The following is a 56,812-nucleotide window of genomic DNA, read 5'->3' on the forward strand; positions in this document are numbered from 1 at the left end:
CCGCTCCAGGCACCGGACCCGCGGCTGTCCGCCGGTCCCGGCGCCCCGGCCGGCCCGGCGACGATGTGCGTGGCCTGCCGGACGGGCCGGGTGGACGACGACGGCTACTGCGAGAACTGCGGACACGCCCAGCCCCGCGAACGCGACCACATGGAGCGGGAGTCCGGCCCGGTCGCCGCCGTCAGCGACCGCGGGCTGCGCCACCACCGCAACGAGGACGCCTTCGCCGTCGGCCACACCACCTTGCCGGACGGCACCCCGGCGGCGCTGGCGGTCGTCTGCGACGGCGTGTCCTCCGCGACCCGCCCCGACGACGCGTCCCTGGCCGCCTCCCGGGCGGCCGGTGACATCCTGCTGGCCGCGCTGCCGCGCGGCACCCATCCGCAGCAGGCGATGCACGAGGCGATCGTCGCCGCCGCGCAGGCGGTCAACGCGCTCGCCGAGGAACCCGCCACGGCCCGCGAGCACTCCCCGCACCAGAACGCGCCGGCCTGCACGATCGTCGGCGCGGTGGTCACCTCCGGGCTGCTGGTCGTCGGCTGGGTCGGTGACAGCCGGGCCTACTGGGTGCCCGCCGACCGCGGCGCGCCGCCCGCCCGGCTGACCGAGGACGACTCCTGGGCCGCGCAGATGGTCGCCGCCGGCCTGATGAGCGAGGCCGAGGCGTACGCCGACGAGCGTGCCCACGCGATCACCGGCTGGCTCGGCGCGGACGCCTACGAACTCGACCCGCACACCGCGTCGTTCAAGCCGGACCGGCCCGGAACCGTCGTGGTGTGCACCGACGGATTGTGGAACTACGCCGAGTCGGCGGAGGAACTGTCCGAGATCGTGCCCTCGGACGCGGCGGTCCGTCCGCTGCACAGCGCCCAGGTGCTGGTAGGCCACGCCCTGGACGGCGGGGGCCACGACAACGTAACAGTGGCCGTGCTCCCGTTCCCGGCGCGTCCCCAGGGGGCAGGATCGGCCTGAGGCCGGAACGGGGAGGCCTCGGCGGACCGGAGGGGACCGGTCCGCTCATCTGCGTCGCCTCGCCTCCGCGAGGTGTCCGAGGGGGATGTGAACCAGCATGGCCAGTCTCGCGAAGCCGAACGTGCCGCAGTTCTCGGTGGACGTCTACCAGAACGAGTACCTGCCCGAGGGCGGCAGTGAGGTCAACGCCGTCGTCACGGTGACGGCGACCGGCGGCGGCACCGTCACCGCACCCGTCCACGCACCGGGGCACCGGCCGTCCGCCGCCGTGGCGGTCATGGTCGACTGCTCGGGTTCCATGGACCACCCGTCGGCCAAGCTGCGCAACGCGCGGGACGCCACGGCCGCCGCGATCGACACCCTGCGCGACGGCACGCACTTCGCGGTGATCGGCGGCACCCACGTCGCCAGGGAGGTCTACCCGGGCGGCGGACGCCTCGCCGTCGCCGACGCCGTCACCCGCGAGCAGGCCAAGCAGGCGCTGCGCCGGCTGAGCGCGGGCGGCGGTACGGCCATCGGCACCTGGCTGCGGCTCGCCGACCGCCTGCTGTCCTCGGTGGACGTCGCCATCCGGCACGGCATCCTGCTCACCGACGGCCGCAACGAGCACGAGTCGGCGGACGATCTGCGGGCCACGCTGGAGGCGTGCGCCGGACGGTTCACCTGTGACGCGCGGGGCGTGGGCACCGACTGGGAAGTGAAAGACGTCACAGGAATCGCCTCCGCGCTGCTCGGCACCGCCGACATCGTCGCCGACCCGGCCGGCCTGGCCGCCGACTTCACGCGGATGATGGAGACGGCGATGGGCAAGGAGGTCGCCGACGTCGCCCTGCGGGTGTGGACACCGGTCGGCGCGGCCATCCGGTTCGTCAAGCAAGTCGCCCCCGTCGTCGAGGACTTGACCGGCCGCCGCATCGAGTCCGGTCCGCGCGCCGGGGACTACCCCACCGGGTCCTGGGGCGACGAGTCCCGCGACTACCACGTGTGCGTGGCGGTCCCGCCGGCCGGGATCGGGCAGGAGATGCTCGCCGCACGGGTCTCCCTGGTCGCCCCACAACCGGACGGAACGGTACAGAACCTCGGCGCGCAGGGGCTCGTCCGGGCCGTGTGGACGGACGACATGACGGCCTCCACCTCGATCAACCCCCAAGTCGCCCACTACACCGGGCAGGCGGAACTGGCACACGTCATCCAGAAAGGCCTCGACCTTCGTAAAATAGGCGATTTCGACGGAGCAACGGCCAAACTGGGGCGCGCCGTTCAGCTCGCGAGCGCCTCGGGGAACGCGGATACTGCGAAACTGCTTGCGAAGGTGGTGGACGTGGTCGACGCCGCGACAGGTACTGTGCGGTTGAAGACGAGGGTCGCGGAGGCGGACGAGATGACTCTGGAGACCCGGTCCACGAAGACTGTCCGTGTGAAGAAGTGACTCCTGGAAGCGATTGCAGCGATCCAGACGGACCCTCAGGAGAAGGGGAAGCACCGACATGCCGACCTGCCCGAACGGACACCAGTCGGGTTCCGACGACTGGTGCGAGGTCTGCGGTCACCGCATGGCCGGTGCCGTACCTCCGCCCCCTCCGCCGCCGCCCGCCGGTGGCTACGGCTTCCCGCCGCCCGCCGGCCCGGGCGGTCCCGGCGGCCGGACCGGCGCCGGACGCCCGTACCCGTCCGCCGGGTCCGCCCCGGAGCTGGAGCTGTGCCCGCAGTGCCGTACGCCCCGCGAGGGCGGTGCGCCGTTCTGCGAGGAGTGCCGGTGGAACTTCCTGACCAACACGGCGACCTCGTACACCCCGGCCGCGCCGCGCTCGCCGCAGCCGCGGTTCCAGCCGCCGAGCGCGACGTACGGCGGCGGTGACGGGTACGAGTACCAGGGCTCCCGGCCCTCGCAGATGAACCGGCCCGCCGAGCCGATCCCGTCCTTCACCAGCGAGCCGTCGGGTCCGACGCCGTTCGCCGGCGAACGGCGCCCCGCCGGCCCGCCGACCACCCCCGGCCCTTCGGGCTCGCCCCCCTTCGGCCCCGGCAGCCAGCGCCGTCCCGGCCCCCCGCCACCCTTCCCCGGCACCCCCGGCACCCCCGGCACGGCCCAGGGCCGGCCCGGCCAGTCCGGCTTCGGCGGCGGCCAGGGTCAGGGTCAGGGTCCGCAGGGTCCCGGTGGCCCGTCCGGGTTCGGCGGCGGCCAGGATCAGGGTCCGCAGGGCCCCGGCGGCCCGTCGGGGTACGGCGGCAACCAGGGTCAGGGCCCCGGCGGGCCCTCCGGCTTCGGGCGCGCCCAGGATCAGGGCCCCGGCTCCGGCGGGCCCTCCGGCTTCGGCGGCGGCCAGAGCCACGGTCAGGGGCAGGGCCAGGGTCCCGGCGGCCCGTCCGGCTTCGGGGGCGGTCAGGGTCAGGGTTCAGGTGGCGCCCCGCAGGCGTTCCAGCAGGCCGGCGCCCCGGCTCCGCCCGCGTTCCCACGCGAGGGCGGCCGGAACCGGACCGGTGACGACGACTGGGTGCTGTCCCCGCCGTCGTCCTCCGGCCCGTCCGGCCCCGGCCAGGGCCCCGGCGGCCAGGGCGGCGGCTACGGCTATCCGCAGCCCGGCGCCACCCAGGCCCCCCACGGGCCCGGCGGTTTCCCGCAGGCGCCGCACGCACCGCAGCCGGCCACCTGGACCGCGACCATAGGCCCGGACCGCGAGTACTTCATGGCGATGATGCAGCGCTCCGGCCCCGAGGCCGCGGGCCTGAACCTGCCCGCGTACTCGCCGGAACAGCAGCGCACGCTCACCGGCAACCAGGTCACCATCGGCCGCCGCCGGCACTCCACCGGCGACACCCCCGACATCGACCTGTCGGTGCCGCCGGAGGACCCGGGCGTCTCGCATCAGCACGCCGTGCTGGTGCAGCAGCCGGACGGCAGCTGGGCGGTGGTCGACCAGAACTCGACGAACGGCACCACGGTCAACATGTCGGAGGAGCCGATCCAGCCGTTCGTGCCGGTCCCGCTCCAGGACGGCGACCGGGTGCACGTGGGCGCCTGGACGTCGATCACCGTCCGCCGGGGCTGAGGACGGTCACCGTCCGCCGGGGCTGAGGACGGTCACCGTCCGCCGGGGCTGAGGACGATCACGGCAGGGGCCAGAGGTACGGCCCCTCCGGGTCGTCCAGCCACGCCCAGGCGCGCCCGCCGCCGACCGTGACGCCGTACCGTCCGCGGTCCGGCCTGCCCTCGCGCTCCCACAGCGCGTACGCCTCCCGCGGATCGAGGGTGCCCCGGGTCAGCCAGAGCAGGAAGCGGAACGGTTCCTCCGTGCGGGCCCGGCCCGGCAGTCCGGCGAGGGACACGTCCTCGGACTCCGCCCGGCCCTCACCGCGCAGCGGTACGAAGAAGGCGGCCGTGGTCAGGAAGCGGCCCTCGGCGTGTTCCGGGCCGTGCACCGTGAGGGCCAGCAGCCCGGTGGCCAGCGGGGTGAGGACGCGGGCGCCGGGGCGGCACTGGGCGAGCCAGGCGCGCGGCACGGTCGGCAGCTCGCAGGTGGCGATGATGCGGTCGAAGGGAGCGCGTTCGGGTACCCCGCGGGCGCCGTCGCCGGTCACCACGACCGGGTGGAAACCGGCTGCCGCGAGGTGCTGCCGGGCCGACTCGGTGATCTCCGGCTCCAGGTCGATGGTGGTGACGAGGCCGTCGTCGCCGAGCCGGTGGGCGAGCAGGGCCGCGTTGTAACCGGTACCGGCGCCCACCTCCAGGACCCGGTCGCCGTCCCCGACGCGCAGCGCGACCAGCATCCGTGCCATCAGCGAGGGCTGGCTGCTGGACGAGAGCAGCTCGCCGTCGCGCAGGCGGGTGGCGAGCGGGGCGTCCGCGTAGGCGCCGCGCACCCAGCGTCTCCGGGCCTGCCGATCGTTGCTCTCGCCCCAGCGGCGCTCGTAGCCGCCCGGCCCGGCGACGTAGTAGTACGGCACGAACAGGTGCCGGGGAACCTCCGCGAACGCCTCCCGCCACACCGGGTCCCCGGCCCAGGCCCCGTCGGCGTCGATCGCCCGCACCAGCGCGGCCCGCGCCGCGGCGGCGAGGCCCTCGGTCTCCGTGTCGTAGGCGCCCATGTCTCCACATTAGGGTGCGGCGACCGGAGCCGGTCCTACGCCTTCGGTCCTCTCACCGGGTCTGAGACGATGGACGGGTACTGCAATTCCCGGGGACGTCCCCGGACCCCCGGCCGAACAAGCCCAGGGGCGGACCGGCACACAGATGTGAGGCAATCCAACGTGACCGAGATTCGGCGCGGCACGCTTCAGGAGCAGACCTTCTACGAGCAGGTCGGCGGCGAGGACACCTTCCGCCGGCTCGTCCACCGTTTCTACCAGGGAGTCGCCGGGGACCCGGACCTGCGGCCGATGTACCCGGAGGAGGACCTGGGTCCGGCGGAGGAGCGGCTGGCCCTGTTCCTGATGCAGTACTGGGGCGGCCCCACGACGTACAGCGAGAACCGCGGCCACCCCCGGCTGCGGATGCGGCACGCCCCGTTCACCGTGGACCGTGCGGCGCACGACGCCTGGCTGCGGCACATGCGGGCGGCCGTCGACGAGCTGGGCCTGTCCGAGGAGCACGAGCGGACGCTGTGGAACTACCTGACGTACGCCGCCGCGTCGATGGTGAACACCCCCGACTGACCGCACCGCACCCCGGACCGGCCCGCCGGCGCCGGGTGCAGGCCCACGCGCGGCTCAGCGCACGCTGAGCCCGTAGGACTCCAGTCCGCTCTGCCGGACGGCGACGGACCCGTAGGGGGTGCGCAGCCGGAGCCACGTCCCCGAGGAGTACACCCCGGTGTCCCCGGGCTCGGTCCCCGGCCGCAGGAAGCCGAGGGACTGGGCCGCGTGCACGGCCCGTACCGGCAGCCGGGTGCCGTCGATCCACCGGGACCAGATGTCCCGCCCGATCCGGTCCAGCTCCGCGCGGGTACGCCCCTGCGGCCCCAGCTCCTCGGTACGCGAGCGGAATTCGGCCACCGCGGCGGCGACCGTGGCGCGCAGCACGTCCGGCGCGGGCAGCCCCGGCTCGGGCCGCCAGCCGGACCGTGGCGGCAGCACACCGGCCCACGGCGGCCCCGTGACGGCGCCCGGGACGGCAGCGGTGGCCGCCCGCTCGTCCACGGACTCCAGGAACTCACCGGCGGAGACGGTCACGTCGAGAGCGGCGTCGAGCCCGTGCTCGTACGGCTTGGCCAGCCGCACCGCGCGGACCGCCAGTACCTCGAAGGACGGCGGCCGGCCGAAGACGGCGAGCGCCGTGCCGGCCGCCTGGAGACGCACCGCTGCTCCACGGTCGTAGCGGAGCAGCCGGGAGAGGAAGGCCGCGAGGTCCGCGGCCTCCGTCTCGTCGGCCAGGTGGAGCGCCGTCATGCGGCGACGGCCTCGCCCTCGGTCTCGGCGTCCTCGGCCGCGTCCATGTACTCCCGCAGGAACTCGCGCTCCTCCGCGGTGATCCGCCGCGGACGCTGGCCCTCGAAGTCGAACGGGACGATGACCGTCGAGGCCCGTACGTACACGAGGTCACCGTCCTTCACCTCGTAGGAGAGGGTGAAGGACGCGGCCCTGATCTCGGTGATCCACAGCTCGATGTCGACCGGCTCGTGCCGGTGGACGAGCTGTCGTTTGTAGTCGATCTCGTGGCGCGCCACCACGGACCCCTGCTTGAAGTCCTTGTCCGGGCGGAACAGGAAGTCGATACGCGCCTCCTCCAGGTAGCGGAGGAAGACCACGTTGTTGACGTGGCCGTACGCGTCCATGTCCGCCCAGCGCAGCGGGCAGCGGTAGATGTGGCGCAAGACCGATCAGCCCCGGGTCAGCTTCTTGTAGGTGGCACGGTGCGGACGGGCGGCGTCGGCACCGAGTCGCTCGATCTTGTTCTTCTCGTAGGACTCGAAGTTGCCCTCGAACCAGAACCACTTGGACTCGCCCTCGTAGGCGAGGATGTGCGTGGCGACCCGGTCCAGGAACCACCGGTCGTGGGAGACGACGACGGCGCAGCCCGGGAACTCGAGCAGCGCGTTCTCCAGGCTGGAGAGCGTCTCCACGTCCAGGTCGTTGGTCGGCTCGTCGAGGAGCAGCAGGTTGCCGCCCTGCTTGAGGGTGAGCGCGAGGTTCAGCCGGTTGCGCTCACCGCCGGAGAGCACCCCGGCCGGCTTCTGCTGGTCCGGCCCCTTGAACCCGAAGGCCGAGACGTACGCGCGCGAGGGCATCTCGACCTGGCCGACGTTGATGTAGTCCAGCTCGTCGGAGACGACGGCCCACAGCGTCTTCTTGGGGTCGATGTTGGCGCGGCTCTGGTCGACGTAGGAAATCTTGACGGTGTCGCCGACCTTGATGGAGCCGGCGTCCGGCTCCTCGAAGCCCTGGATCATCTTGAACAGGGTCGTCTTGCCGGCACCGTTCGGTCCGATGACCCCGACGATCCCGTTGCGCGGCAGCGTGAAGGACAGATCGTCGATGAGGACCTTGTCGCCGAAGGCCTTGCTGAGGTTGTTCACCTCGACGACGACGTTGCCCAGGCGCGGGCCCGGCGGGATCTGGATCTCCTCGAAGTCCAGCTTCCGCATCTTGTCGGCCTCGGCGGCCATCTCCTCGTACCGGGCCAGACGGGCCTTGGACTTGGCCTGCCGCCCCTTGGCGTTGGAGCGGACCCACTCCAGCTCGTCCTTGAGGCGCTTCTGCCGCTTGGCGTCCTTCTGCCCCTCGACCTTCAGTCGGGTGGCCTTGGTCTCCAGGTACTTGGAGTAGTTGCCCTCGTAGCCGTGCAGCCGGCCGCGGTCGACCTCGCAGATCCAGCCGGCGACGTTGTCCAGGAAGTACCGGTCGTGGGTCACGGCCACGACGGTGCCCGGGTACTTGGCGAGGTGCTGCTCCAGCCAGTTCACCGACTCGGCGTCGAGGTGGTTGGTGGGCTCGTCGAGGAGCAAAAGGTCGGGCTGCTCCAGCAGCAGCTTGCAGAGTGCGACGCGACGCTTCTCACCACCGGAGAGGTTGACCACGGGCCAGTCGCCGGGCGGGCAGCCCAGGGCGTCCATGGCCTGCTCCAGCTGGGCGTCGAGGTCCCAGGCGTTCGCGTGGTCCAGCTCCTCCTGGAGCTTGCCCATCTCGTCGAGCAGCGCGTCGGAGTAGTCGGTCGCCATGAGCTCGGCGATCTCGTTGAACCGGTCGAGCTTGCCCTTGACCTCGGCGACACCCTCCTGGACGTTCTCCAGGACGGTCTTCTCCTCGTTCAGCGTGGGCTCCTGGAGCAGGATGCCGACGGTGTAGCCGGGCGACAGGAACGCGTCACCGTTCGACGGCTGCTCGAGGCCCGCCATGATCTTCAGCACGGTCGACTTACCGGCGCCGTTCGGACCGACGACGCCGATCTTCGCCCCCGGCAGGAAGCTCAGGGTGACGTCGTCGAGGATCACCTTGTCGCCGTGCGCTTTGCGCGCCTTGCGCATGGTGTAAATGAACTCAGCCAAGAGAAACCGTCCGGCAGCTTGAAACTGGCAGTGGGCAGATACACCCCATCTTGCCTGACCGCCACCCCTGGGGGGAAACCCGTCGGGGCGGGGGTCGCCGAGCTGGGGGTTCGCCGCTGCGTGCTGCGGCTTGCCTGTCACTGCCGGTCACTGCCGGTCATCGGTCACCGCCGTCGGCCTCGGGCAACCTCAGGCGCCTCGCACGGCCCGGGGACGGCCCAGCGGTGGGGCCACCGCTTCCCTGCGCGCCGGACTATCGTGCCCTCCGTGACAAGCGTGACGGGGCGCCCCCTCCTCTTCCTCGACGTCGACGGCCCGCTCATCCCGTTCGGATCGTCGTCCGATCACCCGCGGATCGCTGCCGTCTCCTCCTCGCCCTCTCCCGATCGAGGGAATCCGCTGCTGGGGCGGCTCGATCCCGGGCTCGGATCGCGCCTCATGGCCCTGAGCTGCCGTCTCGTGTGGGCCACGACCTGGGAGGAAGAGGCGAACGAGGTCATCTCCCCACGCATCGGCCTGCCAAGGCTGCCCGTGGTGGAGTGGCCGGCCTCCTGCGCCGACGAAGGCCCGCGCGGCCTGCACTGGAAGACCCGCCCTCTCGTCGAGTGGGCCGACAGCCGACCATTCATCTGGGTCGACGACGAGATCAACACCATCGACCGCCTGTGGGTCGACGCCGGCCACCCCGGGCCGTCACTCCTTCATCGCGTCGACCCTGTCAGAGGCCTCGTGGAAGCCGACCTCTCCGTGCTCGCCGACTGGGTCCGTGCCGTCACGCCGGCCTGAGCACCGCTCCAGGAGCTCGATCGCTTCTCGCCCCTGCCGGGGAGCCACTCGATAACGCTGTCGTGCCGGACCGCCCGGGAGTGCCGGCGTCCGGCGCCGTTGCTGTCACTCGTCGATGTCAGACGATCGTGTTCCGGCTTTGGCGCAAACGAGCCGTTGCCGTGCCGCGGTGTGCCGCGCAGCCTGGAGGCGCGGGAGCGCTCCCACGCTCCGGCCGCCCCACGGCCGGGACGTGCTCCCGTGACCCCACGCCACACCGAGATCTCTCCCCCCACGGAAAGAGTCCCTCCATGCACTGTCATGAGCATGTACATTCCACGCGGCGTCGGCTGATGCTCCTCCTGAGTCCTTTGGTCGCGGTGCTGATCAGCCTGGTCACCTGGGGCGGAACGGCCTCCGCCCACGGCTCGGTGATCGACCCGGCCTCGCGCAACTACGGCTGCTGGCTGCGCTGGGGCAGCGACTTCCAGAACCCGGCGATGGCCCAGCAGGACCCCATGTGCTGGCAGGCGTGGAAGGCCGATCCCAACGCCATGTGGAACTGGAACGGCCTCTACCGCAACGGTTCCGCCGGCAACTTCCCGGCCGTCGTCCCCAACGGCCAGCTGTGCAGCGGCGGCCGGACCGAGAGCGGGCGTTACAACTCCCTCGACGCCGTCGGCCCCTGGAAGACCACGGACATCGGCGCCGACTTCACCGTCAAGCTGTACGACCAGGCGAGCCACGGCGCGGACTACTTCCTCGTCTACGTCACCCGGCAGGGCTTCGACCCCACCACCCAGCCGCTGACCTGGAACGATCTGCAACTGGTCACCCGGACCGGCAAGTACGCCCCGAGCCAGAACTACTCGATCCCCGTGCACACGTCCGGCTACACCGGCCGCCACGTCGTCTACACCATCTGGCAGGCGTCGCACATGGACCAGACGTACTTCCTGTGCAGTGACGTGAACTTCCGCTGACCCGGCGGCACCGCTCCCGCCACCGAACACGGCTCCCGTCGGCCGGCCCCACCCGGTCCGGCCGACGGAAGCACCACCCGCTCCGCTTCCTCCGCTTCCGTCCGACGGGGAGCACACGCTCTCCGTTCCTCCCCGTCCCGGCCGTACGCCCCACGGCTCCCCCCTCCCAGGAGGCGCACATGCTCACCCCTCTCGTGCGATGCCTGCCCCGGCTGCGAGGAGCGCGGCGGGGGCGCGACCCCTGGGCGGTGGCCTCGGCCGCTCTCGCGCTCACCGTGTCCCTCCTGGTCGCCATGCCCGCCAGCGGCGCCGGCACGGCGTCCGGATGCCGGGTCGACTACGCCGCCGACGAGTGGACCGGCGGCTACACCGCCCAGATCCGCGTCACCAACCTCGGCGCCCCCCTCACCGGCTGGCGGCTGACCTGGACCTACGGCGGCGGCCAGCACATCACCTCCGCCTGGAACGCCACCGTCACCCAGACCGGCCACTCCGTGACCGCCGTCAGCACGGCCTGGAACGGGGCACTGGCCACCGGCGCCGGCGCCGACTTCGGCCTCCAGGGAACCCGGCAGCCCGCCGACCCCGCGCCCACCGGATTCAGCCTCAACGGCGTGCCCTGCGGCGGTGACGGCACCACCCCGCCGACCCCGCCCCCCACCACCCCGGGCACCCCCTCCCCCACACCACCGCCCGCGGGCTGCGGCACCGCCGTCCTCTGCGCCGGCTTCGAGGACCAGACCGGCTCCACGCCGTCCGGCGACTGGCGCTTCACCGCGCCCGACTGCCAGGGCACGGGCACGGCCGCCGTCGACACCGGTGTCGCGCACAGCGGCACGAGGTCGCTGCGGGTGGACGGCCGGGCCGGCTACTGCAACCACGCCTTCGTCGCCGCCACCGCCGACCTCTCCTCGGTCGGCCCGGTGCTGTACGTCCGCATATGGGTGCGGCACACCAGCGCGCTTCCGGCCTCCCATGTGACCTTCGTGTCGATGCCGGACACCTCCCAGTCCGGCCGGGCACTGCGGGTCGGCGGCCAGAACGGGGCCTTGCAGTGGAACCGGGAGAGCGACGACGCCACGCTCCCGGCGCAGAGTCCGGCCGGGGTGGCGCTGAGCAGGCCGCTGCCGACGGGAAGCTGGCAGTGCCTGCGTTTCGCGGTCGACACCTCGACGCCCGGGCTGGACACCTGGCTCGGCGACGAACAGGTGCCCGGCCTGCACGTCGACGGCGTGCCGACGCAGGACATCGACCAGCGGTGGCTGTCCCGGACCACCCCGCCCCGGCCGACCGCGCTGCGGCTGGGCTGGGAGAGCTACGGGACCGGCGACGACACCCTGTGGTTCGACGACGTGGCCGCCGGCCCGGCACCGATCGGCTGCTGACGGGCCGCCCGGACGCCACCCGGCACGTCGGCGCCGTCGCCCGGCGCCGTCACGCGCCGGGTGTCGTCTCCTTCCGGCGCAGCACCACCAGCACCGTGCCGCCTATCACCACCAGGCCGATGGCCACACCCGCGATCAGCGGGGTGATCGCCGAGCCGCCCGTCGCGGCCAGGTCGGTGGTGTCCGCGGTGACGGCACCCACCGTGGCGGGGCTGGGCTCACTGCGCAGCTGGGCCGTCTCGGTCACGACCGCGCCCTGGGTCCGGCAGTCCAGGACGCCGGTGAAGCGGTGGCTGAAGCCGTGTGGGCCGGTGATCGTGAAGTCGTAGGCCTGGTCCTCCTGGAGCGGAACGGTCACCGTCCGGGAGGTGCCCGCGGCAATGGTGTGCTCGGCGCCCATCAGGTCGAAGGTGAACGGCTTGTCACCCTTGTCGGCCACGACGATGTCCACACCGCCCTCGGCACAGTTCTTGCGAGCCGAGACCGCCGGTACGGCGCCCTCGGCCGCCCAGGTGGCCGTCACTGCCGCCGAAACCGTCGACTCGCTCGAACCGGCCAGGATCTGGGTCTGGCTGCGGCTCTCGGAGGCGAAGGCACGGCCCACGGGCACGGTCGTCGACGCCTGCACGGTCAGCTCGGCCGTCCCGTCCACCGCGTCCGCGGGCACGTCCAGGTACAGCCGGGTGCCGTCCTTCGCCGAGGTGATCACCTTGCCGGTCTTGTCGGTGATCCGCACCCCGCCGGCCGCCGCGTCCGCCGGCGGGCTCACCGTGACGGCGCCCGCGTTGGTGTGCACGGTCACCGGTCCGAGCAGATCACCGGGGCGGCCGGAGACCGCGGGCGGGTCCAGGGTCAGCGAGGCCTGCGGCTCGGCGGTGCTCCGGGCGCTCTTCTCCAGGTAGTCGGCGAGCTTCTCGGCCTGCGGGTCGACGGCGTCGACCTTAGCCCCGTCCGAGTAGCGCCAGATGGCCACCTGGGTGCCGGCCGCCGCGTCCTGCTCGGTCAGTCCTCTCGTGCCCGCCCGACGTGCGAGCGCGGCGAGGTCGTTGACCTGGGGGTAGGAGTGCTGGAGTATCCAGCGGATGCGGCCCGCGCCCCTGTTGGTGCCCAGCGACGTACCGCTCCAGGCCGTCTCCTGGTACCGGGCGTCACGCTGGGTCGGGTTGTGGAGGTCGACGCAGTACGTCTGCAAGGTGCCGCCGCCGTCCACGGACATCTCGAACAGGCCCGCCGACACCCGCTGGTCGCCGCCGTCCCCGTGGATCACGGCCTCGCCGTAGGTCTTCAGGCCGTTGATCGTCGCCGTGGCCCCACCCTGTCTCTGCGGCGTCCCCTCGGCCGCGGCCGTACCGGCGCCGGACAGCACGCCGGCTGCCGCGAGGCCGGACACCGTGGTGGCGGCGGCCAGGCGGGCCGCTCCGGTGGACCGGCAGAACCCAGAGAGCGCAGCAAGCACAGAATTCCCCTTCGAGCAGGACCCGTTGGACGTGGGGGACGGTCCCACCAGCAGAATCGGCAGCCCCTAGGGGCACGCCCGGCATCCTATGGATCACGCGGAGCCTCGCCTGCCGGTCGGATCATCCGATGGCCGATCCGATCTGGAATCGTTATCGCCAGGACCTTCCATGAGCTGGCCATATCGACAAATCCACCGGTTCGTACGGGGGGTTGAGGCGGTGCGCACCGTGCACACCGGGAGTGCGGAGCGGAGAGCCGGCCGGGTCCCGGGCGCCCTCCCGGTGCCTTCCCGTGCCTCCCGGTGCCTCCCGGGTGAGGCTCGGCTGACGTCATGTCACCGCCAGTGGTTCGTGCGCTCGTTGTACCCCTTGACTCTCCTGGGGGCCGGCGGGCCGGGGTGTCTCCCAGTTCGGCTCCGGCCGGTTCGCCGCCGGCGGTGCCTCCGGTTTGGCCGCGCGGTGGAAGAGCGCCGTACCGCGGGACAGGTCGTGGCCGATCGCCACGGCGTCGATGTCGGCCGACGTCCATTGCTGCTGCCCGTCACGCTGCTCCGTGCGCACCTTCAGCCGGCCCTGGACGACGACGGGCTGGCCCACCTCCACGCACGCGGCCACGTTGACCGCGAGCTGGCGGTTGGCCCACACCGTGAAGAAGTTGGTGTGCCCGTCCGCCCACGCGTTCTTCTCCCGGTCCCAGTAGCGCGCGGTCACCGCCAGCCGGAACCGCGCCGACGGCCCCGCCGCCAGCTCGCGGTACGCCGGCTGGGTCGCCACGTTGCCCACCACGCACACGATGGTCTCGTTCATGTCCTCGTTCCCCTCCCTCGCCCGTCCCCTTCCGGCCGGGCGGGCACGCGTACGGGCCCGTCCCGTACGGCTGCGTCTGCCGTGCCTGCGCGTACGACTGCCGTACGTGCCCGCACCTGCCGCCGACCGCCCCTACCGTCCGCCGTGTCTCCGGCCGGACCGCCGTGCGATCGCCGTGACCTCAGACTGCCTGCGCCGGGCCGGGCCCGCTGAGCGCTGTGGACGACCCATCTGCCTGTGGAGAACCCCGCCACCCGTGTGGGTGACCCTCGCGTCATTCCCCGCCGGAGAGCGCCGCCTGGCGCCTCACTGGGGGGAGCGCCGCCTGGCTCTTCGCAGGGCGGGGGCGCCGCCTGGCTCTCCGCGGAGGGGGAGCGGCGCCTGGCGCCACACATGGGGGGGCCGCCGCCTCACCCCCCCTGTCGCCGCCCCCGTCACGGCCTCCGCCCCACCCCCACCCCCGCGAGCCGGCCCTCGCCGATGCCTCCCGCCCCCGCCCGCTCATCCCACCCCGGCGCCGGTCCGCACGACCCTGCCGTACTGCTCGCGGACCTCCCGGTACCGCAACAGCTCCGCCGCCACCGGGTCCAGCACCCGGGCCCGGCCGCAGCTCGCCGCCGCCTCCCGCAGCCGGCGTTCCGCCTCCTGGCCGTAACGCCGTGCGGGGCCGCGGGCCGCCATCCGGCAGCCCCACTCCACCAGCGGCCCGCCGACGATCCCGCACATCATCAGCAGCACCGGCACACCGAGGTTGGGCGCCATCACGCCGGCGATCTGACCCGCCAGCCACAGGCCGCCCACGACCTGGAGCAGCGTCATCGCCGCCTGGACCAGCACGGCCATCGGCCACCAGCCCGGCCGCGGCGGCCGGCCCGGCGGGAGCCCGGCCCGCGCCGCCAGACCGTCCAACGCCTCGGACAGCCCGTGGGAGCCGCGCACGGCCGCCTCACGCACCGCTTGTGCCCAGGGCGTGGGCAGCCCGGCCGAGGCGCGTTCGGAGACCGTACGGACCGCCTGTTCCACCCGCTGGCGGGCCGTGGCCTCCTCGTCCGCCTGGGTGCGCACCGGGATGCGGCCCGTCGTGGACTCGCCGCGGCCGTGGTACCAGCGCCAGAGCCGCAGCCAGGGCGTGCCGCACGCACGGTTGGCGTTGCGCAGCCAGGCGCGCTCGGCGGCCTCGCCCGCCGCCGTGGCGCCCACCGCGTCCGCGAGCCGCGCGGCGAACTCCTCACGCGCCTCCTCGGTCAGGCCGACCCGCCGCCCGGTGGCGTAGACGGGCCGCAGCTCGGCCGCGGCGGCGTCCAGGTCGGCCGCCACCCGGCGGGCCGCCGCGCCGCGCTCCGCCACGAACTCGCCGAGCGCCTCACGCAGATCACCGACGCCCTCTCCGGTGAGGGCGGACAGTGCGAGCACCGTTGCGCCCGGTTCGCCGTACTCGCCGAGCGCGATGCCGTCCTCGTCCAGTAGCCGCCGCAGGTCGTCCAGGACCTGGTGGGCGGCGTCGCCGGGCAGCCGGTCCACCTGGTTGAGGACGATGAACATGACCTCCGCGTGGCCGGCCATGGGCCGCAAGTAGCGCTCGTGGAGGATGGCGTCGGCGTACTTCTCGGGGTCGACCACCCAGATCACCGCGTCGACCAGCTTCAGGATCCTGTCGACCTGTTCGCGGTGCTGTACGGCCGCGGAGTCGTGGTCGGGCAGGTCGATCAGGACGAGCCCGCGCAGCTGCGCCTCGCTCTCCTGGTTGTGCAGTGGCCGACGGCGCAGCCGGCCCGGGATGCCCAGCCGGTCGATGAGGCCCGCCGCGCCGTCGCTCCAGCTGCACGCGATGGGCGCGGCGGTGGTGGGGCGCCGTACGCCGGTCTCCGAGATGGGCACTCCGGCGAGGGTGTTGAACAGCTGGGACTTACCGCTGCCGGTGGCCCCGGCGAGGGCGACGACGGTGTGCCGGCCGGACAGCTTGCGGCGGGCCGCGGCCTCGTCCAGTACCCGGCCCGCCTCGGCGAGGGTGTGGCTGTCCAGGCGGGTGCGGGACAGCCCGACGAGTTCCCGCAGGGCGTCCAGGCGGGAGCGCAGGGGGCCGTCGTAGGCCAGCGGGGCCGGGATGTGGCCGGCAGGGCCGCGGTGCGCGGGCTCGATCGAGGAGGCGCGTTCGGCGGCGAGGGCGGCGGCGTTGGCTTCGGTGACGCGCCGGGCGATGAGACCGTCGTCCCAGGTCTCCTGGGATTCCGCGTCGGCTGCCGCGTCCGGGCCGGAGGCGGTGTCCGGGTTCGTGCCGGCCTTCGCCTTCGTCTTCGCGGGCGCGGGCGTGGACGTGCCGGTGCCGGTGCCGGTGCCGCTGCCCGGCTTGGCTTCCGCAGCGGGACGGGGCTTCGGCGAGTGGGGCTGCGGGCGCGGGACACTGACGATCCCGCCTGCGCCGGCCCCGCGCGCGGATCGCTCCTGGGCAGCGTTCTCGCCGTGCACACGCGCGGGACTCCCGTGGTCGGCGTCCTCGTCCGTCACGCGCGCGTGCTGCCCGCCGACGGTCTCCTTGCCCTTGTCCTTGTCCTTGCTCTTGCCGCCGCCCTCTTCCGGATCACCTTCGCCGTGGCCCTCCTCGTGGCCCTCCTCGTGGCCATCCTCGTGGTCGTCGCCGCTGCCCCGGCCCGTGGCCTCGTCTCCGCCCCGGTTCCTCTCTCCGTTTCCGCCGGCGTCCCCCTTCTCGACGTCCGTGGGGACGCTGAGAGCGGGGGCGCCGACAGCGGCGGGCCGGGGGGTGGGGTTCGCGGTGCGGCGGCCGGCGCCGGGACCGTCATCGCCACGGCTGCCCTCCACGCGGCTCGCGTGTCCTTCTCCGCGGCTCACCTGTCCGTTCGTAGGGCTCGCGTGTCCGTTCGTCGGACCTTCGGCGCGCGCGGCGGTCTGGGCGTTGTCCGTGGGCACCGTGCCGGCGCGACCGCTGTGCTCCGTGGACCGGATGCCGCCACTGTCGCTGCCGTGATCACTGCGCCTCATGTGGTCGGTGTGTTCGGTGTGGTCCTGGTCAGTGACGGCGGTCACCGGTCACCTCTCCTTCTGAAGTACCGACAACGCGGCGATGAGTTCGGCCTGGTGCTCGGGATGGACGTCCAGGGCGTCGAGCGGGGCGAGGCGCCGCTCCCGTTCGGCGTGCACGACCCGGTCCACGTGCTCGATGAGCAGCCGTCCGGCCCGGTCCCGCAGCCGCAGCGCGCCATGGACGCCGAGCCGTTCGGCGAGCCCCTCACCGGCGGTACGCGCCCGGCGCCCGCCCAGTACCGCCGTGGCGACCAGGGCGGCGACGGCCTCCGCGTCGGGGGCGCTGCCGGTGCGCTCCAGCTCCCGTACCTCGTCGTCGGCGTACTCCTCCAGCTCCCGCCGCCAGCGCCGTACCGCCAGGCCGATACGGTGCTCGGCGCGCTCCAGGGACACGTCGCGGCGGGTGAGGCCGGGGGCGCCCGCGGCGGGCTCGCGCCGCCACACGTCGTCGACACGCTCGTCGGCGGCGGTGACGGCGCACAGCAGCAGCGCCGCGAGGCTCTCCACGAGGGCGTCCAGGAGTTCGCCCGCGGTGCAGTCCAGGGGGAAGGCGCGCCAGCGTTTGAGGGCGTCCCCGGCGAGTACGGCGCCGGCCTGGAGGCGGCCCCGTACCCGCTCGTGCTCGCGGTCGTAGGCGCTCTCCACGGCGGAGGTGAGCCGGAGGGCCGCCGCGTACTGGGCGGCGGCGGCGCTGGCCAGCTCGGGCATGCGCGCCTTGAGCGAGTCGAGGACGCCGTAGGCGGTACGGGCCATGACGTGCTGCCGGGCGGCGGCGTCCTGTGCGTGCTGGGTGAGCCAGCTCTTCAGAGGCGCGACGGCGGTGGCGGGCAGCAGCCCGGCGCCCCAGGCGGACTCGGGCAGCTCCGGCACGGTGAAGCGGGGTACGTGACCGAGGCCGGCCTTGGTGAGCAGGGCGCCGTACTGCCGGGAGACCTCGGAGACGACCTGGTGGGGCACCCGGTCCAGGACGGTGACGAGGGCGGCGTCGTACTCCTTGGCGGTGCGCAACAGGTGCCAGGGGACGGCGTCGGCGTAACGGGCGGCCGTCGTGACCATGATCCAGATGTCGGCGGCGCAGATCAGTTCGGCCGCGAGGACACGGTGGTCGGCGAGCAGGGAGTCGATGTCGGGGGCGTCGAGGAGGGCGAGCCCGCGCGGGAGGGAGTCGGCGGACTCCACGCGCAGTACGCGTCCGGGTTCCTCGCCGGGAGGCATGAAGTCGTCGCCGGGGTCCTGGTGGGGCACCCACACGCGCGTCAGATCGGGGAGCACGCGCATGCCGCTGAACCAGTGATGGTCCTCCGGATGGCAGACCAGCACCGGCGTCCGGGTGGTCGGCCGGAGCACGCCGGCCTCGCTCACCCGGCGGCCGACGAGAGAGTTGACGAGCGTCGACTTCCCCGCGCCCGTGGAGCCGCCCACGACGGCGAGCAGCGGCGCCTCGGGTTCCCGTAGCCGGGGTACGAGGTAGTCGTCGAGCTGCGCAAGGAGTTCGTCGCGGTTGGCACGCGCGCGTGGGGCCCCGGCCAGGGGCAGCGGAAAGCGTGCGGCGGCGACACGGTCGCGCAGAGCGGAGAGTGTGTCGAGCAGCTGAGGCCGTACGTCCAAGGTCACCACATGTGAAGAATGCCCAATTTTAGGGGAATTCTGAAGCATATAGACATGTCTGCGTGCCGACGGGACAGAACGGACGGAGGGGACGACCGGGACACGGGCACAGTCGAGGCATAACGAGTACACAACACCCGGTGGCACAGGCCGCCAAAAACGGTGCACGATTCGCACCTGCCTGCGATTATCAGGACCGCTTCACCGAACCTCCACATCGAGCCACGGAGGGGAAGCGACAGGGTCAAGGAACCGGGAGCCCTATCCTTGACCCCGGCACCGTCACGGATCAGCCCCCACCAGGGCACCGGTCACGGGCCACCCCACCCGGCCCCCGTAGCTCAGTGGATAGAGCAGGCGCCTTCTAAGCGCTTGGCCGCAGGTTCGAGTCCTGCCGGGGGCGCCACCTCCTACCAGCGAAAACGCCCTGGAGGGGATCTCCCCTCCAGGGCGTTTCGCGTCTCTGACGGCAACGAGCCCGTCACTCGTCGGCCAGCAGATCCCCCGGCCTGTCAAGGCACCCGGCTCCGCTCCGGGTAACGCTCCTGCCTTCGGCCCGCTTCGCCCGCGCTGCGCCGACTCGCGCCCACTGGTGGATAGGGCCGAGGCCATGAGGCGATCACCGCATAGAGCGGCGCGCGGTCCAAGCCGATGCCTCCGGCGGGGGATCGGCCGGCACCGGGATGGAGGGGGCGCCGTCGCCGACCGCGGGCACGCTGGGGTGAGTGGTGGGTAACAAATGGTCGTGAAAGTTCGGCTCGAAGGACGGGCGCACGAGCCCACCACCACCCCGCCGACCTAAGACCACCGCTTGATGATCTTTGCTGGACGCTCCGGGGCCGCCCACACCTGGATACGGATCTTCTCAGTGGTCTCTGGGCTCTCGTCAGAGTCGACGTCGGCTTGAGCTGTCCGAGCCAAGTTGCTCCGGGACACGCGGACGCGGTTCCAGCCTTTCGGGACCTCGAACGTTGCCGCATCGGGGGCGTAGTCAGTGCAGCCCAGAACCATCAGGCGGCCCAACGACACATCGAGGCTGGCCTCAACGACGTGATCGAATTCCGAGCCGTCATCACTCGGCTCCTGAGGCAGGACGACGACCGTAACGGATACGTTGACATTGACCGACGTGCCGATGCCCAGCGCATCTGATGCAACCGCGAGGTGATCCGCAACGGCCTGGTCAGTCCACGCGTCGCTTAGATCACCGTCTGAATCCGCATCGGTTACGTGTATTTGGAAGTAGTCGGCGAAGAGGGTGAGTTCTGTCGTTGCCGTCATGGCGGCCCGGTGCCATGCAGCACTGACAGTCGGAGATGCGGTAGCCGTCCACGGCCGCACCCCCGGCGAAGCTGTCAAACCCGCCCACGGTGGCTGACACCAACGCCTGACACCAACAGCCCCGATCAGCAGCGGTCGGCGTCGGACCCCAGCAGATGGTCAGCCCAGGAGCACGACCTGTTGTCCATCGTCACCGAGGCCCCGTGATCGACCTGACAAAGACGAGGCCCACCCGTAAGCGGTTCTTGATTGGGCCTCATCCCCGTCCCTTACTCGCCGGAAGTCAGATCTGGGATCCGGGCGTCGAACGTTGCGCCAAGCCGTAAAATCGCCTTGATCTCCAAGGCCGCGTCCCCGAGGCGCCCCTGGGCGCTGCTCATCGTGGCCACCCAGTCCCGCCCCAGCTTGACCAGCTCGTCGTAGCGGTCCCGGGTCACACTGCCGACATATCCGGACATCCGCATCAACCCCCACGGGCCGGGCGCGGCACCCCTCATGCCGTCAACTCGCCGCGAGTACCCGCTTCTCTCTCACCATCCGGCGGCCCGGGAACGGTTGCCAGGACGCGCGGGCCCGGCACGTGGAGCGGCCCCGCCGGGGCGCGGCGCGCGGTCTCACACTCCGTCCTGCTGCGCGCGCCGGCGGTGCCAGGCCCGTTTGCGACAACGGGGAGAGGAGTACCGTGCCGAGGCGGAATGTTCCACTCCGACCGTCCAACGTGCGTCGAGCTCCAGGCAGTTCGCCACCACGGCGACCTGGACCGACTCGGTCCTCACCCTCGGGCGCCGAAGCCGGCGCCAATGACGCGAGCGGCACGCCGACGAACAGAACGCCGCCGTCGACTTCGCCAACGGCATCAGCGGACCACCGCACCCACGGCACAACCGGGGACCCGGATCGTCGTCCGTGATCACGATCAGCCTCGCACTGCATCCCTGCCCACGGGACCACCATAAGGGTCCCGCCAAGGCAAGCCGAAACCCTGTGGAGCCCGCCTGCGTGGCGTGGAATGCTCTTGGGCGGCTGCTGAAGGAAGGGAAGGTCAAAAAGGTGTATGTCCCGTCATCTGCACGAGCTCTCGATGCTGATGAGCGTGAGCTCGTGGAGCTGGCACGCCGCACCATAGACGCGCATACCGACGCCGGGCCCGATGAAGATGGAATCCACACGGTGGGCGCCGCAGTCATGGCCGCCGACTACCGGATGTTCGCTGGCGTGAACCTCTACCACTTCACCGGCGGCCCCTGCGCCGAACTCGTGGCTCTGGGAGCCGCGCGGGCCCAGGGCGCCCGCCAGATGCGCTGCATCGTCGCCGTGGGAAACCACGAGCGCGGGGTCATCGGCCCGTGCGGGCGCGATCGGCAGGTCTTCTTGGACTACTACCCCACCATGCGCGTCATCGTGCCCACCCCCGCGGGGCTCATGTCCGTGGTCGCCGCCGACCTGGTGCCGCTGGCTCAGCGATGGACCCCGGAGGCGGGAATGAACGGTCTCGACCCCTCGCTCTACCAAAACCCCGAGACGGCCGGTCCCGCAATCATTCGGTTCAATCCTCGCTACCTCGAAGTCGTCCGCTCCGGCGCCAAGACCAAGACCACCCGATTCCGGGACCCGGCGCAGCTCGGCCCGGCACGGCTGGTGTTTGAGAGCGACCCTGAAGTCGTCCTGTCGGCAGAGGTGACCGGCATCAGGCACTGCCTGGTCAGCGACCTCACCAACCAGGACGCCCAAGCTGAGGGGCTGACGACCGCAGCCGAACTCCGGGAAGTCCTCAAGGGCCACTACCCAGATCTGGCGGGAACCGATGAAGTCGACGTCATCACTTTCCAGATCAACGACAAGAAGGGCGCCGCTTAAACCGCGGATACGCCAACGACGGCTGGGCCGCGAGGTGACGACGAGCACTCAGGAAACCAAGACTGACGGCATCGGCGTCCGTCTGCCCGTCTCTTCGGGCAGCCCCGCTCGAAGCGACAAGCCCCTGACTGCACAGATTCAGAGAATCAGGATTGGTCCGAGCCTAGAACATCTTGTCATGCAGGCCTCAGACACAGCTTCTCAAGGACCGAGGCTTCTGACATCCACGGCTGACATCAACGACGCCGGACGGGGACGTACACCAGCGTCTCCGTCCGGCTGTCGCATCAGCCGACAGCAGCAGCCGAAGCGGCCAGGGATCGAACTCCTAAAGCGGTGCTCGTACAACCCCGCGGCTGCCACGGCAGCGGCCTTGAACAGCACCTGGTCGTCCACGGACCGGATGCGCTCGGGCTTGCCGTCCTCGTCCGCGAACTGCTCGGACGCCTCGGCCAGCAGCGGGTGGTCGATCTCGTCCACCTTCAGGAGACATGGCTGCGCTGGGCGGGCGTCGACCTCTGCACAGTGCGGGATCAGCGTGCCTACCTGGTCCGGACGACCACCCGACAGGCACTGAGCCGACTACGCGTGCTTCGGCGGCGCAAGGAGTCCTACGTCGGCCCCTGGTTGCCTGAACCGCTACTGACCGCGCCCGACGTGGCCGAGGACGTCGAGCTGGCCGACAGCATCTCGATGGCGATGCTGCTGGTGCTGGAGACGCTCGCCCCGACCGAGCGGGCGGTGTTCGTGCTGCGCGACGTGTTCGACCTGGGATACGACGAGATCGCGGAGGCCGTCGACAAGAGCCCGGTCGCGGTCCGCCAGATCGCGCACCGGGCACGAGCCCACGTAGCTGCGCGCCGGCCGCGCGAAGTCGTTTGTCCGGGCGAGACCCGCAGCGCGCTCGTGGCGTTCCAGCAGGCGATCGAGACAGGGGACCTGCAATGCCTGCTCGACAGGATCGCGCCAGATGTCGTTCTGCTGACCGACGGGGGCGGAACGGTACAGGCCGCGCCGGCGCCCGTCATGGGCGCCGACAGCGTGGCCCGCGTACTGGGCAGGATTTCCGCCGCAGTGTCGCTGCAGCCGACACAGGTCAATGGCTGTCCAGCGCTCGTCCTCCGGCTGGACGGCAAGGTCGACACGGTCCTGGCGGTGCGCATCGACGACGGCCTCATCACGGGGCTCTACGCCGTGCGCAATCCCGAGAAGCTGTCACGCATCGACCGCGAGACCACTGTGAGCCGCTGAGTCCGAAAGGCTCGCCGGCCGCTTCGCCAGGTGGGTCGCCGACCGGGCCGTTCTCAGCGGGGTCAGGGAGCTCACTCAGGCACTTCTCATCGCCTCGGCGAACGCGCGGGCTGAGGACGACCTCTGCCATCAACGTCGAGATCGTTTCCGTGGAATGCGGTGTAGCCTTGGCCGTTGCCTCCCAACTCATGCGTTGCGAGGGTGGGTTGAGCCTGACCGCCGACGACCGCCTGGGTATTCACGAGGCGATAGCACTCCATGGTCACCTGAGTGACGCCGGCGCCTATGAACGATTCGATGAGGTGCTCACGCCCGATCTCGTCGTCGATGCCAGCGATCTCGGTCTCCCTCCCCTGCCGGCACATGCCCCATCCCGGCCGCTCCTCGACATGTACATCGCGGCTGAGTAACGGGGCCGTGTGCAGCCCCCCGCGGTCACCGGTGATCCCGGGTTCCGGGACGGTACTGAGAGGTTCTGGCCGCAGTTCCGCGGGTCATCGGACACGCCCGTTCATGAGGTTTGCCCTACCCCGCTCCGGGGGCTCACCGGAGTGCCTGCCACTGGAGCCGCGTGATCCGCTGGGTCGTACGGGAAATGTGCGGCAGAAGGTGGACAGGTGAAGTCTCGGATCGGGTATTCCGCGTGGATCGCGGGTGCGGTGCAGTTCTTCGTGATCCATGGGGTCGTGCAGTCAGCCTGGGCGAAACCCTACAGTTGGGCGCGGAACAATATCAGCGACCTGGGTAACGTCCACTGTGCTGTGCAGCAGGAACCCGAGCCGCGGTATATATGTTCGCCCGAACATGCCCTGATGAACGTCTCGTTCATCACCTTGGGGACGCTGCTCGTGGTCGGTGTCGCCCTGACCGGTCCCAGGTGGCGCCGGGGCGCGACCGCCACCGTGGCCCGGCTCCTGCTGGCCGGTGCCGGTCTGGGGTTCGTGCTCGCCGGGCTGGCACCTGCGGACGCACATGAGAATCAGCACGTCCTGGGTGCCCTGCTCATCATGGGCACGGGAAACATCGGTCTTGTGCTGGCAGGAGCCGGCCTGTCAGACGATGTTCCGGTTCCACTTCGTTGGGTTGCCAGTCTGTCGGGAATCACCGCGATCACGGCCTTGGCGCTCTTCGTCTCCCACCACTATTCGGGCCTGGGCATGGGAGGCATGGAGCGGGTCGCGGTATTTCCCCTCCTGATGTGGACACTGGCTGCCGGCGCCTTCGGCCTGTCCCGTCAAGCGACACGGAAGCGGGATGCGAGCGGTTCCGTGACACCGATGACTGGGTGAGGACACGAGTGGGAAGGAGTCCTGGGAGGAGTTCGAAGATGACCCGGCCGTACAGCGCACATCGCTCCCTTGGCCCCGCGACATCACCCGGTGCCTGGTTCGGTCGCATCCTGACGGGCCGTGCCGTCGCGTTGTTTCCCCGGTTCCGCCCGCGCCATCAGCCTTGCCTCCCGTGTCTGCCGCTTTCCGGCGTCGGCGTGGCGGGCGCTCCCTCGTCGCGACGACCCGCTCGTGGCGTGGCTCCGCCGGACAACCGCGGCTGGGTGTCGCTTAGTTCGGCGCCGGGGAGGCCTTGTCGTCGGCCTTGAAGTCGTAGTGGATCCGGCCGTCGCTGACAGAGGTGACCTTGACCGTGACGCCCAGGGTGCTGCCGTCATCCGCCGTGAGCGTGCAGCGCTGGGTGGTGCCGACCTTGCCGACGAGGTCCTCAGGGCAGGAGACGTGCGGCTTCTGCTGCCCCGTGGCGGCGGCGAGCTTCTCGGAGAGCGTGCTGGAAAGCCTGTCCGCGGACAGTTTCGGCGGCGTGGACTTCCTTACCTCGGCGGAGGCCGAGCAGCCCAGGAGCAGCGTGCTCGCCGCGACGGCCGCGAGGATCGACATGCCTGCGGTCGTCCGGGATTTGAACATCGCGCACTCCTGGTCGGCCGGTCAGGTGAGAAGACCCGAAGAGCATACTGGCGGGGCGCTGCGGGCATGCCGAAGGGGCAGCCAATGGCAATCACCCGATTCCCGGATAAAGGCGTAAGGCCGCTTCGAGCCGGCCCGCGTCCGTGCTGAGCGGGCAGGCCCCCGCTCACCCGCGCTTGTGCCGATCGGGTGGTCGGGGTCGTGACGTACCGGGGGTCAACCCCGGCGTCGGGCGGTCGTTAGAGTCGTCGGGCGGGAGGGAGACGACGTGCGACTTCGTTGTGTGGTGCTGGACGACTTCCAGGGAGTGGCCACCGAGTTGGCCGACTGGTCGGTGCTCGGGGAGCGGGTGGAGGTCGTCTCGCTGCGCGAGCACCTCGGGGACGAGGAGGCCCTCGCCGGGGCCCTCGCCGACTACGACATCGTCGTCACCCTGCGCGAGCGCGTCCCCTTCCCCGGCTCCCTGATCGCCCGTCTCCCCCGGCTGAAGCTGCTCGTCGCCTCCGGGATGCGCAACAGCGTCATCGACTACGCCGCCGCCGAGGCGCACGGCGTCACCGTGTGCGGTACGGCGAGTTCCAGTACCCCGCCGGTCGAGCTGACCTGGGCGCTGTTGCTCGGTCTCGCCCGGGGGATCGTCCAGGAGAGCACCGCGCTGCGCGGCAACGGGCCCTGGCAGTCGACCGTCGGCGCCGATCTGCACGGACGCCGGCTGGGCCTGCTCGGCCTCGGGAAGATCGGCAGCCGGGTGGCGCAGGTCGGGCTCGCGTTCGGGATGCGGGTGAGCGCGTGGAGCCAGCACCTCACCGAGGAGCGCGCCGCCGAGGTCGGGGTGGAACTCGCCGGTTCGAAGGAGGAGTTGCTCGCCGGGAGTGATTTCGTCTCCGTCCATCTGGCCCTCGGTGACCGTACCCGCGGTCTTCTCGGCGCCGCCGAACTCGCCCTGATGAAGCCGACCGCCTACCTCGTCAACACCTCGCGCGCGGCGATCGTCGACCAGGACGCGCTGCTGGCCGCGCTGCACGAGGGCCGGATCGCGGGCGCCGGTGTCGACGTGTTCGACATCGAACCGCTGCCCGCCGGCCACCCGATGCGGACCGCGCCCCGTCTCCTGGCCACGCCTCATCTCGGCTACGTCTCGCACGCCAACTACACGACGTACTACGGCCAGGCGGTGGAGGACATCCGCGCCTGGCTGGACGGCTCGCCGATACGCCGGCTGCCCGGCTGAGGCCGACAGCCCCACGGGGGACCGCCGTTGTGTGTCGGTCGTCCTGGCGGGGCGGTGACCCGGGCCCGGGCTCGGGTCAGCTGTTGCCTTGCCGGCGCCGGTTCCGCTCACGTACCGGCCGGCACGCGTTCGTAGACGCCGTCGGTCCGGCGTAGTTCGTGCAGGTCGACCAGGTAGCGCCGGAGGGTCACATGGTCGATGTCGTCGGAGCCCTCGCACCAGGCCCGCAGGCGCTCGTTGACGACGCGTTCCGGGTAGGCGACACCCGGCTCGAAGGTCTGCTCCGCGATGTGCCGCAGTACGCGCTGCTTGCGGGTCCACTGGGCCGGCAGCCGTAGCAGACGGCCGTCCCGGACGAAGGTGGTGATCACGTCCGGGCCCGCCTGCCGCGCGGGCTGCTCGGGGCGGGCCAGGTCGCGCAGGAGGTCGTAGGAGACGGCCAGCCCGCCGTCGGTGCCGTCGGTCACGGCACCCTGCTCGCGCAGCCTGAACAGCGCGAGTGCCGTCGCCTTCGCCGGCAGGCCGGCCGCCCCGGCGACCTCTTCGGGGCTCCGGGCGCCGAGCGCCACCGCCGCGAAGGCCCGCAGCCGGCCTGTGTCGGCGAGCAGTCCGATCAGCTGCCGGGACCGCTCGCGCGCGTCGGGGAGGTTGTCGTTGTCCATGGCCGGAGGGTAAGGGAGCGGTCCGGGCCGGTGCCTGCGAATAACGCCGGAGCCGCGTGCACGCCGCGCCGGCTCGCCCGCCGGAAGCGCGTTGCCGTTGAAAGGGTGATCCACGGCTGATCACCGTGACCAGCCCCGGGTGACGCCGTTGAACGGGAAGTGCGGCGGCTGGTCTGCCGCTGCGCTATCCGAGCAACCAAAGGAGAACGTGATGTCCCGCATCGCGAAGACAGTCGCCGTCGCTCTCGGCACCGGTGCCGTGGTGATCAGCGGGGCCGGGCTGGCTCTGGCCGACGCCACCGCCGAGGGCGCGGCCGTCGGTTCCCCCGGCGTTCTGTCGGGCAACCTGATCCAGGTTCCGGTCCACGTGCCGATCAACATCTGCGGCAACACCATCGACGTCATCGGCCTGCTGAACCCGACGTTCGGGAACGTCTGTGTCAACGACGGCCACGAGGGCAAGAGCGGCGACGCGGGTTCCGACGACAAGAACGGCAACGCCGGTTCCGAGAGTGGCTACGGCGGCTGAACCGGCCGGCATCGACAGGCGAGAGCCCCGGCACTCCGAGCGCCGGGGCTCTTTCCGTGCCCGCTGCGGCCGGCGGGCATCTCACGCGTACCGGTAGAGCCGGCTCACGTCCTCCAGCTGGTCCGGTGTCTCCTCCCACGGCGGCAGCTTTTCGTGCCGGGCGACGACCCGGCCGTGCCGGCCGTCGGTGTCCCGGGGCGGTTCGGCCGGCAGGTAGCGGTGGTTGCGGTGAGCCCGCTGCCAGCGGTGCCACTGAAGGTCGACGAAGGCGTGGTGCAGCCAGAACACCGGGTCGTTCACGGACGCGCCGCCGAGCATGGCGCCGCCGACCCACCGGTGCACACGGTTGTGGTTGCGCCAGGAGGCGCTGCCGGTGCCCGTTCCCCAGCCCTCCAGCTTGTTGCGGAAGCCCTGGCGGACGGTGGAGTCCCAGGGCCACACGTCGTACACGGGGTCGTCGAGCGCCCCCTGCAGTTCGCGGCGGGTGGGCAGCTGGATGGGGGCGGCGGCCCGGCCCAGGTCCCGGGTGAGGAATCTGCCGTCGGTGACGCCCTCGCGGATGGTCCAGTGGCCCGCCGAGTAGGCGAACGGACCGGTGGTCACCTGCCGGTCGGAGTGCCGCCCGTTGCCACCGAGCAGGTCCGTCGTCCAGGGCACCGAGGTCGTCGTGCGGTCCCGGGTCCAGTCCCAGTACGGCACCGTCACCGAGGAGTCGATCCGGCGCAGCGCCCGCTCCAGCTCCAGCAGGAACCGGCGGTGCCAGGGCAGGAACGACGGGGCCATGTGGGCGCTGCGCAGGCCGTCCTCGCCGTCGGTGGTGTAGAAGTCGATGTGCATGCGCACGAACTCGTCGTACTCGCCACGCCGTTTCAGCTCCAGCAGCGCGTTGACGAACCGCCGGCGCTCGGTGCGGGTGAGGGTGCTGACGTCCTTACGCACGTACGCCATGCCGGCCCCCCGGGTGCGTGCGGTCACCCGGCCGTGGGTCCCCGACCGGTCCCGGCGCCAGTTCGCGCAGCCGCCGGCCGGGGCCGATCCCGTCGACGGCCGCCCGGGTGGCCTCCAGCTGCGTGCGGTACGACGTGTAGTGGTCGACCATGGTCAGCCAGGTGCCGTCGGCCCGGCGCATCAGGTGCAGCGGGCGGCCGTCGATGGTGATCCGCCAGTCGCCGCCGGCCGCCCGGTGCCCCGCGGCCGGCATCAGGACGCCCTGGATGCGGCGGCCCCGGTAGGTCTCGTCGAAGGAGCCGTCCCCGGTACCGCCGGCCGGGGACGTGGGCCGGGACGCGGCGACGACCGGGGCGAGCGCCAGGGCGGCGCCGGAGGCCAGCAGCCCCCGCGCCATTTCCCTCCGTGAGGGTCTGCCCGCCCCCGCTGCGGCCCGCTGCTCCGCACCGCCGGCCACGCCACCGACATCGACGACCATCGCTCGCTCCTCCTCCGGGTTCGGATGTCCTCCCGGTTAACCGGCGAAGGGCGCGCGGGGTCACCGCCGAGGAGCCATACGGGGGGTGGAGCCGGCCGGTGACGTATCGGGGCCCGTCGGGGGCGCCCGGCGTCGGCGGCGGCGGCTCTGCCGTGGTGGTCAGCTCGTCCAGAAGTCCCACCAGCGGGTCAGCACGAGCATGCCGACCACCCCGATGTGCAGTACGGGAAGCACCCAGGTGAACTCGGCGAAGAACGCCTCGAGCCAGTGGGGCGCGGGCAGGAAACGGTGGCGTACGCAGGCGGACGTCACGTACCAGAACAGGATGATCGTCGCGATCCAGGCCAGGCAGCACCACAGGCACAGCGCGTTGATCCGGTACAGCGACTCGAACTGGAGCCAGGACACGAAGCCGACGCCGAACAGGCAGCCCGCCTCGAACAGCAGCCAGTACCAGCCGGGGAAGCGGGCTCCGGCGAGCATGCTCACGCCGGCGCAGACCACGATGCCGTAGGCCACCAGGCCCAGCATCGGGTTCGGGAACCCGAAGACGGCGGCCTGGTCGCTCTTCATCACACTGCCGCAGGAGAGCACCGGGTTGAGGCTGCACCCGGGGACGAAGTGCGGGTCCTGAAGCAGCTTGAACTTGTCCAGGGTGATCACCCAGGAGGCCAGCACTCCCGCCGCCCCCGCGAGCACGATCAGCAGGGCGAGCCCGCGGCTCGCGCCCGCGTGCCGGCCCATCAAGCGCGCAGGCTGCGGGCGGGCAGGTAGAGGTGCGCGGCGGCGGTCGTGGTCTCCGGGGCACCGGCGAACGCGGCCAGCGCCTCCCCGGCGGCCGGCCGGCGGGGGCCGGTCGAGGGGCAGATGCGGGTGGTGAACATGAAGTAGGTGTAGCCGAGTTCCTCGACGGCCCTCATCCATTCCGCCGGCGGGGTGACCTGGCTGCTGACGCCCGGCATCTGCAGGACGATCTGTCCGGCGACCACCAGCATGCTGACCTTCAGGCTGGGCCGGGTGGCGCCGTCGACGGGCTCGCCGCCGACGGGCAGCCCCATGGTGCGGAGCAGCCGCCCGACGGCGGCGGACGCGGCCTCCGGGCCGTCCGGGCCGTCCCCCAGGGAGCAGGCGAGGAGGCAGGGGGTCCTGCCGTCGCCCGACATCCAGGCGAGCAGGGCGAGTGTGCCGAGGTCGGCGGCGCGGAAGGGGCGGGTTTCGCTCGATACTGAGGTCACCGCGCGACCATACCGACGGGCCGCGGGGCGACCCGGCCGCTTCTCACCCTTCCGGAGCAGTGCCCGGGGCCGCTCCACCCGATGGGGGGACACGGGCCCGACACGCCGGGGGCCGGTTCCGCGGGTGCGGTACCGGCCCGTTCGACGCGGTGGACGTCAGTGGTGCAGGGGCAGACCGCCGAGCAGCGCCTTGCGGTTGAGGTTCGTGGTGGCGCCCTTGACGTTGCTCAGCACGGAGTCCTTGTTCTCGGTGTCGAGCGCGTCCGACTGGTGCTTGACCGGCAGCAGATCGGTGACGGTGGGCGGGTGCTCGGAGACTTGGGTGAGCCCGCCGTTGAGGCTCATGGGCGGCAGGTGCTGGGCGTCGTAGGCGAACGCGGGCGCGGTGACGCCGGCAAGGGCCACGGAACCGGCGACAACGGCGGCAGCCTTCAGAGACCTCATCGTGTTCCTTTCTTCGGCAACTCACGTCGCCCCAGGGAGTCTTACGCCCTGCCTAACGAGGTCCGGCCGGGCCGGAAACCCCGTGCCGAGAAGACATATGAGATCCCCGTGGGACCGGCGGGGAGTCCGGTCCCGGGTCAGCCGGTGGCCGCCGGGCTGGGTGTGGCGGGGAGGGAGGGGAGGGACGGCAGGACGGGCAGCGAGGGGAGGGAGGGCAGGGAGTCGATGCTGGGGGCGGGCATGTCGTTGCCGAGAAGGGTCGTCCCGAGCAGGTCCACCAGGCCGGACACCACGTCGTCGGCGAACGACAGGATCTGGTCGAGACCGTCGGTGACCGCCTTCACCAGGTTGTCGACCGCGGTCTGGAGGGCGGAGAGCGCGTCGTCCGTGAGATCACGGGACGAGGGCGGCCTGCCGTCGTCGGCCTTGGCGGGGGCGGGGGGTGCGGCCGGCTCTGCGGCCACGGGGGCCACGGGGGCCGAAGGGGACGCGGACGTCGGCTTCGCAGTCTGAGCGGGCGACGATGCGGGAGCCGTGGGCGTGGCGGGCTTCGCGGGGGCCGTGGGCGTGGCGGGGGACGCGGGGGCCGTCGGGGACGCGGCTGTCGCCGGAGTGGGGTCCTCGGCGGCCTTGGTGATGGCCTTCTTCGCCGCCTCGCCCAGCCTTCTGGCCTCGTCGGCGGGCAGCTTGCCCTTCTCCAGCGACCGGTTGAGCAGGTCGACGACCGGGTTGAGGACGGAACCGGCGGCGCCGAGGGCCCTCACCTGGGCGAGGAGCCTTTCCCGTTCCGCCGTCGGGACGGGCGCCCGGGAGCTGGTGCGGCCGTGTCCGCGTGCCGTGTCGGCGGCGACGGCGGCGGGGCCGGTGATGCCGACCAGGACGGCCGCGCAGAGAGCGGTGGACGCGAGACGCCGGGCAGGCAGATCACGCATGGGTGTTCCTTCCGGTGAACAGTGGGACCTGAGCCCACCGTCAGTTCACCGCCGGCCGGGTGCAACCGCTCGCGCACGGAACGTGATCTGTCCGGCGTAACACGGAACCGGCCGTCCGCGCCGCGACGGATGTGCGGGCGGCCGGCCGGCCGAAGGGTTGCGTGCCGGTGTCAGTCGTTGACGCAGGCGTTGCCTACCGCCGGGTTCAGGAGGGCGATGACGTCGATGGTGTTGCCGCAGACGTTCACCGGGATGTGGACCGGAACCTGGATGACGTTGCCCGACAGCACGCCCGGCGAGTTGGCGGCGACGCCGTGGGCGTTCGAGTCGGCGGAGGCCACACCGGCGCCGCCGGCAACAGCCGCGACGGCGGCAGAGGTCAGGACCAGGCCCTTCGCGATACGCGACATTGGAAAGGTGCTCCTTGGGATCGACACAACATTCGGGCGGAATGCCCGGCGCTGTGTCAACGCGCCCCGCTCCCCAGGGTTGTGCCGCCAATGGAGTGACGCGTGAGGAGAGATGGCCTCCACGATTCCGACACAGTTGCCCGATTTCTCCATATTGGTACTGATGTCGCTAGAGTTGCGGATCTCTCCAGTACGTGCGAAAGGGCACCGTCGGCCATGCGCAAGTTCCTGGGTCCGCTGCCGCGTGCGACGGCGGGCGCCCTCGCCCCCGCCGTCCTGTCCGTCCCGGCCGCCGCCCGGGCCGGCGCGTCCCCCTCCCCCGAGGCCGCCCGGGTGGCCTTCGCCCGGCGCCACCGCGCGGTGCGGCTCGGCCGGTTCGTCCGCGCGGGGAACGCCTCCACCAGTTGCCGCTCCCGCGCCGAGGTCAGGCGGAGCGGGGTGCGCGCGCCGGGCGGGGCGGGCGGACGTGTCGGCCTGGTGGCGTACGACGGCGTCCGGGGACGCGCGGGTGACGCGCTCACGTTCTCCGCAGGGCACCGGCGTACGCCCGTCGCACTCGGCGACTCCGCGAGTCCTGCGTACGACGTACCGGATTACACGATCAACGAACCGGGTGCCGTACCGGCCCGGAGGGTGCCGGCCTACGCCAACACGCTCGGCCACGACTCCGACGTGTCCGATCTCGGCGTGGCTCTGCGGCACGGCGGTGACCAGCCAGGCTTCCCTCTCGTTCCCCACGCGGACGCGGCGTGGGCCGGCGCGGCCCTCGTCGCAGTGAACGCCCGGCAGTGAGACGCGCGTTCACGACCGCAGTTCCGAGCGCCCCCCATGAGCGAGGTATCCCGCTAATGCACCAGCCAGCACCCGACCCACGGCCCCGGGTCCTGCACCTCGCGCAACCCGTCGACGGCGGTGTCGCCCGGGTCGTGCTCGACCTGACGCGGGCCCAGCTCTCGGCGGGTCTGCGGGTGACGGTGGCCTGCCCCGGCGGAGAACTGGCCGCGGGCCTGCGGGATCTGGGCGCCGACGTACGGGACTGGCGGGCGGGCCGGGCCCCGGGCCCCGGTCTGCCGGGCGAGGTACGGCGGCTCGTACGCCTGATCGACGACGTGCGGCCCGCACTGGTGCACGCCCACAGCGCCAAGGCCGGGCTCGCCGCGCGGCTCGCCGTCCGCGGGCGCACGCCCACCGTGTTCCAGCCGCACGCCTGGTCGTTCACGGCGGTCGGCGGACTCACCGCGGCGCTCGCCCTGCGCTGGGAGCGGTGGGGGGCGCGCTGGGCCGACCGCGTGGTGTGCGTGAGCGAGGCGGAGCGTACGACCGGCGTACGCGCCGGGGTGCATGCGGCGTACACGGTCATCCCGAACGGCATCGACACCACCAGCTTCTCACCGGCTCCCGCCGTCGGCACGCCGGCCCCCTGGCACCCTCCGCAGACCCCCGACGGCACCGAGGCGGCACCCCTCGTCGTCTGCGTGGGACGCCTCTGCCGCCAGAAGGGCCAGGACGTGCTGCTGCGTGCGTGGGAGGACGTCCTGCACGCGCTGCCGCGGGCCCGGCTGGTACTGGTCGGCGACGGCCCGGACCGCGAGGCCCTGCGGCGGCAGGCGCACCCCGGCGTGCACTTCGCCGGCGCCGTCACCGACGTCGTGCCCTGGTACCGGGCCGCGGACCTCGTGGTGCTGCCCTCCCGCTGGGAGGGCATGGCGCTCGCCCCGCTGGAGGCGCTGGGCTGTGGCCGGCCCGTCGTACTCACCGACGTCGACGGCGCCCGCGAGAGCCTGCCGCCCGCCCTCGCCGCGCGCTGCCTGGTGCCGCCGGAGGATCCCGTGGCGCTGGCCGGCGCGGTCACCGGGCTGCTCTCCGATCCGCCGCTGCGCGCGGCGCTCGGCGCCCAGGGGCGCCGGCATGTCCTGTCCACGCACGACGTGCGGCACACCGCCGGACGGGTCGCGGCCCTCTACCGCGAACTCCTCGTCCCCGCCCCGGCGGCGGACAGCGGAACAGCCCAACCCGTGCCCCCCGAGTACAGGGAGCCCATTCACTCGTGACTGCGGAAAGTACCGTCCCCTCCCCCGGCGCGCAGCCACGGGACCACGGGTTCTCGCCCGTCTCGGTCCTCCCGGCCCGTGCCGCCGTCAGCTTCCGGTTCCCGCTGCGGCGCCCGCCCGCGCCGTCCCTCTCACCGCTGCCACTGCTCACCGCCGACCTGTTCGCCGCGCTGGCGGGCGCGGGCGCGCTGGACGAGGCCGTCCGCCGGCCGGTGCTCGTCGGTGTCCTGGTGGCCGGCGCGCTGCTGCTGCGCCCGCACTGCGCCCGGCCGGTCCCCGGCATCCTCGACGAACTGCCCGCGGTGTGCGGACGGATCGCGGTGGTCTGGCTGGCCCTCGCCACCGTGCTCGCCTCCCATGACCCGGAGCACGCCCTCGCCGTCCCCACCCTGCTGCTGGGCTGGGCGGTGCACGCGGTGGCGGCCTGTGCGGGCCGGGGCGCCGTGCACTGGTGGCGCCGGGCCGCGCTGCTGCGCCGGCCGGACAGCGCCCTGGTGATCGGGCCGGCCATGACCGCGCAGCGGGTGGCCGCCGCGCTGCTCAGGCACCCGCGCTGCGGGGTGCGGCCGGTGGGCGTGGTCGCGGACCACCCGGACGGCGCCGGCGGCCTGCCGGTGCTCACCACCGCCGACGAGGTGGAGCGGGCCCTGGTCCAGAACGGGGTGCGGGCCGTCCTCAGCGTCGACCCGGCCGTGCGCACCGGACAGGTGTCACTGCTGCGGGCGCTCGCCGAGTCGGGCTGCACGGTCTGGGAGGTGGACGCGGACTGCCCGGCGTACGAGGCGCGCGACCAGTTGGCCGGGTTCGCCGTGCGCCGCCTTGACCTCGGCGCGCGGCGGCGGACGAGCGCCGGGAAGCGGCTGCTGGACGTGCTGGTGTCCGGGACGCTGCTGGCGCTCGTCAGCCCCCTGCTGCTGGTGTGCGCGGTGGTGCTGCGGATCACCGACGGACCCGGGGTGGTCTTCCGGCAGGAGCGCATCGGCAAGGACGGACGCCCCTTCACGTTGCTGAAGTTCCGCACCCACCGCCCGGTCGACGAGCACGAGGCGGCCACCCGGTGGAGCGTGGCCGGCGAACGGAGGATGAGCCCCTTCTGCCGGTTCCTGCGGCAGACCTCGCTGGACGAGCTGCTCCAGCTGTGGAACGTCTTCTGGGGTGACATGAGCCTGGTCGGCCCGCGCCCCGAACGTCCCTACTTCGTCTCGCAGTTCAGCCAGACCTACCCGGGTTACGCGGCCCGGCACCGCATGCCGACCGGCGTCACCGGGCTCGCCCAGATCAACGGGCTGCGCGGCGACACCTCCATCGAGGACCGGGCCCGCTTCGACAACGCCTACATCGACAACTGGTCGCTGTGGCAGGACGTCTGCATCCTGCTGCGCACCGCCGCCGCGCTCGTGCGTTCCACGGGGAGCTGACCGATGGTCCTCGTCCTGCCGCTCCACCGCCCCGCGCGGCTCTCCCCGGTGCTGCCGGTGGTGGCCGTGGTGGCGCTGCTCGCGCTGCCGGTCACGCCCGGCGGCGACGGCGGAGCCGGACCCGCCGACGTGCTGTCCGCGCTGGTCGTCGTGGTCTGCGCGGTCCGTCTGCTGCGGGCGCGCCGCCGCCCGCTCACCCGGACCGCCGCGGTGGTCCTCGGCCTCCCGGTGGCCGGCGTCGCGCTCGCCGCGCTGCACGCGGTCTCACCGGGCGCCGGGATCACCGGCCTGGGCCGCTACCTCCAGGTCTTCGTGCTGGTCCCCGCCGCCGTCGTGCTGCTCGTCCGCCACCGTTCCGACTTCCGGCTGCTGGCCTGGTCGTTCGTGGCCCTCGCGGGATGGCAGGGGGCGGTGGGCGTGCACCAGTACCTCACCGGCACCGGGGCCTCCTACCAGGGCGAGGACGTCCGGGCGGTCGGCACCTTCGGGGTGACGGACGTGATGGGTATGGCGACGGTGGTGGCCTTCGGGCTGGTGTGCGCGGCGGGCCTGGCGCTCGGCCGGAGTGCGGCGCACGAGCGCGCGGTCGCCGTCTGCTGCGCGCTCGCCCTGACCGTGCCTCTCGCCCTGTCCTTCAGCCGGGGCGCCTGGATCGCCACCGTGGTCACGCTCACCGTCCAGCTGGTGCTGTCCGGGCTGCGCCGGGCGCTGCGGGTGGGGGCGGCCGTGGTGGCCGTGGGTGTGGTGCTGGTGGGCGGGTTCGGGACGGGTACGGCCTTGCTCCAGGAGCGGATCGACAGCATCGGCCAGGTCACCGACGCGCCCGACCAGTCGGTCACCGACCGGTACACGATGTGGGCGGCGGCCGGCGAGATGTGGCGCGAGCGCCCGCTGACCGGCGTCGGGCTGAAGGGGTTCCCCGAGTACCGCGACGGGTTCGCCTCGGTCGGGCTGTCCTCGGGCAGCGACACCGAGGGCGCGGGCGCCGCCTTCCGCCGGCAGCCGCTGCTGTCCCCGCACAACATGTACCTGCTGGTCCTCGGCGAGCAGGGCCTGATCGGGCTGCTCTGCCTGGTGGGCGGCTGGTCGGCCCTGCTGGTGTGCTCCCTGCGCGGCCTGTGGCGGGCCCGGGCGGCCGGCGGCCGGGGCCTGGACTGCGCGCTGGTCGCCTGCGGGCTGCTGGTGTGGCAGCTCGTGGACTTCGCGTACGCCGACATCGGCGGCCCGTCGACCGTGCTGACGGCGGTGTGCTTCGGACTGGTCGCCTGGTGGGCGCTGGCCGGCGCCGACCGGGTCGCCTGCGACGAGCGCACCGCCGTGCCGGCCGGACGGGGAACGGTGACGGGTGAGGCGGCCCTGCGATGACGACGACACCGCCCCGCCCGCGCCGCTCTCCGGCGGAGTGCCGGAGGGCGACACGATGACGACTCCCACAACCGGCGGGCCCCCGGACCCGGAGACGGCCACCGCGGAACAGCCGACGACGCGTGCGGGCCGGGGTCCGGGCCCGGGCTCCGACCCGGGGACCGGCGTGGCACCGGGGCCGGTGGTGAGTCCGGGGCCGGGCGCGAAGGCCGGTGCGGCTCCCACCCCGACGGTCGGTCCGTTCTCCGGGCCGCAGGCCGGTTCGGCACCGACGTCGGCACCCACATCGACAGTGAGCGCAAGACCGGGTGCGGAGGCCGGGGCGACGCCGACAGGGCGTACCAGGGCCGGGGCGTGGCCGAGAGCCGGTACGGCGCAGAGGCCCACGGTGGCTCCCGGCGCGGGGACCGGCTCCGAGGCCGGTGGCGTGTCCAGGCCCGCGGTCGTGTCGGAGGCCGGTGGTGGCAGGGCCGCCCTGCCGACGGCGCGGTCGGCCGTGCCCCATCCGGCGAATCGCGCCACGGCAGCGGGCCATGCCACCGTCCCGGCGGACCCGGTGCCGACCCCACCGGCCCCACCGGCCCCACCGGCCCCGACGGCCCCGACGGCAGTACCACCCCCGCCGTCGCCGCCCGCCGGGCCGACGCCCGCGCCCGCGCCCGCGCCGCCCGACCTCCCTCACCCCACCCGCAGGTTCCTCGCCAGAGCGACGCTCGTCACCGTGTCGCTGTCCATCGCGGCGGCGTTGCTCGGGCTGATGCGGGACCAGTCGTTGGCTCGGTTGTTCGGGGCCGGGCGGGACACGGACGCCTTTCTGGTGGCATGGACCGTGCCGGAGTTCGCGGCCACGCTGCTCATCGAGGACGGGCTGGCGTTCGCGCTGATCCCGGCGTTCAGCCGGGCCCTGGCCCGCCGCGCCCAGGGCGCCCCGGGGGATCCGGTGCGGTCGCTGGTCGCCGGCACCCTGCCCCGGCTCGCGCTGGCGTTCACCGCGGTCGGGGCACTGCTCGCGCTCGCGGCGCCGCAGTTCGTCGCGGTGCTCGCGCCGGGCCTGCCCGATCCGGGGCTCGCCGTGGACTGCACCCGGCTCACCGCGACCTGTGTGCTCAGCTTCGGCCTCGCCGGATACTCCAGCGCGGCGCTCCGGGCGCACCGCCGTTTCCTGGCGCCGGCCGCGATCTACATCGCGTACAACGTCGGCATCGTCACGGCGATGTACGCGCTCGGCACCCGCTGGGGCGTGCGTTCGGCCGCGTTCGGGGTGGCGGCGGGCGGCTGCCTGATGGTGCTGGTGCAACTTCCGTCGCTGGTGAGGGAGTTGCGCAGCCGTCCGGGGAGGGCGGACGTCGGGGCCGTGGCCACCGCACAGCCGATGGACGTGCGGCTGCTGGCCACGGTGCTGCTGTTCGCGCTGTGCCGGCAGTCGCAGGTGCTGATCGAGCGGTTCCTCGCCTCGGGCCTGCCCGCCGGGGCCATCAGCCACCTGAACTACGCGCAGAAGGTCGCGCAGATTCCGATGACCCTGTCGATGATGCTGTGCACGGTCACGTTCCCGGTGGTGGCGCGGGCACTGGCCGACGGGGACACCGAGCGGGCCCGGGTCCGGGTGGAGCGGGACCTGGCGCTGGCCGCCCGCCTGGTGCTGCTCGGCACCGCGGCGGTCGTGGCCTGCGCGCCGCAGCTGATCGGGCTGCTGTTCCAGCGGGGCGCCTTCACGGCCCAGGACACCGCGGCGACCGCCGGGGTGATGCGGGTCTACGCGCTCGGGCTGCTCGGCCAGACCCTGACCGGTGTCCTGGTCCGCTCGTACTTCTCGGCGGGCCGCGTCACCTGGTACCCGCTGGCCTCGATGACCGCCGGGATCGTCGCGACGTCCTGTGCCGGCGCCTTGACGATCGACTCTTGGGGAGTCACCGGGATCGCCGCCGCCAACGCCACCGGGATCACTCTCACCGCCGGCCTGCTGCTCGCCGGGATGCGCCGCCGGAGCGTGCCCATCCGCACCGGGGCCGTGCTGCGCGGGCTGGGCCGGCCGCTGTCGGCGGCGGGGGCCGCCGCCGTGGCCGGTGCCTTCGCGGCGGGCCTGTCCCCGGCCCCGCTCGCCGGGCTCGCCGCCGGCGGCAGCACGGTGATCGTCGTGTTCGTCCTGCTCGGGCTGGGTCTGGACGCCCGGGGTCTCGCATCCGCTGTCCGTTCCGTACGCACCCATACCCGAAGGGTCGCCCATGCCGTCTTCCGTTGAGTTCGCCCGCGCGGCGGCCCCGGCCATCGCAGGCACCGGCCCGGTCCCGTGGATCGCCATGTACCACTCGGTCGGTGACTGTTCCGACGACCCGTACCGCATCACGGTCACCCCCGACCGGCTGGACCGGCAGCTGTGCTGGCTGCGCGGGCAGGGGCTGCGCGGGGTGTCCGTGGGTGAGCTGCTCGCCGCCCGGGCCGGGGGCGGGGGGCGGGACCTGGTGGGTCTCACCTTCGACGACGGGTACGCCGACTTCGTCGCCCACGCCCTGCCCGTACTGGCGCGCCGGGAGTGCACGGCCACCCTGTTCGTGCTGCCCGGCCGGCTCGGTGGCGACAACTCCTGGGACCCACTGGGCCCGCGCAAGCCGCTGCTGACCGCCGACGGCATCCGGCGGGCCGCCGCGGCGGGCATCGAGATCGGCTCGCACGGCCTCAGCCACGTCGATCTGACCCGGGCCGACGACGCGCTGCTGGCGGCCGAGACCGCCGGCAGCCGGGCCGCGCTGGAGGAGCTGACCGGCGCCCCGGTGCGCGGCTTCTGCTACCCGTACGGAACGGTCGACCGGCGCGCCGTGGACGCCGTACGGCAGGCCGGCTACGGCTACGCCTGCGCCATCGACCCCGGTGAGCTGAACGGCCCGCACGTCCTGCCGCGCGTACACGTCGGGCAGAACGACACCGGCGTACGCCTGTTCCTGAAGTACCGGCTGCACCGGTTGCGCCGGCGGCCGGTCGAGGGGCTGCGGTGAGGGCGCTGCACGTCATCACCGGGCTCGGGGTGGGCGGCGCCGAGCAGCAGCTGCGGCTGCTGCTGCGCCATCTGCCCGTCGAGTGCGACGTGGTGACGCTGACCGAACCCGGGGCGGTGGCCGACGGGCTGGCGGCCGACGGGGTCCGGGTGGTGCACCTGGGCATGGCCGGCAACCGCGACCTGGGCGCGCTGCCCCGGCTGGCCCGGATCGTCCGGCGGGGCCGGTACGACCTCGTGCACACCCACCTCTACCGGGCCTGCCTGTACGGGCGGATCGCCGCCCGGCTGGCCGGGGTGCGGGCGGTCGTCGCCACCGAACACTCCCTCGGCGACTCGCAGATGGAGGGCCGGCCGCTCACCGCGGGCGTGCGCTCGCTGTATCTGCTGGGCGAGCGGCTGGGCCGGTCGACCGTCGCCGTCTCGCCCACGGTCGCCGCCCGGCTGACCCGCTGGGGCGTGCCCGCGCCGCGCATCGCGGTCGTGCCCAACGGCATCGACCTGGCGCGGTTCGCCTTCGATCCGGTGGCCCGCCGGCACACCCGGGAGCGACTCGGCCTCCCCGGGGACGCGTTCGTCGTCGGTTGCGTCGGACGGCTCGTCGCCGGCAAACGCTTCGACGTCGTCATCCGGGCCCTGGCCGCGCTGCCGGACGACTGCCGGCTGCTGCTGGTCGGCGGCGGACCCGAGGAACGCGCGCTGCGGGAGACCGCGCGAAAGGCGGGGGTCGCCGGCCGGGTGCTGTTCGCCGGCGAGCGGCCGTACCTGCCCGACGGCTCGTCCGGGCCCGGTCTGCCCGCGCTGGCCTCGGCGATGGACGTGCTCGCCGCCCCCTCCCCCGAGGAGGCGTTCGGACTCGCGGTCGTGGAGGCGCTCGCGGCCGGGCTGCCCGTGCGCTACACCTCCTGCCCGGCCCTGGAGGACCTGCCGCCCGGCGCCGCCCCGGACGCGCTGCGCGTCCCCTGCGACGCCGGCGCCTACGCCCGTGCGCTCACCGGGGTCCGTGCCGCCGGGCCCGGTCCGCGCACCGCCCCGGAGGCGGCCCGCCACTACTGCATCACCCGCAGCGCCGCCCGGCTCATGGACGTCTACACGACGGCGCTCGCCCGCACGGTCCCGAAGTCCCGCTCCCCTCAGGAGGTCAGACCCTCATGACCGACAACCACACCCGGCAGCACCGCACCTCCCGGCTGTCCCGCGCCCGCGCGCTGCCGTCCTGGTCGCTGGTGGCCGCCGGTGTCGTCGCGGGCGGACTGCTGGGCGGCGGGTACGGCGTGCTGAAGACCCCGGAGTACACGGCGACCAGCTATGTCATCGCCGTTCCCACGGAGCGGTCCGACACCGCCACCGCACTCGGTTTCGCCCAGGCCTACGGCCGGGTCGCCACCCAGCTCGCGGTTCTCGGTGACGCGCAGGTGGAAGCGGGGGTGCCGACGCGGACCCTGCGCGACAGCGTGCGCACCGCGACGTCGCCGGACGCCCCCATGGTGGCCGTCTCCGCCAGCTCCGCCCGCCCGTCCGAGGCCACCGACATGGCCAACGCGGTCGCCCACGCCCTCATCCGGCACGCCGACGCGGCCAAGGCCGGCACGCACGTCGGACTCCTCCAGTTCTCCCGCGCGGTGCGGCCGGGCGCGCCGGGCTCGGCCTCCGCCGAGGTGACCGGGCTGGTCGGGGCGAGCGCGGGCGGGCTGCTCGGCGCACTGGCGCTGCTGGTCCGGCCGAGGCGCCGGCCGGAGGACGAGACGGTGCGCCCGGCCTCGGTGCCCGGCCCGGCCGTCGCCGCCGACGCGCACGGCCAGCTGTGACCGCGACGTACACGGCGCGCACCGCACCGGCCGTCCTCACCACGGAGGTCGTCACCGACGAGGCCGCCTTCGCGGCCCTGACCCCGGACTGGGGGCGGCTGTACGAGCGGTGCGCCGCCGCGACCCCGTTCCAGACCCACGCCTGGCTGCACTCGTGGTGGCTGTCGTACGGCCGGCCCGGCCGGCTCCGGCTGCTGGTGGTGCGGGCCGGCCGAGACCTGGTGGCCGCCGCGCCGCTGATGCTGGTCAGCCGGCCGCTGCCCGCGCTGGTGCCGCTCGGCGGGGCGATCTCCGACTACGCGGACGTCCTGCTGGACGACACCGACGACGGTCGGGCCGTCGGCGCGCTCACCGAGGCGCTCGCGGACGCGGCCCGCACGGCGCTGGTCGACTTCCGCGAGGTGCGCCCGGGCGGCGCCGTCGAGCGGGTGTACGACCGCTGGAGCGGGCCGCGCCGCGCGGTCCGCGACTCACTGTGCCTGGAGCTGCCCGCCGTGCCCATGGGCGAGCTGATCGCCCGGCTGCCGTCGGGCAAGTCCGGCCAGCGGGCGCGGGCCCAGCTGCGCAAGCTGGCCGCGCTCGGGGTGCGGCGGCGGGCCGTGGGCCCGGAGGAGGTGGAGGCGACGCTCGGCGTCCTGCTGGAGCTGCACCGGCTCCAGTGGCAGGGGCGGAAGGTGACCGACGAGCATCTGCGGCCCCGGTTCCGGGAGCATCTGGTGCGCGCGGTGGGTCCGATGGTGCGCTCGGGCAGCGCGGTGGTCACGGAGTTCCGGATCGGTGACGAGGTGGTGGCCGTCGACCTGACCCTGCTCTCGCCCGGGCTGGTCGGCTGCTACCTCTACGGCGCCCATCCGAGCCTCCGGCAGCGGAAGGCGGACGTGGCGGTGATGCTGCTGGACGCGTCCGCCGAGCACTGCGGCAGCGGCCCGCCCGGCACGCTGAGCCTGATGCGCGGCGCCGAGCCGTACAAGCAGCACTGGCGGCCCGAACGGGTCGTCAACCAGCGGTTCCTCATGGCCCGGCGGCGCACCGCCCCGCTGCTGACGGCCGCGCTGTGCGAAGCGACCACCCGGCAGCGGGGCAGGGAGGTGCTGCACCGGTGGCGGGAACGCGGACAGGGCTAGAGCCTTTCTTTCGGATCAGGCCGGCCGGGATCGCGGGCGCCGCATGGCCGACCCCGGCAAGATCCGAAAGAGAGGCCCTAGCGGCTCCTCGACCACCAGTCGAGGCGGATGCACAGCTTTCCGCCGAGCCAGTACTCGACCCAGTCGCCGAGTTCCAGCGGCGAGCAGTCGGCCTGGGGCTTCGTGGTGGGCGTGGGTCCGGGGACCGGGGACGGGGACGGGGTCGGCGTCGGTGTGGGCGCCGGGGCCGGCTGGTCGGTGCGGCCGTACAGGGCGGTCCGGTAGACCCGCGATGCGCGGGGGTTGTCCGCGCACTGCCACACACCGTGCGGGCAGTAGTCGGTCAGCGTGTTGTACAGCGGCCGGTGTTCGTCGATCCAGGCGAGCATGCGCCGCATGTACTCGGCGTTGTCACCGTTGCGGAACAGGCCCCATTCCGGATAGGAGACGGGCTTGCCGTGGGCTTTCGCGAATTCCACGTGCTGCCGGAGGCCGAAGGGCTCCTCGACCTGTTCGTCGAACGACATTCCGCTCGGCTGGTCGTAGGAATCCATGCCGATGATGTCGACCGTGTCGTCCCCCGGGTAGCACTCGGTCCAGGGCACGGCGTCCCGGCCGCGGCTCGGCGTGAAGTCGAACCGGAACCTCTGGCCCGGCACCGAGCGCATGGTGGTGACGATCCTCTTCCAGTACGTCTTCCAGGCCTCGGGGTCCGGTCCGCAGCGATGGGTGTAGGTGGTGCCGTTCATCTCCCAGCCGAGCACGATGACCGTGTCCGGCACCTTCAGCCGCACCAGCCGTTCGGCCAGCGCCCTGAAGTGACGGTCGAACTTGCCGGCCGTGGCCTGCCCCAGCAGCCGCCGCACCTGGGAGTCGGAGACGTTCTCCTCGTTGCGCTCCTGCATCGGCACGTTGAGGACGAGGGTGCGGTCGGCCTTCTCGCGCCGCCAGTGCGCCCAGACGTCCAGGAAGCCGGGCGGGCCCTCGATGTCCTGCCAGCGGCCGCCGGGCAGATAGGTGTGGGCGACCTTCAGCTCGGTCCCGCCGAGCCAGTGGCTCAGCTCGCCCAGCCGGCCGACCCCGCGGGCCCCGGAGTCCAGGAAGGCCCCGAACGGCGGGACCGTCCGCGTCGGTACCGACGTGGACGGGGCGGCCGGCGGGACGGCCGGCCCGGCCGGGGTGACCTGCGGGGTGGTCTGCGGGGCCGCCGGTGCGAGCGGGATGACCGACGGGGTCGCCGGTGCGGGTGCCGTCGGTGTGGTGGGGCCCGGGCTCGTCGGGACGGGCGCGGGAGGGGCGGCGGCCCACGCCGCCCCCGCCGCTAGCCCGGGTCCGGTCGCCAGGACGACCGACGCGGCGACCGCCGCCGCGACCACGGTCAGCCGCCGGGAGCGGTCCCGTCGCTGCTGTGGAGCCATGCCTGCCCCTCTCTCCGCTCGACCGCGTCTCCGCCGTCCGTTTCCTCTTATTGACACACAGTCATATCCATATGAATTTCGCCAGTGCGGTTACGGCTTTCAGGTGGCCCGAACCCCCGCACGGGCGAACGGACCAGAGAAAGGAATCGCCCGTGTCGCTACTGGACAACCGGGTCCCCGCGGTGCTGCTGCGGATCGACCGGAATCCCTTCCACCACGGCACCCTGGGGGCCGTGCGCTCACTCGGCAGGGCCGGGGTGGAGGTGCACGTCGTCGCCGACTCCACGGCAAGTCCGGTACACGCGTCCCGTTTCGTACGGCAGCTGCATCCGCCGCCGGCGCCCGGCGCGTCCACCCGTGAGATCGCCGCCGCGCTCCACCGGGTCGCGGCCCGGGTCGCCCGCCCGGCCGTGCTGATCCCGATGGACGACGCCGGCGCCATCGCGGCCGGCCTGCTGCGGGAGGAACTGGCGCCCGCCTACCTGCTGCCGCGGCAGCCCGGCACGCTGCCCGAGCGCGTGGCCGACAAGGCGCAACTGGCCGGCATGTGCGCCGCCACCGATGTCCCGCACCCGGTGACCCTGATCCCGGACAGCGCCGAGGACGCGGCGGCGGCCACCTGGCGGCTGGGCCTGCCGGTGGTGGCCAAGTGGAGCCGGCCCTGGCTGGTGCCCACCGGCAGCGGGCTCCGCTCGACCGTGCTGCTGCACTCGGCACGGGAGGCGCGGGAGCTGTACCTGCGCACCGGGGAGGCGGGCAGCCCGCTGCTGCTGCAGGCCTTCCTGCCGCCCGGCCCGGGCCGCGACTGGTTCTTCCACGGGTACGCCGACCGCGCCGGCGTCCTGCGCGCCGGCGGATCCGGCCGCAAACAGCTGGCGTGGCCGCGCGGCGCGGGTCTGACGGCGGCCGGCCGGTGGACGCCGGACCCCGAGGTGCGCGCGCTGGCCGAACGCCTCACCGGCGAGCTGGGCTACCGGGGCATCTTCGACCTGGACTTCCGCCGCTGCGGCCGTACCGGCCGCTACCACCTGCTGGACTTCAACCCACGCCCCGGCGCCCAGTTCCGGCTGTTCACCGACAGCGCCGGCCTGGACGTCGTACGCGCCCTGCACCTGGACCTGACACACCGTCCACTGCCGGCCGGGGTGCCGCTGCCCGGCCGGGAGTTCGTCGTGGAGAACTACGCGCCGCTGACCGCGCTGCGCCCCGCACCCCGGGGCCGCGAGCTGGCCTGGTACGCGCCGGACGACCGGGCGCCGGGCCGGGTGATGTGGGCGCTGTGGTCCCGGCATGTGGCGGGCCGGCTCGCCGGACGCCTGCCCCTTCGCGCGAGACCGGCGGCACCGCCGGCGCCGCGGCCCCGGCCCGGCACGGTCCTGCCGGTGAGCGTCCCGGACCTCCCCCATGCCCTGACCGACGACGAGAAAGCGAGTTGTTGATGTACGACCTGTTGGTGGTGGGCGCCGGCCCGTACGGCCTGTCCATCGCGTCGCACGCCGCGGCGGCCGGCCTGGACGTCCGCGTCCTCGGACGGCCCATGGCGTCCTGGCGTGACCACATGCCCCGCGGCATGTTCCTGAAGTCGGAGCCGTGGGCTTCCAACCTGTCCGACCCGGCAGGCCGTTGGCGGCTCGACGTGTTCTGCGCCTTCCGCGGCATCACGGCCCGGCACGCCGAGCCGATCCCGCTGGAGGTGTTCAGCGAGTACGGCGTGTGGTTCGCCCGCAACGCCGTCCCCCAGGTCGACGAACGCATCGTGACCCGGGTGGCGCCCCGCGCCGGCGGCTTCGAGGCCGTCACCGAGGACGGGGAGACGCTCGCCGCGCGGACCGTCGTCGTGGCCGTGGGCGTGCTGCCGTTCACCGAGATCCCGGCCGCCCTGCGCGGCCTGCCGCCGGCCCTGGTCTCGCACAGCAGCCACCACGCCTCGCTCGACCGTTTCCGCGGCCAGGACGTCACCGTGGTCGGCGGTGGCCAGGCGGCCCTGGAGACGGCCGCGCTCCTCGCCGAGCAGGGCACCCGGGTCCGGGTGCTGGCCCGCGCGGACCGGCTGAGCTGGAACGAGGTGCCGCCGCCCTGGGAACGCCCCTGGTGGCGTTCGGCCCGCTCCCCGCACAGCGGACTCGGCCCCGGCTGGCGGAACTGGTTCTACGCCGAGCGGCCCGGCCTGTACCGGCGGCTGCCGGAGCGCACCCGGACCCGGATCGCGGCCGACGCGCTCGGCCCGGCCGGTGCCTGGTGGGTGCGCGAGCGGGTGGAACGGCAGGTGGAGGTGGTAGCGGGCCGGGAGGTGGTGCGCGCCCATGAGGTGCCGGGCGGGCTGCGTCTGGAGACCGCGGCCCGGCGGGGCGGTCCGGCCGTGCTGGAGACGGAGCACGTGATCGCCGCGACCGGGTTCCGGGCCGGCCTCGACCGGCTGCGGCTGCTCTCCCCCGACCTGCGCGCGCTGCTGGTGACGGGCGCCGACGGGGCGCCGGAGGTGGGCTTGGAGTTCGAGTCGTCGTACCCCGGTCTCTTCCTGGCCGGTCTGGTCACGGCCGCGGGCTTCGGCCCGGCGATGCGGTTCGTGCACGGCGCGACGTTCACTGCGGGCACGCTGGTGCGCGGGGTACGGCGGCGGCTGCGCACGGGGCCGGCCGGCTGGGACGTCCGGGCCGCGCGGCGTCACACGGTGCCGGAGCCGGTGGGGCGCTGACCGCTGCGGCGCGGCGGGGTGCCGGGCCCGGGCCCGGCACCCGGCGCGCTACCGGCGGGAGGCGGCCCCTGCCTCGCCGGTGCAGGAACGTCCGGCCCGCGATCGGCGCGGCGCCGGCGGCCGAGACCGCGATCACGGTCCGGGCGTCACCACCGGTGTGCGGCTGCCCAGGATGATCCTCGCCCCCACCGCCGCTCGGGGGCGTCGGGGGCCCGCCGCTGGGCGGTGTGCTGTGGCCGCCACCGGGCGGAGTGGCCTCGCCCGGGTTCACCGAAACCTGGACGTCGTTCCCGGCCGGCGCCCCGGCGGAACCCTGCGTGTGGGAGTCGGCGAGCCGGGCGCCGCCGTACTGGAACGGGATGCCGGTCGCGGTGGCGGCCACGACCATGCCCTTGCTGGAAGCCTGTCGGAGAAGCGGGAAAGCCGGCCCCGGGAGGAAGCGTCGACGGATCGACGGTCCGGGGCCGGCCGGCAGCCGGCGGGCTGGTGGTCCGCGCGAACGGACGTCAGTGGTACGTCGCCGGACTGGTGCCGCACGGCCCCTTCCCTCGCCTGCACCGGGCTTCACCCGGACGGTCCAACGAAGCGCCCGAGAGGCAGGAAACGGGTCATCTGACCATCCAGAAGCTACCCGCCGGTTACTTTGCCCCTGGGGGCAGAGCTGGGAGTTCAGGGCCTGCCTAGGAGACGACGTCCTTGCGGGCGAAACCGCGGAAGGCCAGGGCGAACAGCACCAGCGCGTACGTCAGGGAGAGCGCGGTGCCCTGGATCATGCCGGACCACTCGGGGTGGGGCTGGACGGCGTCGGCCCAGGCGAACTGCCAGTGCGCGGGCAGGAAGTCACGCCAGTGGCCGAGGGCGGTGACGGCGTCCAGGACATTGCCGACGATGGTCAGGCCGACCGCGCCGCCGACCGCGCCGAGCGGGGCGTCCGTCCTGGTCGACAGCCAGAACGCCAGGGCGGCGGTGACCAGCTGGGACACGAAGATGTACGCCACCGCCACCAGCAGCCGCTGTGCCGCCGTACCGGTGTCCAGGGCGCCGCCGGTCGGTATCTCCAGCGGGCCCCAGCCGTAGGCCGCCGTGCCGGCGGCGAGCGCCACCAGCGGCAGCAGCACCATCGCGGCGAGACTCATGCCGAGCGCCACGACGAGCTTGGACCACAGCAGCCGGGCCCGGGGCACGGGCGCGGCGAGCAGATAGCGCAGCGAGGACCAGCCGGCCTCCGAGGCGACGGTGTCCCCGCAGAACAGGGCGACCGGGATCACCAGCAGGAAACCCGCCGAGACGAACAGGTTCACGGCGGCGAAGTTGGCGCCGGACGCGGTGGCCGTGTCCATCAGCGTGACCTGGTTGTTCCGGCCGCCCGGCTCGCCGCCGACCGCGAAGGCGATCAGCAGCACGAACGGCAGCACGGCCAGGACGGCGCCCATGACCAGCGTGCGGCGCCGCTTGAGCTGGCGCACCAGCTCCACCCGCGGCGGCAGGGTGCGCCCCGCCCGGTAGCCGGGGGCGACCTCGGTCAGCGTGCTCATGCGGCACCTCCTATCAAGGTGAGGAAGGCGTCTTCCAGGCGGCGGTGCGGGCCGACCGAGACGACCGGCACCTCCAGCCGGACCAGCTCCACGACCAGCCGCTCGGCCGTGCCGTCCGGTCCGAGGCGGACCAGCAGCCCGTCGTCGGCGCGGACGGCGGAGGCGACGCCGGGCAGCGCGGCCACCTTCTCCACCACCGGCTCCTCCACGGGCGTGGCGGTGCCGACCAGCAGTGTGTCGCCGGAGCCGGTGATCTCGTGGACGGGGCCGGTCTGCACGAGCCGCCCGTGGTCCATGACCACCAGATGGGTGCAGGACTGTTCGACCTCGGCGAGGAGATGACTGGAGACGATCACCGTGCGGCCTGCGGCCGCGTAGCGGATCATCACCTCGCGCATCTCGCGTATCTGGGGCGGGTCGAGGCCGTTGGTGGGCTCGTCCAGGATGAGCAGGTCGGGCAGGCCGAGCATGGCCTGGGCGATGGCCAGCCGCTGGCGCATGCCCTGGGAGTAGGTGCGCACCGCGCAGGCGAGCGCGTCGCCGAGGCCGGCGATCTCCAGGGCCTCGTCCAGGTGGGCGTCCTCGGGCGGGCGGCCGGTGGCCCGCCAGTACAGCTCCAGGTTCTCCCGGCCGGACAGGTGCGGCAGGAATCCGGCGCCCTCCACGAACGCGCCGACCCGGGAGAGCACCGTGGCGCCGGGCCGCACGGCGTGACCGAACACCCGGATCTCGCCGTCGTCCGGCACGATCAGTCCCATCAGCATCCGCAGGGTGGTGGTCTTGCCGGCGCCGTTGGGGCCGAGCAGGCCGAGCACCTGACCGCGTTCGACGCGGAAGGACAGTTCGCGGACCGCGTACCGGTCGGTGGAGCCGGCGTACCGCTTGTGCAGGTTGCTGATCACGAGCGGGACGTCGGCCAGCTCGGGGTCGGGTAGGGGGGCCGCCGTGCGGCGGCGGGCGGTGAGCAGCAGGGCGAGCGCGGCGACGGCGCCGGCCGCGGGGAGCCACCACACCCAGGCGGGCAGGGGGGCCGCCGCGGTGGTGACGGCGGGGGCGGTCGGCACGCTCAGGCCGCCTTTCAGGGCGACGGTGTAGGTGGCCGGGGCGGTCGGTGAGGCGTAGCCGAGGTCGGTGGAGGCGAGGACCAGGCGGAGCCGGTGGCCCGCCCGTACCTCGTGGTCGATGGCGGGGAGGGTGACCGTGACGTCCTTGCCGGCCTTGGCGCCGGTCACCCGGAAGGGGGCGACGAGCTGGGCGGGCAGCACCTGCCCGGTGCCGTCGGCGGCGACGTCGTAGACCTTGCCGAACAGGACGGCGTCGTCGCGGGTGGAGGTGACGCGCACGGTGGCGGTCGGGGCGCCGGTGATCCGCAGGTCGCGGGGCAGTGGTGCCGAGTCGAAGCGCGCGTACTGGCCGGGGAAGTCCAGGGAGACGCCGACACCGAGCGCGGACAGCTGGGCGAGGCCGCCGGAGCCGCCGAGGCCGGGCAGGGCGGAGACGCCGGGCGGGCTGGCGCCGGCCGGGTTGGCGACGTGCTGGGTGCGGCCGGTGAGGGCGAGGGTGCGCCGGTGGTCGTGCAGGCCGGGGTAGGTGTCGGCGTCGGCGCCGCGCAGCTGGGCGGTGCCGTCGGTGGAGTCGACGCCGCCGGTACGGGTGATGCGGAAGGCCGGGCCCGTGTCGGCGGTCCTGTCGCCCTTCAGATACCGGTCGAACCACGCACGCACGCGTGCCTCGACGCGGCCCGTCTCCATGTCGCCGCCGTCGTGTCCGCCGGCGATCCAGTCGACGTCGACGGGTGCGCCGTTCGCCCGGATCGCCCGTGCGGCCGCGTCGGCCTGGTCGAGGGTGAACAGGGAGTCCGTCTGCCCCTGTACCAGCAGGGTGGGCACCTTGACGCGGGTGCCGACGGCGGACGGCGAGCGTGCCTCCAGCAGGGCGCGGGCGGCCGGGTCAGGGGTGCCGGACCCGGCGACCCGGTCGTACATCCGGCACAGCGCGGGCTCGAATCTCGCGCAGCCGCCGCCGGTGTTCATGAAGATGCCGGTCCACAGCTTCTTGAACACCCCGTTCGGGAACAGGGCGTCCGCGAGGTTCCAGTAGGTGATGGCCGGGGCGATGGCGTCCACCCGGCGGTCGTGCCCGGCGGCGAGCAGCGAGACCGCGCCGCCGTAGGAGCCGCCGGTGACGCCCACGCGTGGGTCGCCGGGCCCGTCGAGCCGGACCTGGGGCTGTCGGGCCAGCCAGTCGACGAGCCGGGAGACGTCGGCGACCTCGCCCTCGGGGTCGTTCAGCCCGATCTTCCCGGTGGACCGGCCGAAGCCGCGCGCGGACCAGGTGAGCACCGCGTACCCGTCGCGGGCGAGGTCCTCGGCCTGCCGGCGCATGTCGTTCTTGCTGCCGCCGAAGCCGTGCGCGAGCAGGACGGCGGGGTGCCGGCCGGTGGCGTCCGGGGTGAAGAACGAGGTGTCCAGGCGGACTCCGTCGACCGCCATGACGTGGTCGCTGCGCCGCACGGTCCGCGTGTCGTCGGAGGCGACGGCCGCCGTCCACGTCCCGGCACCGGTGAGCACCACGACGGCGGCCACGCCGGCGAGGAGCCGGCGTGGCCCGCGCAGCAGCGCACGCAGCCGGGGAGGTCGAAGATCCATGTACCAACGGTACGGGCCGCCACCGACAACCGCTGCTGCCGCCGGTCGTAGCCCTGTGCCCTCCCTGGGGCGTACGGGTCTGTTCCGGCGTACTTCAGCCGTGGTACGGAGCGGCCCGTGCGGACGTGCACCGTGGTGACGTGGGACTTGTGATGCCTAGGCCTGCGCCGCCCCGGGGACGGGCGTGCCCGCGGTGAGCGGTGTCCCCTCGGTGACCGGTGCGCCCTCGGTGACCGGCGCGTCCTCGGCCGTCCGGGCGTCCTGGGGGATGGACACCAGCCAGCGGGTCTCGCGGCGCGGGCGCAGGTAGAACGCCCAGTAGAGGGTGGCGACGGCGGTGATGCCGCCGGTCCACAGCAGGTAGGCCGCCTCCTGCTGGGTCAGGATGTAGGCGAGGACGGCGATCAGCAGGACCGGCACCGCGGGCCACAGCGGCATCCGCCAGGCGGTCGTGTGCTTGTGGGCGCCGCGGCGGCTGAGCAGGGCGGCGACCGCGACGAGCAGGTACATCCCGGTCACGGAGACGCCGGTGACGCCGTACAGGGTGTCGAGGTTGACGAAGCAGAGCAGCGCGCCGGGGACGCCGACCGCGAGCGTGGCGACCCACGGGGAGCCGAAGCGGCCGAGCTTGGCGAAGACGCTGTTGACGGGGCCGGGCCAGGCCTTGTCCCGGGCGGAGGCGAACAGCACGCGGGAGTTCTGGATGACCATGACGATGCCCGCGTTGATGATGGCGAGGGCCACGCAGAGGCTGACGAAGGTGCCGACCGCGGAGTTGGACCAGGCGGTGACCATGGCGCTGATGTCGCCGCCGGTCAGTTCCTCGAGGTCGCCGGCGCCCATGGTGATGGCGGCGACCGGCACCAGGATGACCACGGTGGAGATGGCGAGGGTGGCCATGACGGTCCGGGCGACGTTGCGGCGCGGGTTCTCCAGTTCCTCGGAGAGGTAGACGGCGGTCGAGAAGCCCTGCGTGACGAAGAGGGCGATGGCGAGCCCGGAGACGACCAGCATGGCGGTCACGGTGTCCGTGTGGCCGCCGGAGCCGGCGACCTGCATGGAGGTCAGGCTGCTCAGCCCGCGGTGGCTGTGCGAGAAGCCGAGCAGGGCGACGACTCCGGCGGCGATGACCTCCAGGACCAGGAAGATGCCGGTGATCCAGGCGTTGGCGCGCAGGTCGAGCAGGCCGGCGAGGGTGGCGAGCAGCATGACGCCGGCACCGGTCATCGCCGGGTCGAGGTGGACGAGCGGGGCGAGGTAGTCGGCGGTGCCCATCGCGATGACGGGCGGCACGATCATGACGACCAGGAGGGAGAGGACGAAGACGAGCCAGCCCGCGAGCCGTCCGGCCATCGTGGAGACCATGGCGTACTCGCCGCCCGCGCTGGGGATGAGGGTGCCCAGCTCCGAGTAGCAGAACGCGACGGCGATGCAGAGGAGGGAGCCGATGCCGATCGTGAGGGCGGTGGCGGTGCCGAGTGAGCCGAACAGGTCGGGGACGACGACGAAGAGCGTGGAGGCGGGCGTGACGCAGGACAGCGTCAGCAGTGTGCCGCCGACGACACCGATGGAGCGCTTCAGCTCGGGTGCGGGGGCTGTCGCGGTGTCGACCACGGACTTCTGGAGCGTGTCGGTCATGCGGCGGTTCCGATCGACGTGAGCGGCTGAGGGTGGGGTCGGGAGCGCTATCGCCTCCGGCGGATCGTCGTACGTTCGTTTCGTCCGCTCCCGGCGTTGCATAGAGAACCCCGACGAAAACCGTCACGTCAATGGCCGTTTACCTGCGGAATCCGCACCCGTGAAAGAACCGGCATCGCATCACTTTCCCAGGCTGTGACGCCCTACAGGTGTATCCATCAAGCTTCAACCAAGTCTGACCTTGCTTTCCAAGGTGATGACGACAGAACCCCTTCGTCATCCGTTTCGTCCAGCCAGAACGGGAACCGCAGCGGGTGTTTCAAAAAAATGTCAGCCGTCCGGTATCCGGACGGCTGATTCGGTCGCATTCCTGCCACTGCCGCGAGATCGGAGGCTCCGCCGTTTTCGGGGAGAACGGCTCGCGGAGGACTCGGGCGGGTCCGGGAAGACGGTGACGGCCGAGGCCCCGCCCCCTCCCGCACGGGGAGGAGACGGGGCGCCGTGCCGCCCGGGTCAGTGGTTGCGCGGGAAGCCCAGGTCCACGCCCGTCGGGGCGTCGGCCGGGTCGGGCCAGCGGGTGGTGACGACCTTGCCGCGGGTGTAGAAATGCGTGCCGTCGCTGCCGTAGATGTGGTGGTCGCCGAAGAGCGAGTCCTTCCAGCCGCCGAAGGAGTGGTAGCCGACGGGGACCGGGATCGGCACGTTCACCCCGACCATGCCGGCCTCGACCTCCAGCTGGAAGCGGCGGGCGGCGCCGCCGTCCCGGGTGAAGATCGCGGTGCCGTTGCCGAACGGCGAGGCGTTGATGAGCGCCAGGCCCTCCTCGTAGGTCTCGGCGCGCAGCACGCACAGCACCGGGCCGAAGATCTCGTCCTGGTACGCCTTCGCGCCGGTCGGCACCTTGTCGAGCAGCGAGATGCCGATCCAGTGGCCGTCCTCGTAGCCCTCGACGGTGTGACCGGTGCCGTCGAGCACGACCTCCGCGCCCTCGGCGGCGGCGCCGGAGACGTACGAGGCCACCTTGTCCCGGTGCGCCTTGGTGATCAGCGGGCCCATCTCGGACGCCGGGTCGTTGCCCGGACCGATCTTGATCTTCTCGGCGCGCTCGCGGATCTTCTCCACCAGCGTGTCGCCGATCGCGCCCACCGCCACGACGGCCGAGATGGCCATGCAGCGCTCGCCCGCCGAGCCGTAGGCCGCCGAGACCGCCGCGTCGGCCGCCGCGTCCAGGTCGGCGTCCGGCAGGACCAGCATGTGGTTCTTGGCGCCGCCGAGCGCCTGCACGCGCTTGCCGTGGGCGGAGGCGGTGGTGTGGATGTGGCGGGCGATCGGGGTGGAGCCGACGAAGGAGACGGCCTTGACGTCCGGGTGCTCCAGGAGCCGGTCGACGGCCACCCTGTCGCCGTGGACGACGTTGAACACACCGTCGGGCAGGCCCGCCTCGGCCAGCAGCTCGGCGAGCCGGACGGAGGCCGAGGGGTCCTTCTCGGACGGCTTCAGCACGAAGGTGTTGCCGGTCGCGATGGCGATCGGGAACATCCACATCGGGACCATCGCGGGGAAGTTGAACGGCGTGATGCCCGCGACGACACCGAGCGGCTGGCGGATCGAGGCCACGTCGACCCGGCTGGCGACCTGCGTGGACAGCTCGCCCTTCAGCTGGACGTTGATCCCGCAGGCGAGGTCGACGATCTCCAGGCCGCGCGCGACCTCGCCGAGCGCGTCGGAGTGCACCTTGCCGTGCTCGGCGGTGATCAGCTCGGCGATCTCGTCGCGGTGGGCGTCCAGCAGCGCGCGGAACCGGAAGAGGACGGTGGTCCGCTGGGCCAGCGAGGACTGGCCCCAGGTCACGAAGGCGTCCTTGGCCGCCGCGACCGCCGCGTCGACCTCCTCGGCCGAGGCGAAGGCGACCTTGGTGGTGACCGCGCCGGTCGCCGGGTCGGTGACCGGCCCGTACGTGCCCGACGCGCCTTCGACGGTCTTTCCGCCGATCCAGTGGTTGACGATCTTCGTCATGCCCAGAAACTCCTTCTACAGATGGCGGCGTCGGGTCGAGACGTGCCGTTCGTACAGCTCACGTGCCCTGACCGCCGACGGTCGGGTCGCGGTCTCGGCCACAGGAACATCCCACCAGGCCTGCGCCTCGGGCGCGCCCGACACAGTGTCGGACGTTTCGGTCTCCACGTAGACACATGTGGGAGTGCCGGCGGCCCGTGCCTCGGCGAGCGCCTCCCGCAGCTCCCCCACGGTCCCGGCACGCAGCACCCGCATGCCCAGGCTGGCCGCGTTGGCGGCGAGGTCGACGGGCAGCGGGGCGCCCGTGTACCCGCCCTCCTTCGCCGGGAACCGGTAGGCGGTGCCGAACCGCTCGGCGCCCACCGACTCCGACAGGCCGCCGATCGAGGCGTACCCGTGGTTCTGCACCAGCACGACCTTGATCGCGACGCCCTCCTGCACGGCGGTCACGATCTCCGTCGGCATCATCAGGTAGGTGCCGTCGCCGACCAGCGCCCACACGTTCCGCTCCGGCGCGGCGAGCTTCACGCCGAGCGCGGCCGGGATCTCGTAGCCCATGCAGGAGTAGCCGTACTCCAGGTGGTACTGGTCGCGCGAGCGTGCCCGCCACAGCTTGTGCAGGTCGCCGGGGAGCGAGCCGGCCGCGTTGACGATGATGTCCGACTCGTCCACGAGCGCGTCCAGGGCACCGATGACCTGCGGCTGGGTCGGCCGTGCGGCGCCGTCGCCGGCCGCGAAGCAGGCGTCGACGCGCCGTTCCCAGCGTTCCTTGTCCGCGGTGTAGCCGGTGACGTAGGAGTCGGGGACCGTGTGCCCGTGCATCACCAGCGCCTCGGTCAGCTCGCCGAGCCCGCTGCGGGCGTCGGCGACCAGCGGGAGTCCGGCGAGCTTGTGGCCGTCACAGGGCGCGATGTTGAGGTTGAGGAAGCGGACGTCCGGGTGGGCGAAGAGGGTGCCGGAGGCGGTGGTGAAGTCGGTGTACCGGGTGCCGACGCCGATCACCAGGTCGGCGTTGCGGGCCAGCTCGTCGGCGGTCGCGGTGCCGGTGTGCCCGATCCCGCCGACGTCCTGCGGGTGGTCGTACCGGAGGGAGCCCTTGCCGGCCTGGGTGGAGGCGACGGGGATGCGGGTGGCCGACGCGAACTCCGCGAGGGCCTCCTCCGCGCGGCTGTGGTGCACTCCGCCGCCCGCGACGACCAGCGGCCGGCGCGCCTGCCGGACCGCCCGGACCGCCTCCGCCAGTTCGGCCGGGTCCGCGCCCGGCCGTCGTACGGTCCACACGCGCTCGGCGAAGAACTCCTCCGGCCAGTCGTAGCCCTCCGCCTGCACGTCCTGCGGCAGGGCGAGGGTGACCGCGCCGGTCTCGGCCGGGTCGGTGAGGACCCGCACGGCCTGGAGAGCCGACGGGATCAGGGCCTCGGGGCGGGTGACGCGGTCGAAGTACCGGGACACCGGGCGCAGGGTGTCGTTGACCGACACGTCGCCGGCGTACGGCACCTCCAGCTGTTGGAGCACCGGGTCGGCCGGGCGGGCGGCGAAGACGTCGCCGGGCAGGAGCAGCACCGGCAGGTGGTTGACGGTGGCCAGGGCGGCGCCGGTGACGAGGTTGGTCGCGCCGGGGCCGATGGACGTCGTCACCGCGTGCGTGGACAGGCGGTTCGACTGTCGGGCGTAGCCGACCGCCGCGTGCACCATGGACTGCTCGTTACGGCCCTGGTGGTACGGCATGACGTCGGCGTACTCGATCAGCGCCTGGCCGATCCCGGCGACGTTGCCGTGCCCGAAGATGCCCCAGGTGGCGCCGATCAGCCGCCGCCGCTCGCCGTCCCGCTCGGTGTACTGGGCGGCGAGGAAGCGGACGAGTGCCTGGGCGACGGTCAGCCGCGTCGTCATCGGTATCCCCCTGTGGTCTCGGTGTGGTCCGGGTGGAAGCAGATCCGCCACTCACGGGTCGCGCCCGGGCCGGCCATGACGTTCAGGTAGTACAGGTCGTGCCCGGGCTGGGCGACGGACGGGCCGTGCCAGCCGTCGGGGACGAGGACCGCGTCGCCGGAGCGGACCTCGGCGAGCAGGTCGGAACCGCCCGGCCGGGAGGGGAACACACGCTGGTAGCCGAGACCGTTCGGGCCGTCGATCTCGAAGTAGTAGATCTCCTCCAGCTCGGACTCCTCGCCCGGCCGGTGCTCGTCGTGCTTGTGCGGCGGGTACGAGGACCAGTTGCCGCCCGGGGTGATCACCTCGACGGCGATCAGCTTGTCGCAGTCGAAGGAGTCGGCCGAGGCGAAGTTGCGCACCCGGCGGGCGCATCTGCCGCTGCCGCGTTCCTCGACGGGTACCTCCGGCGCGGGGCCGTAGCGGGCGGGGAGTCGTCGCTCGCACTTCGCTCCTGCCAGGGCGAAGCGGCCTCCCGCGCCGGAGGCGATCTGGACCCGG

The 56,812-nt window shown here is 73.0% G+C and carries 50 protein-coding genes and 1 tRNA gene (2 of these 51 only partly in view); 25 read left to right on the top strand and 26 right to left on the bottom strand.

Annotated elements, in window-relative coordinates; genetic code table 11:
* The 3 genes from ACF1BE_RS03595 to ACF1BE_RS03605 all read left to right on the top strand — a co-directional run.
* Window positions 1-972 carry the 3' portion of a PP2C family serine/threonine-protein phosphatase gene (locus ACF1BE_RS03595; RefSeq protein WP_392197304.1) on the top strand. Its footprint begins 354 nt before the window's first position, so only the last 972 of its 1,326 coding nucleotides appear in the window; its start codon lies beyond the left edge, outside the window; the stop codon is at window positions 970-972.
* Window positions 973-1,069: 97 nt separating this feature from the next.
* The gene (locus tag ACF1BE_RS03600) at window positions 1,070-2,401 is read left to right on the top strand and encodes a VWA domain-containing protein (protein WP_392197305.1); all 1,332 of its coding nucleotides are present in this window, start codon (window positions 1,070-1,072) and stop codon (window positions 2,399-2,401) included.
* A gap of 58 nt (window positions 2,402-2,459) precedes the next feature.
* Complete coding sequence (locus ACF1BE_RS03605) at window positions 2,460-4,022, top strand: FHA domain-containing protein (protein WP_392197306.1); 1,563 nt, start codon at window positions 2,460-2,462, stop codon at window positions 4,020-4,022.
* 58 nt (window positions 4,023-4,080) lie between these two features.
* On the opposite strand, the gene ACF1BE_RS03610 is transcribed toward ACF1BE_RS03605, so the two are convergent.
* Window positions 4,081-5,058 carry a methyltransferase domain-containing protein gene (locus ACF1BE_RS03610; RefSeq protein WP_392197307.1) on the bottom strand — a complete coding sequence of 326 codons (978 nt, stop codon included), beginning with the start codon at window positions 5,056-5,058 and terminating at the stop codon, window positions 4,081-4,083.
* A 162-nt stretch (window positions 5,059-5,220) separates the two neighbouring features.
* On the opposite strand from ACF1BE_RS03610, the gene ACF1BE_RS03615 reads away from it, so the two are divergent.
* Complete coding sequence (locus tag ACF1BE_RS03615; RefSeq protein WP_392197308.1) at window positions 5,221-5,625, top strand: globin; 405 nt, start codon at window positions 5,221-5,223, stop codon at window positions 5,623-5,625.
* Window positions 5,626-5,679: 54 nt separating this feature from the next.
* Here the strand turns inward: ACF1BE_RS03615 and ACF1BE_RS03620 are convergent, their stop codons facing one another.
* From ACF1BE_RS03620 to ettA, 3 genes are read right to left on the bottom strand one after another with little or no spacing between them, the layout of a single operon-like run.
* Window positions 5,680-6,357: a hypothetical protein gene (locus tag ACF1BE_RS03620; RefSeq protein ID WP_392197309.1), complete on the bottom strand. Its 678-nt coding sequence runs from the start codon at window positions 6,355-6,357 to the stop codon at window positions 5,680-5,682.
* Window positions 6,354-6,782, bottom strand: a complete 429-nt coding sequence (locus ACF1BE_RS03625; protein WP_392197310.1) for an acyl-CoA thioesterase — start codon at window positions 6,780-6,782, stop codon at window positions 6,354-6,356. Before ACF1BE_RS03625 ends, ACF1BE_RS03620 begins: the two co-directional genes overlap by 4 nt.
* A 6-nt stretch (window positions 6,783-6,788) precedes the next feature.
* Window positions 6,789-8,453, bottom strand: coding sequence for an energy-dependent translational throttle protein EttA (ettA, locus tag ACF1BE_RS03630; RefSeq protein ID WP_392197311.1), 1,665 nt, complete (start codon window positions 8,451-8,453; stop codon window positions 6,789-6,791).
* Window positions 8,454-8,720: 267 nt separating this feature from the next.
* Between ettA and ACF1BE_RS03635 the strand changes: the two genes are divergently transcribed.
* The 3 genes from ACF1BE_RS03635 to ACF1BE_RS03645 all read left to right on the top strand — a co-directional run bounded on the left by ACF1BE_RS03635 (window position 8,721) and on the right by ACF1BE_RS03645 (window position 11,586).
* On the top strand, window positions 8,721-9,239 hold the full coding sequence (locus ACF1BE_RS03635) for an HAD domain-containing protein (protein ID WP_392197312.1): 519 nt from the start codon (window positions 8,721-8,723) through the stop codon (window positions 9,237-9,239).
* Between the two features lie 290 nt (window positions 9,240-9,529).
* The gene (locus tag ACF1BE_RS03640) at window positions 9,530-10,201 is read left to right on the top strand and encodes a lytic polysaccharide monooxygenase (RefSeq protein ID WP_392197313.1); all 672 of its coding nucleotides are present in this window, start codon (window positions 9,530-9,532) and stop codon (window positions 10,199-10,201) included.
* A 179-nt stretch (window positions 10,202-10,380) separates the two neighbouring features.
* Window positions 10,381-11,586: a cellulose-binding domain-containing protein gene (locus tag ACF1BE_RS03645; RefSeq protein ID WP_392197314.1), complete on the top strand. Its 1,206-nt coding sequence runs from the start codon at window positions 10,381-10,383 to the stop codon at window positions 11,584-11,586.
* Window positions 11,587-11,635: 49 nt separating this feature from the next.
* Here ACF1BE_RS03645 and ACF1BE_RS03650 read toward each other — a convergent pair whose 3' ends face one another.
* From ACF1BE_RS03650 to ACF1BE_RS03665, 4 genes are all read right to left on the bottom strand, one after another.
* Complete coding sequence (locus tag ACF1BE_RS03650) at window positions 11,636-12,994, bottom strand: TQXA domain-containing protein (protein WP_392197410.1); 1,359 nt, start codon at window positions 12,992-12,994, stop codon at window positions 11,636-11,638.
* A 379-nt stretch (window positions 12,995-13,373) separates the two neighbouring features.
* The gene (locus tag ACF1BE_RS03655) at window positions 13,374-13,850 is read right to left on the bottom strand and encodes a single-stranded DNA-binding protein (protein WP_392197315.1); all 477 of its coding nucleotides are present in this window, start codon (window positions 13,848-13,850) and stop codon (window positions 13,374-13,376) included.
* Window positions 13,851-14,351: 501 nt separating this feature from the next.
* Window positions 14,352-16,316 (bottom strand): YfjP family GTPase, encoded by a 1,965-nt coding sequence (locus ACF1BE_RS03660; RefSeq protein ID WP_392197411.1) that lies wholly within the window; start codon window positions 16,314-16,316, stop codon window positions 14,352-14,354.
* A gap of 579 nt (window positions 16,317-16,895) precedes the next feature.
* Window positions 16,896-18,506: a dynamin family protein gene (locus ACF1BE_RS03665; protein ID WP_392197316.1), complete on the bottom strand. Its 1,611-nt coding sequence runs from the start codon at window positions 18,504-18,506 to the stop codon at window positions 16,896-16,898.
* Window positions 18,507-18,827: 321 nt separating this feature from the next.
* On the opposite strand from ACF1BE_RS03665, the gene ACF1BE_RS03670 reads away from it, so the two are divergent.
* Window positions 18,828-18,903 (top strand) — tRNA-Arg (locus ACF1BE_RS03670).
* A 392-nt stretch (window positions 18,904-19,295) separates the two neighbouring features.
* Here ACF1BE_RS03670 and ACF1BE_RS03675 read toward each other — a convergent pair.
* The gene (locus ACF1BE_RS03675) at window positions 19,296-19,778 is read right to left on the bottom strand and encodes a hypothetical protein (RefSeq protein ID WP_392197317.1); all 483 of its coding nucleotides are present in this window, start codon (window positions 19,776-19,778) and stop codon (window positions 19,296-19,298) included.
* A 269-nt stretch (window positions 19,779-20,047) separates the two neighbouring features.
* Complete coding sequence (locus ACF1BE_RS03680; RefSeq protein ID WP_392197318.1) at window positions 20,048-20,236, bottom strand: hypothetical protein; 189 nt, start codon at window positions 20,234-20,236, stop codon at window positions 20,048-20,050.
* A 541-nt stretch (window positions 20,237-20,777) separates the two neighbouring features.
* On the opposite strand from ACF1BE_RS03680, the gene ACF1BE_RS03685 reads away from it, so the two are divergent.
* The 4 genes from ACF1BE_RS03685 (at window position 20,778) to ACF1BE_RS03700 (ending at window position 24,175) form a co-directional block, all read left to right on the top strand.
* Window positions 20,778-21,635 carry an ASCH domain-containing protein gene (locus tag ACF1BE_RS03685; protein ID WP_392197319.1) on the top strand — a complete coding sequence of 286 codons (858 nt, stop codon included), beginning with the start codon at window positions 20,778-20,780 and terminating at the stop codon, window positions 21,633-21,635.
* A gap of 435 nt (window positions 21,636-22,070) precedes the next feature.
* Window positions 22,071-22,886: a sigma-70 family RNA polymerase sigma factor gene (locus ACF1BE_RS03690; RefSeq protein ID WP_392197412.1), complete on the top strand. Its 816-nt coding sequence runs from the start codon at window positions 22,071-22,073 to the stop codon at window positions 22,884-22,886.
* A 206-nt stretch (window positions 22,887-23,092) separates the two neighbouring features.
* The gene (locus tag ACF1BE_RS03695; RefSeq protein WP_392197320.1) at window positions 23,093-23,296 is read left to right on the top strand and encodes a hypothetical protein; all 204 of its coding nucleotides are present in this window, start codon (window positions 23,093-23,095) and stop codon (window positions 23,294-23,296) included.
* Between the two features lie 207 nt (window positions 23,297-23,503).
* A complete protein-coding gene (locus tag ACF1BE_RS03700) occupies window positions 23,504-24,175 on the top strand; it encodes a DUF998 domain-containing protein (RefSeq protein WP_392197321.1) in 672 nt (223 codons plus the stop codon).
* 270 nt (window positions 24,176-24,445) lie between these two features.
* On the opposite strand, the gene ACF1BE_RS03705 is transcribed toward ACF1BE_RS03700, so the two are convergent.
* Window positions 24,446-24,802 (bottom strand): DUF4333 domain-containing protein, encoded by a 357-nt coding sequence (locus tag ACF1BE_RS03705; protein ID WP_392197322.1) that lies wholly within the window; start codon window positions 24,800-24,802, stop codon window positions 24,446-24,448.
* Window positions 24,803-25,070: 268 nt separating this feature from the next.
* Between ACF1BE_RS03705 and ACF1BE_RS03710 the strand changes: the two genes are divergently transcribed.
* Entirely contained in the window at window positions 25,071-26,033 is a 963-nt protein-coding gene (locus ACF1BE_RS03710; RefSeq protein WP_392197323.1) for a D-2-hydroxyacid dehydrogenase family protein, read from the top strand.
* 107 nt (window positions 26,034-26,140) lie between these two features.
* On the opposite strand, the gene ACF1BE_RS03715 is transcribed toward ACF1BE_RS03710, so the two are convergent.
* On the bottom strand, window positions 26,141-26,695 hold the full coding sequence (locus ACF1BE_RS03715) for a DUF2087 domain-containing protein (protein WP_392197324.1): 555 nt from the start codon (window positions 26,693-26,695) through the stop codon (window positions 26,141-26,143).
* 211 nt (window positions 26,696-26,906) lie between these two features.
* On the opposite strand from ACF1BE_RS03715, the gene ACF1BE_RS03720 reads away from it, so the two are divergent.
* Window positions 26,907-27,224, top strand: a complete 318-nt coding sequence (locus ACF1BE_RS03720; protein WP_392197325.1) for a chaplin — start codon at window positions 26,907-26,909, stop codon at window positions 27,222-27,224.
* 81 nt (window positions 27,225-27,305) lie between these two features.
* On the opposite strand, the gene ACF1BE_RS03725 is transcribed toward ACF1BE_RS03720, so the two are convergent.
* The 7 genes from ACF1BE_RS03725 to ACF1BE_RS03755 all read right to left on the bottom strand — a co-directional run bounded on the left by ACF1BE_RS03725 (window position 27,306) and on the right by ACF1BE_RS03755 (window position 31,671).
* Window positions 27,306-28,172 (bottom strand): tyrosinase family protein, encoded by an 867-nt coding sequence (locus tag ACF1BE_RS03725; protein WP_392197326.1) that lies wholly within the window; start codon window positions 28,170-28,172, stop codon window positions 27,306-27,308.
* Window positions 28,156-28,650, bottom strand: coding sequence for a tyrosinase family oxidase copper chaperone (locus tag ACF1BE_RS03730; RefSeq protein WP_392197327.1), 495 nt, complete (start codon window positions 28,648-28,650; stop codon window positions 28,156-28,158). The genes ACF1BE_RS03725 and ACF1BE_RS03730 overlap by 17 nt, the downstream gene beginning before the upstream one ends.
* 159 nt (window positions 28,651-28,809) lie before the next feature.
* Entirely contained in the window at window positions 28,810-29,394 is a 585-nt protein-coding gene (locus ACF1BE_RS03735; protein WP_392197413.1) for a vitamin K epoxide reductase family protein, read from the bottom strand.
* Window positions 29,394-29,885: a DUF5949 family protein gene (locus ACF1BE_RS03740; protein ID WP_392197328.1), complete on the bottom strand. Its 492-nt coding sequence runs from the start codon at window positions 29,883-29,885 to the stop codon at window positions 29,394-29,396. Before ACF1BE_RS03740 ends, ACF1BE_RS03735 begins: the two co-directional genes overlap by 1 nt.
* Before the next feature lie 156 nt (window positions 29,886-30,041).
* A complete protein-coding gene (locus ACF1BE_RS03745) occupies window positions 30,042-30,329 on the bottom strand; it encodes a hypothetical protein (RefSeq protein WP_392197329.1) in 288 nt (95 codons plus the stop codon).
* 137 nt (window positions 30,330-30,466) lie between these two features.
* Window positions 30,467-31,261: a hypothetical protein gene (locus ACF1BE_RS03750; RefSeq protein WP_392197330.1), complete on the bottom strand. Its 795-nt coding sequence runs from the start codon at window positions 31,259-31,261 to the stop codon at window positions 30,467-30,469.
* Window positions 31,262-31,431: 170 nt separating this feature from the next.
* Window positions 31,432-31,671 carry a chaplin gene (locus tag ACF1BE_RS03755; protein WP_392197331.1) on the bottom strand — a complete coding sequence of 80 codons (240 nt, stop codon included), beginning with the start codon at window positions 31,669-31,671 and terminating at the stop codon, window positions 31,432-31,434.
* 216 nt (window positions 31,672-31,887) lie between these two features.
* Here ACF1BE_RS03755 and ACF1BE_RS03760 point away from each other — a divergent pair, with 216 nt between their 5' ends.
* The 9 genes from ACF1BE_RS03760 (at window position 31,888) to ACF1BE_RS03800 (ending at window position 42,429) form a co-directional block, all read left to right on the top strand.
* Window positions 31,888-32,463, top strand: coding sequence for a hypothetical protein (locus tag ACF1BE_RS03760; RefSeq protein ID WP_392197332.1), 576 nt, complete (start codon window positions 31,888-31,890; stop codon window positions 32,461-32,463).
* Between the two features lie 56 nt (window positions 32,464-32,519).
* Entirely contained in the window at window positions 32,520-33,722 is a 1,203-nt protein-coding gene (locus ACF1BE_RS03765) for a glycosyltransferase (RefSeq protein WP_392197333.1), read from the top strand.
* Window positions 33,719-35,140: an exopolysaccharide biosynthesis polyprenyl glycosylphosphotransferase gene (locus tag ACF1BE_RS03770; protein ID WP_392197334.1), complete on the top strand. Its 1,422-nt coding sequence runs from the start codon at window positions 33,719-33,721 to the stop codon at window positions 35,138-35,140. The genes ACF1BE_RS03765 and ACF1BE_RS03770 overlap by 4 nt, the downstream gene beginning before the upstream one ends.
* 3 nt (window positions 35,141-35,143) lie before the next feature.
* Window positions 35,144-36,505 (top strand): O-antigen ligase family protein, encoded by a 1,362-nt coding sequence (locus ACF1BE_RS03775; RefSeq protein WP_392197335.1) that lies wholly within the window; start codon window positions 35,144-35,146, stop codon window positions 36,503-36,505.
* 556 nt (window positions 36,506-37,061) lie between these two features.
* Entirely contained in the window at window positions 37,062-38,747 is a 1,686-nt protein-coding gene (gene murJ, locus ACF1BE_RS03780) for a murein biosynthesis integral membrane protein MurJ (protein ID WP_392197414.1), read from the top strand.
* Window positions 38,731-39,498 carry a polysaccharide deacetylase family protein gene (locus ACF1BE_RS03785; RefSeq protein WP_392197336.1) on the top strand — a complete coding sequence of 256 codons (768 nt, stop codon included), beginning with the start codon at window positions 38,731-38,733 and terminating at the stop codon, window positions 39,496-39,498. The genes murJ and ACF1BE_RS03785 overlap by 17 nt, the downstream gene beginning before the upstream one ends.
* Window positions 39,495-40,652: a glycosyltransferase gene (locus tag ACF1BE_RS03790; protein ID WP_392197337.1), complete on the top strand. Its 1,158-nt coding sequence runs from the start codon at window positions 39,495-39,497 to the stop codon at window positions 40,650-40,652. Before ACF1BE_RS03785 ends, ACF1BE_RS03790 begins: the two co-directional genes overlap by 4 nt.
* Entirely contained in the window at window positions 40,649-41,305 is a 657-nt protein-coding gene (locus tag ACF1BE_RS03795) for a lipopolysaccharide biosynthesis protein (RefSeq protein WP_392197338.1), read from the top strand. Before ACF1BE_RS03790 ends, ACF1BE_RS03795 begins: the two co-directional genes overlap by 4 nt.
* Complete coding sequence (locus tag ACF1BE_RS03800) at window positions 41,302-42,429, top strand: GNAT family N-acetyltransferase (RefSeq protein ID WP_392197339.1); 1,128 nt, start codon at window positions 41,302-41,304, stop codon at window positions 42,427-42,429. The genes ACF1BE_RS03795 and ACF1BE_RS03800 overlap by 4 nt, the downstream gene beginning before the upstream one ends.
* 77 nt (window positions 42,430-42,506) lie before the next feature.
* Here the strand turns inward: ACF1BE_RS03800 and ACF1BE_RS03805 are convergent, their stop codons facing one another.
* Window positions 42,507-43,847 carry a glycoside hydrolase family 26 protein gene (locus ACF1BE_RS03805; RefSeq protein ID WP_392197340.1) on the bottom strand — a complete coding sequence of 447 codons (1,341 nt, stop codon included), beginning with the start codon at window positions 43,845-43,847 and terminating at the stop codon, window positions 42,507-42,509.
* Window positions 43,848-43,999: 152 nt separating this feature from the next.
* On the opposite strand from ACF1BE_RS03805, the gene ACF1BE_RS03810 reads away from it, so the two are divergent.
* Together ACF1BE_RS03810 and ACF1BE_RS03815 are read left to right on the top strand one after the other, a co-directional pair.
* The gene (locus ACF1BE_RS03810) at window positions 44,000-45,286 is read left to right on the top strand and encodes an ATP-grasp domain-containing protein (protein WP_392197341.1); all 1,287 of its coding nucleotides are present in this window, start codon (window positions 44,000-44,002) and stop codon (window positions 45,284-45,286) included.
* Window positions 45,286-46,542 carry an NAD(P)-binding domain-containing protein gene (locus ACF1BE_RS03815; protein WP_392197342.1) on the top strand — a complete coding sequence of 419 codons (1,257 nt, stop codon included), beginning with the start codon at window positions 45,286-45,288 and terminating at the stop codon, window positions 46,540-46,542. The genes ACF1BE_RS03810 and ACF1BE_RS03815 overlap by 1 nt, the downstream gene beginning before the upstream one ends.
* A 680-nt stretch (window positions 46,543-47,222) precedes the next feature.
* On the opposite strand, the gene ACF1BE_RS03820 is transcribed toward ACF1BE_RS03815, so the two are convergent.
* From ACF1BE_RS03820 to iolB, 6 genes are all read right to left on the bottom strand, one after another.
* Complete coding sequence (locus ACF1BE_RS03820; RefSeq protein WP_392197343.1) at window positions 47,223-48,077, bottom strand: ABC transporter permease; 855 nt, start codon at window positions 48,075-48,077, stop codon at window positions 47,223-47,225.
* Complete coding sequence (locus ACF1BE_RS03825) at window positions 48,074-50,725, bottom strand: CocE/NonD family hydrolase (RefSeq protein WP_392197344.1); 2,652 nt, start codon at window positions 50,723-50,725, stop codon at window positions 48,074-48,076. The genes ACF1BE_RS03820 and ACF1BE_RS03825 overlap by 4 nt, the downstream gene beginning before the upstream one ends.
* Before the next feature lie 156 nt (window positions 50,726-50,881).
* Window positions 50,882-52,363 carry an APC family permease gene (locus ACF1BE_RS03830; protein WP_392197345.1) on the bottom strand — a complete coding sequence of 494 codons (1,482 nt, stop codon included), beginning with the start codon at window positions 52,361-52,363 and terminating at the stop codon, window positions 50,882-50,884.
* A 513-nt stretch (window positions 52,364-52,876) separates the two neighbouring features.
* Window positions 52,877-54,379, bottom strand: coding sequence for a CoA-acylating methylmalonate-semialdehyde dehydrogenase (mmsA, locus tag ACF1BE_RS03835; RefSeq protein ID WP_392197346.1), 1,503 nt, complete (start codon window positions 54,377-54,379; stop codon window positions 52,877-52,879).
* Window positions 54,380-54,394: 15 nt separating this feature from the next.
* Window positions 54,395-56,272, bottom strand: coding sequence for a 3D-(3,5/4)-trihydroxycyclohexane-1,2-dione acylhydrolase (decyclizing) (gene iolD / locus ACF1BE_RS03840; RefSeq protein WP_392197347.1), 1,878 nt, complete (start codon window positions 56,270-56,272; stop codon window positions 54,395-54,397).
* Window positions 56,269-56,812, bottom strand: partial view of a 5-deoxy-glucuronate isomerase gene (iolB, locus tag ACF1BE_RS03845; RefSeq protein WP_392197348.1) — the 3' portion only. Its footprint extends 281 nt past the window's final position; only the last 544 of its 825 coding nucleotides appear in the window; its start codon lies off the right edge, out of view; the stop codon is at window positions 56,269-56,271. The genes iolD and iolB overlap by 4 nt, the downstream gene beginning before the upstream one ends.

The sequence above is a fragment of the Streptomyces sp. NPDC014991 genome (assembly GCF_043080665.1).
In the GTDB taxonomy this organism is placed as follows: Bacteria; Actinomycetota; Actinomycetes; order Streptomycetales; family Streptomycetaceae; genus Streptomyces.

Coding starts and splice junctions, on each gene's coding strand:
- ACF1BE_RS03815 (WP_392197342.1), top strand. CDS start 45,286: ATGTACGACCTGTTGGTGGTGGGCGCCGGCCCGTACGGCCTGTCCATC.
- ACF1BE_RS03795 (WP_392197338.1), top strand. CDS start 40,649: ATGACCGACAACCACACCCGGCAGCACCGCACCTCCCGGCTGTCCCGC.
- ACF1BE_RS03745 (WP_392197329.1), bottom strand. CDS start 30,329: ATGAGGTCTCTGAAGGCTGCCGCCGTTGTCGCCGGTTCCGTGGCCCTT.
- ACF1BE_RS03830 (WP_392197345.1), bottom strand. CDS start 52,363: ATGACCGACACGCTCCAGAAGTCCGTGGTCGACACCGCGACAGCCCCC.
- ACF1BE_RS03725 (WP_392197326.1), bottom strand. CDS start 28,172: ATGGCGTACGTGCGTAAGGACGTCAGCACCCTCACCCGCACCGAGCGC.
- ACF1BE_RS03680 (WP_392197318.1), bottom strand. CDS start 20,236: ATGTCCGGATATGTCGGCAGTGTGACCCGGGACCGCTACGACGAGCTG.
- ACF1BE_RS03675 (WP_392197317.1), bottom strand. CDS start 19,778: ATGACGGCAACGACAGAACTCACCCTCTTCGCCGACTACTTCCAAATA.
- iolD (WP_392197347.1), bottom strand. CDS start 56,272: ATGACGACGCGGCTGACCGTCGCCCAGGCACTCGTCCGCTTCCTCGCC.
- ACF1BE_RS03655 (WP_392197315.1), bottom strand. CDS start 13,850: ATGAACGAGACCATCGTGTGCGTGGTGGGCAACGTGGCGACCCAGCCG.
- ACF1BE_RS03755 (WP_392197331.1), bottom strand. CDS start 31,671: ATGTCGCGTATCGCGAAGGGCCTGGTCCTGACCTCTGCCGCCGTCGCG.
- ACF1BE_RS03715 (WP_392197324.1), bottom strand. CDS start 26,695: ATGGACAACGACAACCTCCCCGACGCGCGCGAGCGGTCCCGGCAGCTG.
- ACF1BE_RS03785 (WP_392197336.1), top strand. CDS start 38,731: ATGCCGTCTTCCGTTGAGTTCGCCCGCGCGGCGGCCCCGGCCATCGCA.
- ACF1BE_RS03820 (WP_392197343.1), bottom strand. CDS start 48,077: ATGAGCACGCTGACCGAGGTCGCCCCCGGCTACCGGGCGGGGCGCACC.
- ACF1BE_RS03610 (WP_392197307.1), bottom strand. CDS start 5,058: ATGGGCGCCTACGACACGGAGACCGAGGGCCTCGCCGCCGCGGCGCGG.
- ACF1BE_RS03760 (WP_392197332.1), top strand. CDS start 31,888: ATGCGCAAGTTCCTGGGTCCGCTGCCGCGTGCGACGGCGGGCGCCCTC.
- ACF1BE_RS03765 (WP_392197333.1), top strand. CDS start 32,520: ATGCACCAGCCAGCACCCGACCCACGGCCCCGGGTCCTGCACCTCGCG.
- mmsA (WP_392197346.1), bottom strand. CDS start 54,379: ATGACGAAGATCGTCAACCACTGGATCGGCGGAAAGACCGTCGAAGGC.
- ACF1BE_RS03720 (WP_392197325.1), top strand. CDS start 26,907: ATGTCCCGCATCGCGAAGACAGTCGCCGTCGCTCTCGGCACCGGTGCC.
- ACF1BE_RS03705 (WP_392197322.1), bottom strand. CDS start 24,802: ATGTTCAAATCCCGGACGACCGCAGGCATGTCGATCCTCGCGGCCGTC.
- ACF1BE_RS03605 (WP_392197306.1), top strand. CDS start 2,460: ATGCCGACCTGCCCGAACGGACACCAGTCGGGTTCCGACGACTGGTGC.
- ACF1BE_RS03825 (WP_392197344.1), bottom strand. CDS start 50,725: ATGGATCTTCGACCTCCCCGGCTGCGTGCGCTGCTGCGCGGGCCACGC.
- ACF1BE_RS03730 (WP_392197327.1), bottom strand. CDS start 28,650: ATGGTCGTCGATGTCGGTGGCGTGGCCGGCGGTGCGGAGCAGCGGGCC.
- ACF1BE_RS03805 (WP_392197340.1), bottom strand. CDS start 43,847: ATGGCTCCACAGCAGCGACGGGACCGCTCCCGGCGGCTGACCGTGGTC.
- ACF1BE_RS03735 (WP_392197413.1), bottom strand. CDS start 29,394: ATGGGCCGGCACGCGGGCGCGAGCCGCGGGCTCGCCCTGCTGATCGTG.
- ACF1BE_RS03640 (WP_392197313.1), top strand. CDS start 9,530: ATGCACTGTCATGAGCATGTACATTCCACGCGGCGTCGGCTGATGCTC.
- ACF1BE_RS03775 (WP_392197335.1), top strand. CDS start 35,144: ATGGTCCTCGTCCTGCCGCTCCACCGCCCCGCGCGGCTCTCCCCGGTG.
- ACF1BE_RS03620 (WP_392197309.1), bottom strand. CDS start 6,357: ATGACGGCGCTCCACCTGGCCGACGAGACGGAGGCCGCGGACCTCGCG.
- ACF1BE_RS03645 (WP_392197314.1), top strand. CDS start 10,381: ATGCTCACCCCTCTCGTGCGATGCCTGCCCCGGCTGCGAGGAGCGCGG.
- ACF1BE_RS03750 (WP_392197330.1), bottom strand. CDS start 31,261: ATGCGTGATCTGCCTGCCCGGCGTCTCGCGTCCACCGCTCTCTGCGCG.
- ACF1BE_RS03600 (WP_392197305.1), top strand. CDS start 1,070: ATGGCCAGTCTCGCGAAGCCGAACGTGCCGCAGTTCTCGGTGGACGTC.